Source organism: Amycolatopsis sp. NPDC043887 (assembly GCF_056435665.1).
Genome location: NZ_JBWKEB010000019.1, coordinates 1 through 55,611, shown reverse-complemented (window position 1 = coordinate 55,611; position 55,611 = coordinate 1). Strand labels below are relative to the sequence as shown.

Below are 55,611 nucleotides of genomic sequence, written 5' to 3'. Positions count from 1 at the left end.
GGGCTGACCGTCGTCGTCTGCGCGCCGCAGGTGCCGTGCGGGTCGGCGGCGAAGAAGGTCCAGCAGTCGTCCGGGGTCACGCTCAAGCCCGCGAGCGAGGAACAGGACGTCAAGTCTGTGCTCGCGAAGGTGCAGTCGGGTGACGCCGACGCGGGACTCGTCTACGTCACCGACGCGACCTCCGCGGCCGCGAAGGTGGACAAGGTGGACTTCCCGGAGGCGGCGGGCGCGGTCAACGACTACCCGATCGCGGTGGTGAAGGACGCTCCGCAGGCTCGGCTCGCCGGGCTGTTCAGGGACTTCGTCCTCGGCGCGGAGGGCAAGAACGAACTCGCGAAGGCCGGTTTTGGCACGCCCTGACCCCGCATTTCGTCCTCTGGACGCGGTAGATGCACGCGCAAGTACCGCATTCAGAGGACGAAATGCGGGGGCCGGGGTGCCGTGGGTGTTGTGGCCGCCGGCGATCTGCGCGCTGGCGCTGGTGGTACTGCCGGTCGTCGGCCTTCTGGTGCGTTCGGACCTGTCCCGCTTCCCGAGCCTCATCACCTCGACGTCGTCGCTGAACGCGCTCAAGCTCTCGCTGATCACCGCCGGACTGTCCACTGTGGCCTGTGTGCTGCTCGGGGTCCCGCTCGCCGTGGTGCTCGCGCGCTCGGGGGCGCGCGGTGTCCGCGTGCTGCGCGCGGTGGTGCTGCTGCCGCTGGTGCTGCCGCCGGTGGTCGGCGGCCTGGCGTTGTTGTACCTGTTGGGCCGCAAGGGTTTCCTCGGGATCCTGGTGACCACCCTGACCGGTGAGCAGGTGCCGTTCACCACGGCGGCCGTGGTCATCGCGCAGACGTTCGTCGCGATGCCGTTCCTGGTGGTCAGCCTCGAAGGAGCTCTCCGGGGCGCCGGCGACCGGTACGAAAGGGTCGCATCCACACTGGGCGCCGAACCGTGGACGGTGTTCCGCCGGGTCACGCTGCCGCTGCTGCTGCCCGCGCTCGGTTCGGGCATCGTGCTGAGCTTCGCGCGGGCGCTGGGCGAGTTCGGCGCGACGATCACCTTCGCCGGCAGCCTGGAAGGGGTGACCCGGACCCTGCCGCTGGAGGTCTACACCCAGGCCGAGGTCGACGTCGACAGCGCGGTGGCGCTCGCGTTGCTGCTCATCCTGGTCGCCGTCGCGGTGATCGCGCTCGCCCGGCCGCGCGCGCTCGAAGGAGTCCGGTCGTGACCCTGTCGGCCGAGCTCGCCCTGCGGCGTGGCGAGTTCACCTTGGACGTCGGCTTCGAAGTTCCCGACGGCGGGGTGCTCGCGCTGCTCGGCCCGAACGGGTCGGGGAAGTCCAGTGTGCTCGGCTGCCTCGCCGGGCTGCTCCGGCCCGGCCGGGCGCGGATCACCCTCGACGGCCGCGACCTGGCGGGCCTGCCGCCGCACGCGCGCGGTATCGGCCTGCTCTCCCAGGACGCACTGCTGTTCCCGCATCTGTCCGCTTTGGACAACGTCGCCTTCGCGCCGCGCTCGACCGGTGCCGGCCGCGCCGAGGCGAAGAAGCGTGCGCGGGAGTGGCTGACCGAAGTGGACGCTCTCGAACTGGCCGCACGGCGGCCCGCGCAGCTCTCCGGCGGGCAGGCGCAGCGGGTCGCGATCGCGCGGGCGCTGGCCGCCGAGCCGGGACTCCTGCTGCTCGACGAGCCCTTCGCCGCCCTGGACGTCGACGCGGCGCCCGCCATCCGGGGGCTGCTCCGGCGGGTCCTGCGTTCCGGGCCGCCGACCGTGCTGGTCACCCACGACCCCCTCGACGCGCTGGCGCTGGCCGATCACGTCGCCGTCCTCGACGGCGGCCGGATCGTCGAACGCGGCGAGACCCGCAAGGTCCTCTCCGCGCCGCGCACGGCGTTCACCGCGCGGATCGCCGGGCTGAACCTGGTGCCCGGTATCGCCGTCGAGGGCGGTTTGCGCATGTCAGGCGGGCAGCTGGCCGGAATTCCGGCCGAGGACGTCGTCGAGGGCGAAGCGGCCGTCGCCGTCTTCGCGCCCAGTGCCGTGGCGGTGTACCTGCGGGACGGCGAGCACCGGGGCAGCCCGCGCAACACCGTCGAGGGAATCGTCGACGCGCTCGAACCCCACGGACCGGTGATCCGTGTCCGGGCCCGCGGCGACGACTGGGCGGCGGGTCTCGCCGCGGACCTCACCCCGGCCGCGGTCGCCGAGCTGGCGCTCGAACCCGGCACACCGGTCAATCTTTCGGTCAAGGCGGCGTCCGTGGCTGTTCACGCCGTCTCGGATCATTAGGGTGGGCGGTATGAACGAGCGCCGTTGGACATACCTCAGCGACATGGATGGCGTGCTGGTCCAGGAGGAGCATCTCGTACCCGGCGCGGACGAGTTCCTCAAGGAGCTGCGCGCCAACGACATCGGCTTCCTGGTGCTGACCAACAACTCGATCTACACCCCGCGCGACCTGCGGGCGAGGCTCGAGCGGACCGGTCTCGACATCCCCGAGGAGGCCATCTGGACCTCCGCGCTGGCGACCGCGAAGTTCCTCGCGTCGCAGCGGCCGAACGGCTCGGCGTTCGTGATCGGCGAAGCCGGGCTCACCACGGCCCTGCACGAGGTCGGCTACGTGCTGACCGAACGCGACCCGGACTACGTGGTACTCGGCGAGACCCGCACGTACAGCTTCAGCGCGATAACCCGCGCGATCAGGCTCATCGAGGGCGGCGCCAAGTTCATCGCGACCAACCCGGACGCCACCGGCCCGAGCATGGAGGGCTCGATGCCCGCCACCGGTTCGGTCGCGGCGCTGATCGAGAAGGCGACCGGCCGCTCGCCGTACTACGTTGGCAAGCCGAACCCGCTGATGATGCGCTCCGCGCTGCGGCGGCTCGGCGCGCATTCGGAGTCGACGCTGATGATCGGCGACCGGATGGACACCGACGTCCACTCGGGAATCGAGGCCGGATTGCAGACGATCCTGGTGCTCACCGGCATCTCCACGCGGGAGAGCGCCGAGCACTACCCGTACCGGCCGACCAAGATCATCGACTCCATCGCCGATCTGGTCGGGCGCACCGGCGACCCCTTCGGCGAAGGCTGAGTCCGTGGTGAACCCGCGTCCGAGATCGACGTCGGCAGGGCGCGGCGCCGTCACCTCTCACTTCTCCACGGGTGGGACCGGCCAGGTGCCGTCCGTGCGCGGCGTGTCGCGAAAGCCACAACCTCGGTGTGGAGAGGCGAGCGACCGAGCCCCGTAGCGGGGCCTTCGGCCGGTTTCGCGGGCCGTCATCAGCTCCGCCAACAGGCTGAGCGACACAGCCGCATGCGGAGGGCTTATCGTCAGACGATGCACGACGATCAGCCCGCGTCCTCGACCTACGTGGTCGGTGACGTGCACGGACACCGGGACGAGCTGGCCGAAGCGCTCCGGGCGAAGGGGCTGATCGACTCCGACGACGACTGGTCCGGTGGGGAGACGACCCTCTGGTTCCTCGGTGACTTCGTCGACCGGGGGCCCGACGGCGTCGGCGTCATCGACCTGGTGATGCGGCTGGAACGGCAGGCCGCGACGGCGGGCGGCCACTGCGGGACGCTGCTGGGCAACCACGAGATCCTGCTGCTCGGGATGTACCACTTCGGCGACACCGAGGTGCCGTCCGACTTCGGTCCGCGCAGCTTCGCCCGCAGCTGGGAGATCAACGGCGGGCTGCTCGAAGACCAGGACAGGCTCACCCCGCAACATATCGAATGGCTGACTTCCCGTCCGATGCTGACGCTGGCCGCGGACCATCTGCTGATGCATTCGGACACGCTCGAGTACCTCGACTGGGGCGAGGACATCGACGGCATCAACGCGCGCGGCCGCGAAATCCTCGAAGGCAGCGACATCCAGGCCTGGTGGGACGTCTGGCGGCGGATGACCACGCGCTACGCCTTCCGCGGCCCGGACGGCGCGGACGTCGCGCAGCAGGTCATGGACCGGCTCGGCGGCGAGCGGATCGTGCACGGGCACAGCGTCATCGCCGACCAGCTCGGGATCCACCCCGCGCAGATCGAGGGACCGTACCTCTACGCGGGCGGGAAGGCGCTGGGGATCGACGGCGGGTTGTTCGTCGGCGGCCCGTGCCTCATCGTGCCGCTGCCCTGGGAACCCGAGGACTGATCGTCAGGGGAGCTCCACGATCTCCTTGCCCAGCGGCATCAGCGAGACCGGGATCATCTTGAAGTTCGCCACGCCGAGCGGGATCCCGATGATCGTGACGCAGAGCGCCACCCCGGTCAGCACATGCCCGATCGCGAGCCAAAGCCCGGCGAAGAGGAACCAGATGACGTTGCCGATCGTCGACGCGGCCCCGGCGTCGCGCCGGTCCACCACGGTGCGGCCGAACGGCCAGAGCGCGTAGGCCGCGATCCGGAACGACGCCAGCCCGAACGGGATGGTGACGATCAGGATGCAGCAGATGACGCCGGCGACGACGTAGCCGAGCGCCATCCACAGGCCGCACAGCACGAGCCAGATGACGTTCAGGATCAGGCGCATCAGACGTGCAACTCCCCGCTGGCCACGGTGACCGCCTGCCCCGAAAGCAGGACGCGGTCGCCTTCGAGACTCATCCGGACGATGCCGCCGCGGGACGAGGCCTGTTCGCCGACGAGCTTCTCCCGGCCGAGGCGAGCGGCCCAGTACGGCGCGAGGACGCAATGCGCGGAGCCGGTGACCGGGTCTTCGTCGATGCCGACGCCCGGCGCGAAGAACCGGGTGACGAAGTCGATCCCGTCCACGTCACCCGGCGCGGTGACCATCAGCCGCCCGTTCCAGTGCGCGCGCAGCGCGGCGAGGTCCGGGGCGAGCGAGCGCACCACGGAAGCGTCGTCCACCACCGCGAACAGGTTGTGCTTACTACGCCCGACGTACTCGAAGGAGACACCCGGCAGGATCGACGACAGATCGTCGTCCGACTCGCGGGGCGGGTCCGACGGGAAGTCCATCGACACCCAGCCGTCTTCGGCGCGGCAGCGCAACTCGCCGCTTTTCGTCGTGAAGGTCTGTTCGCCGCCGAGGACGTGCGTGGTCGCCAGCGTCGCGTGCCCGCACAGGTCGACTTCGGTCTCCGGCGTGAACCAGCGAAGCGACTTCGGGCCTTCGCCACCGACCTCGACGAAGGCCGTCTCGGCGTGCTTCAACTCGGCGGCGACGGACTGCATCCAGCCCGCGTCGCCCGGCGAGTCCAGCAGCACGACGCCGGCGGAGTTACCGGCGAAGGCCTCGGAGGTGAAGGCGTCGACGATGTAGAGGCGCATGTCTCCGACGATATCCGCCACGGCCGGACCCGGCCTCCGGGTTTCCCCTGAGGTGGTCTCCACTTGCAGGTGGCCGCCGTCACGCCGCGTTCCTAGACTCGACGCGTCGATGCCGCCGAACGCAGGAGTCTCCATGCCCGACGCCCCCGCCTTGCCGAGCTACGCATCGGGAATCTCGGACACCCCGCTGCTGGGGGACACCATCGGGGACGACTTCGACCGCACCGTCGCCGCCTTCGGCGACCGGGACGCGCTCGTCGACCGCGCCGCCGGGAAACGCTGGACCTACACCGAACTCGCCGCCGAGGTGGACGCGCTCGCACTGGGCCTGCTGGACCTCGGGATCGCCAAGGGCGACCGCGTCGGCATCTGGTCGCCGAACCGGTGGGAGTGGACCTGCGTCCAGTACGGATGCGCGAAGATCGGCGCGATCCTGGTCAACATCAACCCGGCGTACCGCTCGCACGAACTCGAGTACGTGCTGAACCAGGCCGGGATCAAGCTCATCGTGGCCGCGGCGTCGTTCAAGACGTCGGACTACGCGGGCATGATCGCCGAAGCGGGCCCGAAATGCCCGGCGCTGGAACACGTCGTGCTGCTCGAAAGCGAGGAGTGGACGTCGCTGCTGGAGAACGGACGCGGCGCGGATCCGTCGAGGCTCGCCAAGCGCCAAGGCGAACTGTCCGCGGACGACCCGATCAACATCCAGTACACGTCCGGCACCACGGGGTTCCCCAAGGGCGCCACGCTGAGCCACCACAACATCCTCAACAACGGCTACTTCGTCGGCGAACTCTGCAACTACACCGAAGCCGACAAGATCTGCATCCCCGTGCCCTTCTACCACTGTTTCGGCATGGTGATGGGCAATCTCGCGGCGACGACCCACGGCGCGTGCATGGTCATCCCGGCGCCCGCGTTCGAGCCGAAGGCCACCCTCGAAGCCGTCGCGGCCGAGAAATGCACTTCCCTGTACGGCGTCCCGACGATGTTCATCGCCGAACTGGCCGACCCGGACTTCGCTTCCCACGACCTGTCCTCGCTGCGCACCGGGATCATGGCGGGCTCGCCGTGCCCGGTCGAGGTGATGAAACAGGTCATCGACCGGATGGGCATGGCGGAGGTGTCGATCTGCTACGGCATGACCGAGACGTCGCCGGTGTCCACGCAGACCCGCGCGGATGATTCGGTGGAACGGCGGGTGTCGACGGTCGGGCGGGTCGGGCCGCATCTGGAGGTCAAGGTCGTCGATCCGGAGACCGGGCTGACCGTGCCGCGCGGCGAACCCGGCGAACTCTGCACCCGCGGCTACTCGGTGATGCTCGGCTACTGGGAGCAGGCCGACAAGACGGCCGAGGCGATCGACGCGGCGCGGTGGATGCACACCGGCGACCTCGCGATCATGGACGCCGACGGGTACGTCAACATCACCGGCCGGATCAAGGACATGGTCATCCGCGGCGGTGAGAACCTGTACCCGCGCGAGATCGAGGAGTTCCTCTACACCCATCCGGACATCCTCGACGCGCAGGTCATCGGCGTCCCGGACGAGAAGTACGGCGAGGAACTGATGGCGTGGGTCCGCATGCGCGAGGGCGCGGAGCCGCTGACGGCCGAAGCCGTGCGGGAGTTCTGCGAGGGGAAGCTGGCGCGCTACAAGATCCCGCGGTACGTCCACGTCGTCGAGGAGTTCCCGATGACGGTGACCGGCAAGGTGCGCAAGGTCGAGATGCGGGCGGAGTCGATCAGCATCCTCGGACTCGAAAAGGCGGCGGCGACCGAACACGCCTGACACTTCGGGGGCAACCTGTCACAGTTTTGCCGCGTGTTCCCTTCGCGGTGGATCCGAACCGCCGCGAGGGGAGAAGAATGAAACTCGAGCGAAGCAGAAGAGTTCTCGCCCTGACCGTCTCGGCGATCGTCCTGCCGCTGTCGCTGCCCGGCGCGGCGGCCGCGGCTCCCGCGACCGCCCCCATCGATCCGGGAACCCCTGCCGGGAGACCAGTACAGCCAGGTCAACGCGGTCAACGACGACGGCGTCATGGTCGGCTCGTCGACGCCGCCGGACGGCCAGATCAAGTACCACGCGGCGAAATGGGACCCGCGGGGCCGCATTTCCGCGCTGCCGGGCCTCGGCGGTGAACAGAGCAAGGCGGCGGTCAAATGGGCGCCGGACGGCACGGTCACCGCGTTGCCCTACCTGGCGGGCGGGGATTACGCGATCGCGAACGCGATCACCGACCGTGGCGTGATCGTCGGCGCGGCGCGGGCCGCGGACGGGAAGATCCACGCCGTGCGGTGGAATCCGGACGGGAAGGTGGTGGACCTCGGCGGCCTGCCGGGCGGGTCATACGCCAACGCGGAATGGATCACCCCGGACGGCAGTGCCGTCGCCGGGACGGCGTCCGACGCCGCCGGGAACAACCACGTCGTGCGCTGGAACCTCGCCGGCGCGATCACCGATCTTTCCCCCGGCAATCCGCGCGGCACCCCGGAGGACATGAACGATTTCGGCGTGATCGTGGGAAGTGCCGACGACGTGAACGGCAATCCGAAACCCGTGCGATGGGGAGCGTGACGGGCGGATGACCTGGCTGGAGTACCCGGAGATGTGGCCGGGCTGGGCGATGGCGGTCAACAACGCCGGTGCCGCCGCCGGCGGCGGTTACCTGGTGTTCGGAACGGAGAGCCCGGTCAAGTGGAACCGGGCGGGAACCCGTACGACGCTTTCGACCGAACGCGGACTGGGTCACGACATCGACCGGGCGGGGACGGTCGTCGGCCTGGAGAACAACATCGCGACGAAGTGGGCCGCCGACGGCACCCGGACGGTGCTCGGCGCTTTGCCGGGCGGTACCTACAGCGTCGCCGACCACATCACGGCGAACGGGACGATCATCGGCCTGTCCGACAACGAGAACGGCCGCACGCATGCCGTCTACTGGCCCGCCGGGTAAGTCCGTGAAGGCCTCCTTCCCTACCCTCAGAGTAGGGAAGGAGGCCTTCACGGCACATCAGGCCGCGGTGTTGGCGGCGGCCGCGGCGATCGCCTTCGCGTCTTCTTCGCCGAAGGTCTCTTCGAGGTTCTCCGGCGAGTAGTCGAGGTCGATCTGCTCCACCGGCATCCCGCGCGCGGACTCGATCGCGCCGAGGCGCCGCCGCGCCCGGTCCGCCGCGTACTGGGTGATCTCGTCCTGGTCGAAGTCGAAGGGAGGTTCCTCGAACTGGCTCTGCACCCACTGGATCATGTCGAGCGCGTGGGGTAGCAGTTCGCCCATCCGCTGCTGCACCGCGTCCCACAGTGAGTCGTCCGCGGCGACGTGACGGCGGCAGGTGAAGGTGCCCCACGCCATGTGGCGGCGTTCGTCGTCGCCGATACGGCGTACCACCTCCTGCACACCCGGCAGGATGTTGTGCTGCGTGCAGATCAGCTGCCACGAGTAGTACCCGGTCAGCGCGAGACTGCCTTCGATGACGTGGTTGTAGGTGACGCTCGCGCGGATCTGGTTGAGCGGACTGGGATCGTCCTCCAGCGCACGCAAGGACTGCGGCAGCTCCTCGTAGAAAAGCTTGCGGTAGTGCGGATTCTCCGCGACATACGGATGCAGGTCCTCGGTGAGACCGACGGCGTCCATCCAGCGGCGGAACACCTCGGTGTGCTTGGCTTCTTCGAAGCAGAACTGCGTCAGGTACATCTCGTCGCCGAAGCGCCCGGTCGCGGACATCGCCCGCATGAACGGCTGGATGTCTTCGGTGACAGCCTCTTCGCCCGCGATGAACTGCGACACCAGGTACGTCGCCGACCGCTGCTGCTCCGGGTTGAGCGTCTCCCAGCCCTCGCGCTCCCGGGAGAAGTCGATGTCGGCGGGATTCCAGAACTTCATGTTCCCCTTGACGAACAGCCGCAAGGGGAACGAGTCCCAATTCAGCCCGCCTTCGCGCAGTGAGGAAAAACCGGTCCGCAGTTCGGAGACCGTATCGGTCATGACGTACCCTTCATGTCACTCCATTGTGGACTAATCAGTGGTCAGCGCCCGGATGGCGGGCGCCAGCACGGCGACGACCGAAGCCGCCGCCTCGTCGGCCGAATGCGTCGGCATGACGAGATGGGAGAGGGAAAGCCGCACGACGGTCTCCGCCAGCAGCGCGGCGGATTCCGGGGACAGCGACGGCTCGAACTCGCGGTACTGCCCGGCCGCGACCTCGGTGGCCGCGGCCAGGATCGGTTCGCCTTTGGTGGTCAGCAGGGGAAGGAGATCCTCGCCCGCTTCGGTGCCGAGTGTCGTGGCGACGAGCCGGTTCTCGCGGGCGTGCTCGATCGTGTGGACGACCGCCACCCGGATCCCGTCGCGCAGGTTCCGCGCGTCCTGGACGCGCAGGCGGATGCCTTCCAGGAACTCCGACGTCGTCCGGAGGATCACGGCCTCGGCGAGCGTGCCCTTGTTGCCGAACTCGTTGTAGACGGTCTGCCTGCTCACTCCGGCGCGGGCGGCGACGTCCGCCATCCGCAGGGCCGTGTAGCCGCGTTCGGTGAGCAGGTCGGTCGCCGCGTCGAGCAGAGCCTCCCGCAGAGAGGCCTTGGTTCGATCGGAGAAGCTCGTGATGTCGCCCACATTTCCAGCTTGACACAGATCGCGTCCATGTCAAAGAAGTTGACGGGCACCCATTCGGTGTAAATCAGTCGGTGGTGGCGGCTACCGTGGCCGGGTGGGCATCACTGTGGGGTTCGACCTCGACATGACATTGATCGATCCGCGGCCGGGCATGGTCGCGGTGATGAACGCGCTCGGCGTGGAATCCGGCCTGCCGCTGGACGGCGAGTTCTTCGCGGCCAACCTCGGCCCGCCCCTCGACGCCAGCCTGCGGGGCTTCGGGGCGCCGGAGGAGCGGATCCCGGAGCTGGTGACGCGCTTCCGCGCGATGTACCCGGAGACGGTCGTGCCGGTGACGGTCGCGATGCCCGGCGCGGCCGAGGCACTGCACGCGGTCCACGAGGCGGGTGGGCGCACCGTCGTCGTCACCGGCAAGTACGGGCCCAACGCGAAACTCCACCTGGACGCGCTCGGTTTCGAGGTCGACGTCCTGGTGGGGGAGCTGTGGTCGACGGAGAAGGCCGCCGCGCTCACCGAGCACGGCGCCCGTGTCTACGTCGGGGACCACCTCGGCGACATCCGCGGCGCACTGGCGGCCGGTGCGGTCCCCATCGGGGTCACGACCGGCCCGTGCACCAAGGAGGAGCTGCTCGCGGAAGGGGCCGACGTGGTGTTCGACTCGCTGACCGAGTTCCCCGGCTGGCTCAGCTCTTTCGGCGAGCCTCGCGGATCAGGGCGATCAGGCCGAGGGCCAGCCCCAGCGGAGTGATCACACCCGCCGCGGCGGACAGCCACACCGGCAGGTTCTCCAGTCCGGCGGCGAACAGCACGAACACCGCTGTGACGGCGATCATGCCGAGCGCGAACAGGCCGATGCCGACGCGCATGAGGATCGGTTTGCCGGGCTTTTCGGGGACGGCCACAGCGGCCTCCTTTACTGCGGTCTCCATGAAGCAGAGGGTATCCGCCGGTATCCGCTTCTCCACAGGGCGTGTGGCGAGATACGCTTATGGGACGCGCGCCCTGGGTACGCCCCGGGCGCGTTCGTTGTGAGCAGGACAGCAAAGGACTGGTGAGGGAAGTGCCGACCGGCAAGGTCAAGTGGTACGACGCGGAGAAGGGTTTCGGTTTCGTCACCCAGGATGGGGGCGCCGACGTCTACATCCGCAAAGCCGCGCTGCCGCAGGGCGTCGAAGGGCTCAAGGCGGGCCAGCGCCTCGAGTTCGGTGTCGCCGACGGCCGCCGCGGCCCGCAAGCGCTCTCCGTCCGGCTGCTGGACCCGCCGCCGTCGGTCGCCGAGGCGCGCCGCCGTCCCGCCGAGGAGCTGCACGGGCTCATCGAGGACATGATCAAGCTGCTCGAGCTCAAGGTGCAGCCGGACCTGCGGCGCAACCGCTACCCGGACCGGAAGAACACGAAGCAGATCGCCGAGATCATGCGCGCCGTCGCCCGGGACCTCGATCCCTGATCGGCGCCCCTGCGGGTGGCTCGGGGGCCTGCAGCTGGTCCGTGAAGGCCTCCTTGCCTACCTTCAGGGTAGGCAAGGAGGCCTTCACGGACCGATGGGCCGCGCGTGGTAGCAAAGGTCCCTTGCTCCCCTCAGGCGGCCGGCGGCTCGACCTGCAGCGACCAGATCGCCGTGGTGACCGCCTCCGCGTCCTCCGGACGCCCGGTCTGGCTGATCACCGAAGCCTGCGCGACCTCGACGACGAGGATCTGGTCGTCGGGCCGGGGCGTCGTCACGGTGTAGGCGAACCGGTCCAGCGACGTGATGATGTCCTGCTTGAGCTCCTGCGGCTCGCCCTTGCCGTTCACGTACTGCACCGTGACCTTCCACGGTGTCTCCGCGATCGCGCTCGGCACCGAGATCTGCACCGGCTTCCCCGGCCGGATACGCAGCTTGCCGGCGGCGTCGGGCTTGGTGGTGCACTGCGCGCTCTTGATGTCGCAGGACGCCAGCGGGGCGACGTTCACCGTCTTGCCGTCGGCGAAGAAGGTCACCTCTTCGGGGCCGGGGGCCGCACAACCGGCCACCACGAAACCACCCGCCGCGAGTAGGGCCAAAATACGAAGTCGCCGCATACGGTGAAGATTACGAGCCCGGCCGCCACCGGGAGTCACCGGGCTGCGAGGGGATCGGCGATTCGCTCGTCGGCTCCGGGCGCAGCGGCCGGTCGCCGCCGAGCCCCGGGATCAGCGAAGTGCCGCGCCGGACCATGAACGTCTGCGTGAACCCGACGGCCAGCAGGATCGACAGCACCAGGAAGCCGATCCAGTACGTCGGCGGCAGCAGCAGGCCGACGGCACCGCCGAAGCACCAGGACATCTGCAGCACGGTCTCCGACCGCCCGAACGCCGACGCGCGCGACTCTTCCGGCAGGTCTTCCTGGATGACGGCGTCGAGGCTGATCTTCGCCAGCGCGCTCGCGGTCGCGCCGACGAGAGCCACGATCGCCGCCGTCGCCAGTCCCGCCGCCACGGTGGCGATGATCGCGATACCGAGACAGGCTCCGACACAGGCCAGGATCACCTGATCCGGTTTGCCGAAGTGCAGCCGCGAGCCCAGCGCGTTGCCGAGGAAACCGCCGACACCGGCCGCGGCGCCGATGATCCCGAGCAGCAGCAGCTGGTCGAACGGGCTCTGCCCGCTGCCTTCCGCCTGCGCCTTCACCGCGAACGCGGAGAACATCATCAGGAACCCGGTCAGCACGCGGACGGTGCCGTTGCCCCACAACGAGACGACGATCTGCCGCCCCATCGGCTGCCGCTGCTTCTTGACCCGCCGCTCGGGATGCGCGGACAGCGACGCCGGCACCTCGCCCTCGGTCTTCTCGACCCAGGACGGGATGCGCATCGACTGCACCGCGGCGGCGACACAGATCAGCATGGTGAACCACAGCGCGCCCTGAGAACCCCAGATCGCGTTGACCCCGCTCGCCAGCGCGCCGAACGCACCGGCGGCGACCAGGCCGAACACGGTCAGCCGCGCGTTGGTCTTGGACAGCGTGATCTCCGGTGGCAGCACCCGTGGGGTCACGGCCGCCTTGAGCACGGTGAACGACTTCGAGAGCACCATCATGCCCAGCGCCGCCGGGTACAGGAGCCAGTCGTCGAAGTGCAGCGCCATCACGATCGCCATCAGCGCCTGCCCCGCCGAGGACACGCACATCGCGAGCCTGCGGCCGCGCTGGATCTTGTCCAGCGCCGGGCCGATCACCGGCGCGACCAGCGCGAACGGGGCGATCGTGATGAGCAGGTAGAGCGCGACCTTGCCCTTGCTCTCCCCGCTGGTGGCGGCGAAGAACAAGGTGTTGGCCAGCGCGATCGCCATGGCGGCGTCGCTGGCGTAGTTCAGCATCACCGCGTACGTCAGCGAAGTCAGGCCCGATTTGTCGGCGCCGTCCGCCTTCGTCGCGCGCTGGAAGGCTCCGACGGCCTGCCCGGTGAGCTGACGGCTGCGCATCGCCGCGACCCGGGTGACCGTGATCTTCTTCGGCATCTTCGGCAGGGAGCCCGCGCGTGGCGGGACCGCGGTCGTCGGATGCTCGTGCGGCTGCTCTTGGGCGACACGCGGCTCACCCGCGTAACCACCGGTGTCGTAGTGCTCGTACTCGCCGCTGCCCGGCGGGTGCTCGTCGTAGAACCCGCCCGGACGACGCCGGACGGGTTCGGTCTGCCGCTGCGAAGGATCCGGATACGGCCGCGCGCCGCGGGGAGGGGTCCTCGGCGGGGGCGGCGGCGGTGGCGGCTGGTGGTGCCCCATCGGGATCGCGCTGGTGCGTGCCTCGTCGGCGGTCGGCCCGGCCGGATGCGGCTGGTAGTGGGGCTGGTGCTGCGGACGGGCCGCTGGCGGCACCGGCTGCTGGTCGACGCGGGTGGGCGGTGGCGCGGACCAGTTGCGCGCCTGGGCGGCTCCCGGCTCCGGCGTCCACTTCCGCTTGCTCTTGCGGCCACGCTCCTTGCCCGGCCTGCCGGAAGGCGTGCCGTCGGGTCCAGAGTTCGAGCCGAAGATTCCCACGCTTCAATCCTGCCTTACGCGGGTCTCGCTTCGCGCGTTCACCACTGCTTTCTAGGTGGTCGCGACGAATTTCACGCGGAACATCCTGGGCCAGAGCTTGCCGGTGATCAGGAATTCGTCGGTCCCCGGCACCGCCGCGATGCCGTTGAGGACGTCGGCGGAGCTCCGCTCCTCGGGAGTGAGGAGCCCGGACGCGTCGATCTCGCCGGTCACCCGCCCGGTCGCGGCGTCGATCCGCAGGATCCGGTCGGTCTGCCAGACGTTCGCGTACACGGAGCCCCCGACGCATTCCAGCTCGTTCAGCTGGTCACGGCCGACATCGACACCGCCTGTCGGCGCGAAGGTCACGGGGTCACGGAAGGTCAGCTTCGACGACCCATCGCTCATCACCAGCTGCCCGTCGCGGTGACACAGCCCCCAGCCCTCGCCGGTGTAGTTCACGCGCCTCAGCTCGGCCAGCGTCTTGGCGTCGCGTTCGATCGCGACGCCGTCCTGCCAGGTGATCTGCCAGGCCGTCGGCCCCAGCACGGTGATGCCCTCGCCGAACAGGCCGGGCAGGTCCTGCCGGACCGACGGCGCCGCGCCCGGGGGCCCGGCCCGCATCGACGACTTCCCGACCAGGCCGGTCCCCTCGTACAGCGTCTCGCCGGAGAACTCGAGGCCCTGGGTGAAGGCGGCCGGGTCGTGGGGCAGCGTCGAGAGCACCCGCACTTTGAATTTCTCGGGCGCGGGCGGGGCGGCGTCGCTCACCGGCGCGGCGGCGCAGCCACCGAGGACGGCGGCCAGCAGGAGTGACATGGTCATCAGCGTGCGCACGCGGACAGCCTGACACGGACCGCGATATCGCGTGCGGCAGAATGGGGGCATGACCCTGCTGTTGACCCTGGACGACGGCTCCATCCAGCGCAAACTCGCCGAGGCGGTCGATCTCGCCCGTGCGGCGGTGCTGGAGGACGCCGGTGCCGAACAGGTCGGCGCGCACGTCGGCGTCGACCGGGAGGACGCGGTCTCCGCGAGCCACCTGTTCGAGGCGACCGTGTCGGGTTATCGAGGCTGGCGCTGGTCGGTCACGGTCGCGCTCGCCGGCGAGGAAGAGCCGATCACGGTCAGCGAGGTCGTACTGATCCCCGGTCCGGAAGCGCGCGTCGCCCCGGCGTGGGTGCCGTGGGACCGCCGTGTCCAGGCGGGCGATCTCGGCGTCGGCGACATCTTCCCGGTGGAGAAGGACGACCCGCGGCTCGTCCCGGCGTACCTGGAGTCCGACGACCCCGCGGTCGAAGCGGTCGCCAAGGAGACCGGCCTCGGCCGGGTCCACGTGCTGTCCCGGTACGGCAGGCTCGACGCCGCCGCCCGCTGGCACGGCGGCGAGTTCGGCCCGCGGTCGGACATGGCGCGCAGCGCGCCGGACGTCTGCGGGAGCTGCGGCTTCTTCGTGCCGCTCGCAGGGTCGCTCAGCGCGGCCTTCGGCGCGTGCACCAACGACATCTCCCCGGCGGACGGTCACGTCGTCGACGTCGAGTACGGCTGCGGCGCGCACTCCGAGATCGAGGTCGAGGTGACCTCGTCGGTGCCGGTGGCGGAGCTGGTCTACGACGACTCGCTGATCGACTTCGAGCCCGCACCGGAGACTTCCGCCGAGGACCAGCCGGAGGTCGAGCCGGAGACCGTCTCCCCGGCCGAGGAGACCGCCGACGAAGCTCAGGTCGAGGCCGAAAGCGCCAGTGAGCACTGACCCGTTCGGCACCGAGCGGCTCCGCGCCGCCGTCCTGCGGGCGTGGGCCGATTCGCCGACGCGGTTCACCGAGGACACGAACACCGAGAACGACCTGCGGGTCGGCGGCTACCGTGACCGGCTGTTCGTCGAGCTGGCGCAGAACGCCGCCGACGCCGCCCTGGCCGCCGGTGAACGCGGCAGGCTCCGGGTGTCCGTCGTGGACGGTGAGCTGAGGTTCGCCAACACGGGTGCGCCCTTGGACGCCCGCGGGGTCGAATCCCTTGCCTCCCTTCGCGCTTCCGGCAAGGGGGAGGAGACCGTCGGCCGCTTCGGCGTCGGGTTCGCCGCCGTGCTCACGGTTTCCGCCGAGCCGAGGATCGTTTCGGTGACCGGTGGGGTCGCCTTCTCCGCGGAACGCACGCGCGCCGAAGCCGGCCGCGCCGGCGACGTTCCCGTGCTCCGGCTTCCGTGGCCGGTCGCCGAAGCCGAACCTCCCGTGCCCGAAGGCTTCACCACCGAGGTCCGGCTTCCGCTGAGTGAGGGCGTCGACAGCCAGGCCCTGCTGGAGAACCTGAAGAACGACATCGGCGATCTCCTGCTCACCCTGTCCTGGCTCGAAAGCATCGAGATCGAGGGCGGTGTCTGGCGCCGGTCCGATCTCGGTGACGGCGTCGTCGAGCTCGCGTCACCGGCGGGTGCCGAGCACTGGCAGGTCCATCGCGGCGACGTCGTCTGGGCCGTCCCGCTGGACGGGGCCGGTTCGCCCCGGCCGCTCGGTGACGACGTCCTGCACGCGCCGACCCCCACCGACGACGAGCTTTCCCTGCCTGCCAGGCTGATCGCGACGTTGCCGATCGAGCCGTCCCGCCGCCGCGCGCTGCCGGGTCCGGAGCTGACGTCGGCACTGAAGAACGCCGCGCGGGAGTACGTCGAACTCGTCCGTTCCTTGCCCGGCAAGGAACGTCTGGCGCTCGTGCCCGGCGCGGACTTCCCGCGTTCCACTGTGGACGGAACGCTGCGGGAGGCCATCCTCGAAAATCTCGCCGACTCGGCCTGGCTTCCCGCGCAATCAGGTGACGACTTGCCGGGGCGTCAGGCGCGTGTCCTGCCGGTGGACGTGCCGGGGCTGGCGCCGCTGCTGGCGGACCTCGTGCCTGGGCTCATTTCACTGTCCGGTGTGGACCTTCGCGCCGTCGGTGCGCAGTCGCTCTCACCCGCCGAGGCCATCGAGCTGCTGACCGGGGCGCAGCGCGAGCCCTCGTGGTGGCGTTCGCTCTACGACGTGCTGCTGCCGGCACTCGAAGCGCACGACCTCACCAAGGACGACCTCGGCGCGTTGCCGGTACCGATGTCGGACGGTCGTACCTTGCCCGGCGTCCGCGACGCGTTGCTCGTCGGCGGCTCGGCGGAACTGCTCGAACTTCTGTCCGATGTGGACATCATCGGCCTGCGGCTCGTGCATCCGGCCGCCGCGCATCCGTTGCTGGAACGCTTGGGAGCCAAGCACGCCGAGGCGAGCGACCTGCTCGAAGCCGACGCGCTGAGCGCCGCCGTCGAACGCAGCGTCGAAGACGTCCGGTCCGGTTTGGACGGTATGGCCCTCGCGGGTGCGGTGCTCCGCCTGATCGCCGAGGTCGGTGACGAGGCCCCCGATTGGGCGCGCGCCTTGGCCTTGCCGAGTGAGGACGGCTGGCGTCGTGCGGACGAACTCGTCCTGCCCACGTCGCCACTGGGCGACATCTTCGATCCCGAGGTGTTCGAAGAAGACGGCGCTTTGTCCGTGCTGGACGAGGAATTCGCCGAGGACTGGCCGGCGGCCACGCTCGTCGCGGTCGGCGTGCTGGATTCCTTCGCGATCATCACCGACGACGAACCGCTGGAACCCGAGCACGGCCTGCCCGACGAGCACGACTGGTGGGATTCGCTGGAGCGCCCGCCGTCACGGGTGCTCGCCGTGCGCGATCTCGATCTCGTCGGCGATGACGCCTGGCCGGAGGCGCTGCGGTTGCTCGCGTCCCGTCCCGAAACCTGGCGTGCCCTCACCGAACCCGGCGGGCATACCGGCTGGTGGCTCGCGCGGTACGCGCTCCTGGACGGGCACGCGCCGCTCGATTGGCGGATGCCGGAAGCGTCCGCGCTGGCCGGGCTCTACGACGTCGTCCCGGATTCGGGGTTGAGCAAGGAGATCCTGCTCGCCATCGGGGTAAGGACAGAGCTGGGTTCCGACGCCGAAGACGTCGAAGATCTCTTGGAGCGGCTGGGCGACCCCGAGCGCAAGGTGAGCTCCGGACTCGCTTCCCTGGCACACGCGGCACTCGCCGAGTACACAGTGGACGTCGCGCCGCCGGATCGCGTCCGCGCCGCAGATGGTTCGGCCGTCGATGCCCAGAACGCCGTCGTGCTCGACGTGCCGTGGTTCGCCGCCGTGCTGGCGCCGGAGCGCATGGTCGTCGCGGCGAGCGGCGCCGCCGCGCTGGCGGAACTGCTGGACCTGCCGGTGGCGAGCGGTCTCGACGCCAAGGTCACCGAAGACGGCGAATACGTGCCGTGGACGGAGCTGCCCGCGCTTCGGCTGGCCGCCGATCAGCTGGGCGTCGAACCGCCCGAGGGCGGGGTGCTGCTGCACGAGGCGCTGACGGTGACCTTCGAGGACGCGGAGCATGACGTCGCCTGGTGGTCCGACGGCAGGCTGCACGCCGCCGACACCCCCGAAGGGCTCGGCCGGGCCTTCGCCTGGGCGACGGACCGCTGGGCCGACCGGCACGTCCTCACGGCCCTGCTCGAAGACCCCTCGCCTTCGGCCCTCCTGAACTGACGCATTTCGTCCTCTGAATACAGTAGTTGCACACGCAAGGACCGCATTCAGAGGACGAAATGCGCGGCTAGAAGCGTTGGGCGCTCTTCGAGCCCCGGCGGGCGGCGGCGCGCTGCCAGGCGATGATCGCGAGACCGATGAAGCCGAGCACGAGGCCGGAGAACGCCGTCTGCACCCAGATGCCGTCGGTCACAAAGAACAGGACCACGGTCGCGACCGCCCAGAGCGAGGTACCTACGATCACGACCGGCGTCAGGTCGGTCAGCCGCTTCGGCAGCTCCGGCGTTGGCCGCAATGAACCGTTTACTTCCCCGGAATTGATCGATTCGCCCACGTGGGGAAGGGTACCCGGCAACGGGCGAAGGGTGGTACGCGATGGCGGAGCAGCGCACCCGGTCCACACTGGACCGGTTCTTCAAGATCAGCGAGCGCGGCTCGACACCGGGGCGTGAGATCCGCGGCGGGGTCGTCACCTTCTTCACGATGGCCTACATCGTGGTCCTGAACCCGCTGATCCTCGGCAGTTTCTCCGCCGACGACGCGGGCGCGCACAAGGACGTCCTCGGCGACATCCTCCCCGTGCCGCAGGTCGCCGCGGTGACCGCGCTGGTCGCCGGGGTGCTGACGATCATCATGGGCCTGGTCGCGAACTACCCGTTCGCCATCGCCACCGGTCTCGGCATCAACAGCCTGATCGCGGTCACCTTCGCCTCCCAGATGACCTGGCCGGAGGCGATGGGCCTGGTGGTGATCGAGGGTCTGGTCATCGTCCTGCTGGTGTTCGCCGGTATCCGGACGGCGGTGTTCAATGCCGTGCCGCCGCCGCTGAAATCCGCGATCGCGGTCGGCATCGGCCTGTTCATCTGCCTGATCGGCCTGGTCGACGCTGGTTTCGTCCGCCGCGTTCCGGACGACGCGAAGACGACCGTGCCGGTCGGGCTCGGCATCAACGGTTCGATCGCGTCGTGGCCGACGCTGGTGTTCGTCGTCGGCCTGCTGGTGACCGGAATCCTGGTGGCGAAGCGGGTCAAGGGCGCGATCCTGATCGGTGTCCTCGCCTCGACCGTGCTGGCGATCGTCATCGAGGCGATCACCAAGGTCGGCCCGTCGAAGGGCGTCAACCCGCAGGGCTGGAACCTCGGCTACCCGGCGCTGCCCGATCAGGTCCTTGGCGTGCCGGACCTCTCGCTGGTCGGCGACATCTCCTTCGGCGCCTGGACGCGGCTGCCGATCATCACCGTCGTGCTGCTGGTGTTCACCTTGGTGCTGGCGGACTTCTTCGACACCATGGGCTCGATGACCGGCCTGGCGAAGGAGGGCGGTCTCCTCCCGCCGGACGGCAAACTCCCGAACGTCGGCAAGGCCCTGTTCGTCGACGGCACCGCCGCGGTGGCGGGCGGTTTCGCGTCGTCGAGTTCGAACACCGTCTTCGTCGAATCCGCGTCCGGCATCGCCGAGGGCGCCAGGACCGGGCTCGCGAACGTCGTCACCGGGGTGCTCTTCATCGCGGCCATGTTCCTGACCCCGCTCTATCAGGTCGTCCCGGTCGAAGCCGCCGCTCCGGCGCTGGTCGTCGTCGGCGCGCTGATGATGAGCCAGGTCAAGGAGATCGACTTCGCCGACTTCACCGTCGCGCTGCCCGCGTTCCTGACGATCGTGGTCATGCCGTTCACCTACTCGATCGCCAACGGCATCGGCGCCGGCTTCGTCAGCTACGTCGTCATCCGCGCGGTCACCGGCAAGGCCAAGGGTGTGCATCCGCTCATGTGGGGTATCGCGGTGATGTTCGTGGCCTACTTCGCGGTCGGTCCCATCCAAGCCGCGTTCAACTGACCAGCGGTTATGTCATCCGTGGGCGATCTCACGGGCCGATGATCCGATCGTGAGGTATGCTAACTATATGTCCGGAGACACGCACGAGCGCTCACTGGCGAGCCGCCTGCGTCTCGCGGTGGTGCGGCTGAATCGACGGCTGCGGGCCCAGCGCGCCGGTGACGGCATCTCGCTGACCCAGGTGTCCGCGTTGTCGACGCTGCACAAATGCGGTGCGCTGACCCCCGGTCAGCTCGCCGCGAAGGAAGGCGTCCAGCCGCCCTCGATGACGAGGGTGATCGCCGCGCTCGAGGAGATGGGTTACGTCGAGCGCAGGCCGCATCCGACGGACGGCCGCCAGGCGATCGTCGAGTTGTCCGACCGCGGCCGGGCCTACGTGATCGAGCAGATCACCGCGCGGGAGATCTGGCTGGACAAGCAATTGGCGGAGTTGAGCGCCGAGGAACGTGAAGTGCTCTCTCGCGCCTCCGAGATCATCGACAGGATGGCGGGGAACTAACAGCGGTGACGACCACGGGTAACGAAACACAGTGTCCTTCCAAGAGCACCGTTACCCGGGAACCCGCTCCACCACCGCCCGCGCCCGAGAAGCCGCGCGGGAGCATGTTCTCCTCGCTGAAGGTCCGTAACTACCGGCTCTTCTTCACCGGCCAGGTCATCTCGAACATCGGCACCTGGATGCAGCGCATCGCGCAGGACTGGCTGGTGTTCACCCTCAGCGGCAACGACCCGATCGCGCTCGGCATCGCGGTCGCGCTGCAGTTCGCGCCGACGCTGTTCCTCTCGTTGTGGGCCGGGGTGCTGGCCGACCGCGTCGACAAGCGGCGGCTGCTGATCGGCATCCAGATCGCCGTGCTGGCGCAGGCGGTCGTCCTCGGCGCGCTCGATCTGAGCGGGATCGCGGCGCTCTGGCACGTGTACCTCCTCTGCTTCACCCTCGGCGTGACGGCCTCGCTGGAGGTGCCCGCGCGGCAGTCGTTCGTAGCCGAGATGGTGGGCAGGGACAAGGTCACCAACGCCGTCGCGCTCAACTCGTCGATCTTCAACATGGCCCGTATCGTCGGCCCGGCCATCGCGGGTTTCGCGATCACCTGGGTCGGCACCGGCTGGCTGTTCATGGCGAACGCGGTGAGCACGGGCGCCGTCATCGCCGCGCTGGTGATGATGAACCCGGACAAGCTCTTCCGCGGCCCGGCCATCCCGCGCGAGAAGGGGCAGCTCGTCGAGGGGCTGCGATACGTGCGGCGGCGCAGCGACCTGATGACCGTGATGGTGCTGGTGTTCTTCGTGAGCACGTTCGGCATCACGTACTTCACGTCGCTGCCGATCGTCGCCGCGAACGTCTTCCACACCAACGCCGACGGCTACGGCCTGCTGTCGACATTGGTCGCCGTCGGCACCTTCACCGGCGCGCTGATGTCGGCCCGCCGCAACACCCGCGGTGGTCCGCGGGTGCGGCTGCTGCTGCTCTCGGCGTTCCTGCTCGGCGCGTTCGAGGTGATCACCGCGTTCATGCCGACCTACCTGACCTTCGGCCTCGCGCTGATCCCGCTCGGCTTCGCCACGATCACCTTCCTGAACACGGCGAACGCGCTGGTGCAGACCGCGGTCAGCCCGGAGATGCGCGGCCGCGTGATGGGCCTGTACGTGCTGGTGCTGATCGGCGGCAACCCCATCGGCGGCCCGATGACCGGTTGGATGGCCGACGCTTTCGGCGGCCGCTCGCCGTTCTACATCGGAGGCGCGGTCTCGGCGCTCGCCGCGATAGCCTGCGCCGTCGTGCTGATCCGGCGCGGCGGGGTGAGCCTGCCGGTGCGGCGGTTCGGGAACGGTCTGCGGGTGCTGAAGCGGGAGCGGGTGTGAACGAACTCGGCGTCGAACCGTCGGTGACCGGCGAGTCCCGGTTCCTCGACTGGACGATCGACGGCGTCGCGCTGCGCACGCTGGTTCCCGCTCAGCAGCAGACGCCGTTGTCCCTGGACGACGAAGGATGGCGTGATTCGGCGGTCGAGACGCTTTCGCGGTTGCTCGGCCGCTTGCCCGGCGATTTCGACGACGGCCGGGTCGCGCTGCTGGTGTGCCCCTTGTGCGGTGATCTCGGCTGTGGCGCGTACAGCGTCGAGGTCGTTTTCGACGACGACGTGGTCGAGTGGCGGGCCCTCGGTTGGCAAACCGACTACGAGCCGTTCGACGACCCGGAGGAGTACCGGTTCACCAGGGCCCGTTTCGACCGGAAGGCGTACGAGACGCTGCTCGGCGATCTTCTGGTGGACTACCGGGCTTAACGGCCGAGTAGCGGCGGCACCGTCTTTTCGGCGAGCGCCTGGAGGTCGCCGGTGCCCTTGAACTTCAGCGTCTGCCCGGCCGGATCGTCGGTGAGCTGCACGAAGACGCCTCGTCCGTCGATCTGGGCGGGCAATCCGGCGATCGTCGTGGTCGGGGTTACGGCGGTGGACAGTTCGCTGTAGTCGGCGGTCACGCCGTTCAGTTCGCACGCGGCGAAGAAGGTCGGCTTCGCGTTGTCGACGGGCACGCCGAGGGCGCGGCCGAGTTCTCCGCACAGCAGCCACGAGATCACCGGGAGCGGCCTGTCCTTGATCGGGCCGGGTTCGATCTTCTCCACGGCGATCTCGCCGTCCTTGCCGATTTTCGGCAACTTCGGCCCCGGTGGTGTCACGCCTGCGATCAACGCTTCGGCGAGTGCCCTCGCCGTCTTTTCGGTTTCGGGGCTCTTGACGATCCTGCCGCGGAGCGAGACATGCAGCACCGGCGAGGCGCCGTTGTGCGGCGCGACCTCGACGAGTTCGACGCTCAGGCTGGTGCCGTCCTTGTCGGTGGCGATGACCGCGAGCTTGCCGGCGACCGAGGTCTTCGTGGGCATGCCCCGGCTCGTGTCCTCGGGCAGCGCGGGAATCATCTGCACGCTGACGTCGAGTTTCGTGGTGATCGCGTGACAGGAGCTTCCCGCCTCCCGCAGCGTGCGGTCGCCGAGGATCTCCTCCCAGCGCTGCTCCGGGATCGCCTGGCACAGCACCTGCGCGCCGGTTTCGTCCGTCAGCGCGGCCACCATCTCGCCCGTCGGCATCGTGACCGGGCGGAGCGCCAGCCCGGTCTTGGACGGCCAGACCGCGGGCAGTTCGGCCTCTGGCTCTTCGTTGTTTTCGTTCAGCATGATGATCGCGACGGCGATACCCGCGCCGAACAGCAGCAGGACACTGACCAGCGCGCAGCCCGCCCAGATCCACATCGGACGGTCGGTCTTGCGTGCGATGGCGCGGTAGTCGTTCGGGGTGGCCACGGGGTGAAGCTAGCCCGTCGGGCGTCCGCTGTCCGGCGAAACGCCAACCCGATGGATGGATCCGCAGGGTGGATCTTCGAGGAGAGTTGCGTAGACCTGGACCAGCGCTGGTCAGTAAACCGGCGAAGTGGACCCGGCAGCCTTCCGGACGGGGGTGGGATTCTGATCTCTTCCGCCATTTCTCTCACTCGGCTCTTTTAGTGACCGCCGCGCTGCCAGCACCAGGCGAGGGCGTCCGGGACAGCGAGCAGCGGTTCTTCGAAAGCACGTAGATCATCACCGTCGGCCCGAGCTCGGAGATGGTGTCCAGGATTCCGTTTCCGGCGTCCATCGTTCTCGTGGGTGAAATGCAGACGACGTTGCCCCGGAAGCACCAGGCTTCGTACGGCACGTCAGGCGGACGTGAGGTCGCCTGAAAACAGCGCGGCGCTGTCGCCAAGTAACCAGATCAACGGCCGAGGAAGGCGCTCACCTCTCGTGGGGCGGAACAACGCCCGTATCGTGATGCTCAAGACATGAACAGCACAGCGTTCCGGTTGGCGCGGAAGACTTCGAACGTTCAGCACCCGGATCGTCCGTTGATCTCGGGACCCGGGGCGGCCTTGCGTCCATGAAGGATTTGGGACGCTCAACGTCCCAAATCCTTCATGGACGACCACCGCCCCCGTGGTCCCGAGGTCAGCGGCAGGTAGGCGAAGACCGGGTCTCACCTCCACCTGGCCGAGGGAGGCGGCTCCAGCGCCTCCCGTTCGAGGACGGGGTCCTTGGTCGCGGTCTGCCTAAGGACGCACAGGATGTCGCCGTGGTGACGACCACGGCCTTGCCGCTCAGAAGACTCATGGGGACCAGTGTGCTGTCACCCGGAAGGGTGAGATCGGCATCTTTCGGCGGAACCCCTTGTCGGGGTAGGTGAGGTTAGGCTAACCTCATACATGTCCGCTTCGTGGTGGGAGCGGCAGTCAGTTCGGGAACGGACGAAGCCCCGCGACCGGGTCACCCCCGGAGGCGGGGCTTCGTTCATTCCGGAGGGTTCATGGTCGATGACCATGCCGATTCGGTCAAGGCACCCGGTCGAGTTCGATCCCGAACTCCTTCCGGTAGACGTCCAGGATCTCCCGATCACCCGAAAGCCTGGTCTCCTCGCGGACGCCATGGGTGGTGACGATCAGCCTGTCACCCGCGAGCGTGACCCGCCCGTGCCTGGTCGGCAGCGAGCAGGTCGGCCCCTGCGTGAAATGCGAGTCCGGCGACGTCGACTGCCAGAACGCCGTCGGGACGAACTCGTCCAGATCCCGCGGCCGCCGCTCGATCCGGTACTGGGGATCGCCGTCCCGCAGGACGTCGATGTCCCCGTGGGGCGCGTCGAGGACCAGGAACTCACCCTCCGGGTCGGCCTGCGCCTCGGTGGCGGACAGCCGCAGCGGGAACCGGCTGAACCGGCCGAAGCCGACGTCGGCCAGCCAGGGTTCGTCCAGGTCGACGTGGACGACCGCGTGGTCGAACGGCGGCCCGAGGGTGCCGTCCGGCCGGAACACCTTCGCCGGCCTGAGCTCGGCGTCGAACCCCAGTTCCCGTAGCAAGGCGGCGAAGAGCCCGTTCAGTTCGTAGCAGAAGCCGCCGCGCCGCCGTCGCACGATCTTGTCGAACAGCGCCTCGATGTCCAGGACGATCGGCTCGCCGAGGTGGCTGCTCAGATTCTCGAACGGGACCACCGCGAGGTGGCGTTCCTGCAGCGTCCGCAGCGCGGCGACGTCCGCGGTGGCGGGACGGTCGAGCCCGAGGCGGTCGAGGTGTGCGGCGACGTCCATGCGTCCACCTTCACACCTCGACTCCGCTGGAGGTCAAGGCGGAAACAAGAACGGGGCCCTCCCGGAAGGAGAGCCCCGCTTCGTGGCGAGAGGTCAGCCGAGCAGCAGGCCGTTGCCACCGGCGACGGCGTTGTCGAACCGCTTGGAGATCTCGGCCCAGTTGAAGATGTTCCAGAGCGCCTTGACGTAGTCCGGCTTCACGTTCTTGTAGTCCAGGTAGAACGCGTGCTCCCACACGTCGACCAGCAGGATCGGCGTGGTCGGCAGGACCAGGTTGTTGTGGTGGTCCCGCAGCTGCTGGGTGATCAGCGTCTTGCCGATCGGGTCCCAGGAGAGCGCGGCCCAGCCGTTGCCCTGGATCGTGGTGGCGACCGCGGTGAACTGCGCCTTGAACTTGTCGAAGGAGCCGAACGCCTCGTCGATCGCGGAGGCCAGCTCGCCGGTCGGCTTGTCGCCGCCTTCCGGGGAGAGGATCTTCCACCACACGACGTGGTTGGCGTGCCCGGCGAGGTGGAACGCCAGCGTGGTCTGCAGGCCGACGATGTCGCCGAAGTTGCCGGCCTCGCGGGCCTCGGCGAGCTTGTCGAGCGTGTCGTTCGCGCCCTTGACGTAGGTCGCGTGGTGCTTGCTGTGGTGCAGCTCGTTGATCTCGCCCGAGATGTGCGGCGCCAGAGCGCTGTAGTCATAGTCGAGATCGGGGAGCACGTAGCGGGCCATCGGCCCTCCTTCTGTCTTCGACACAAGTTTCCAAGGACGAACTTAGTCGTCTTCACCCGTTTGCGGCGACCGGGGGCGCCGCGTTTCTCCCCAGGTGGAACGACCCGTTCGTAGCGGCTGTACCCCGTGGGGCCACCGCTTGAAACCCACCCTGCTAGCTCCAGTTAGCTGGAGGTCAAGGCGATGTGACGGCGGTCATCAAGCCAGGTAGGGCAGCCCGACCAGGTGATAGGAGGCGATCACTCCGAGGAAGGCCACCAGTGCCACGGAAATCACCGTGTAGGTGATCCTGGCGGGGGTGTTCCACCAGCGGCGGAGCCACGCGAGCGCCGTGCAGGCGACGGCCGCGCCGGCCAGGAGCAGGACGACGTTCGGCAGGAGCAGGGTGACGCTCAGCAAGGGGGAGTGCCCAGAGGTCAGCGCGACGGCGGTGGCACTCAGATCGCTCATGAGGAGTGCGAAACCACCCGTGAACAGCAGGACCGCGAGGGCAGCGGACCAGGCGGCGACGGTCGCGAACCGGGCACCCGGCGGGTTCCGCTCACGGCCTCGCCGGACGAACGCGCGGATCGGCCACCACACCAGCGCGCCCAGCAGGAGCAGCAGCGCGATACCGAGGATCAGCAGATGCGTGGAGGGCGAACCGAGCCACGACGTGCGTTCGTGGGAGGAGTTCGGGTCGTCGCCCGCGAAGAGCAGCATCTGCCCGCCGGATTCGCGGAACGCGAGCCGCTCGCCCGCCGCGTCGGTGAACAGACCGGGCTCGGTCTGCGTCCATCGCCGGGTCCCTTCGCCGAGACCGGACGTCGTCAGCGCGCCGTCGCCGTCGGCGGTCACCGTGACGCCGCCCGCGAGCGCGCGGACCTTCGTGAAGCTGTCGTAGTCCAACCGGGTGTTGTTGTAATCGCCTTCGAACCGTGAGACGTCCCCCGTCAGTGGCACGGGAGCGGGAATGGGAGCGGCGGGCTGGAGCCGGTCGAGGAAGGCTTTGAGCACCTCGGCGGTCACCGCGGCGGCGTCACCGGAGAACGCGCCGCCGTTGAACGCCAGGTACACGCCGGTGTTCTTCTCGGGGATCAGTTCCAGCACGCTGAAGAACCCCGGTGAGTCGCCGCTCTTCTCCACCATGCGCAGGCCGTTCAGGTACCGCTCGGAGAAGCCGAACCCCATCGCGGGCAGTCGCGGGTCGTTGCGGTACCGCGCGCCATGCAACTGGTCGAGCAAGGAGCGGCTGAACACGCCAGGGACGAGGTTCGCGGACAGATAGCGGCCCATGTCGGCCGGAGTGGCGACGTTCCCGTCACCGGCGGGTGGTTCGGGGCCGAAGTTGGCGGGCGGGACGACCTGCGCGGACCCGTCCCAGCGGTAGCCGGTGGCGAGTGGGACGTCCGGGGTGGGCTGGGCGACGCTGCTGTCCTTCATCCCCGCCGGTTCGAAGATGTGCTGCCGCACGTAGTCCGCATAGGACTGTCCGGACGCGAGTTCCACGAGATGCCCGGCCAGCGCGAAGCCGTAGTTCGAGTAAATGGCGACCTCGCCGGGCGGGCGGACGCGGGTGGGTATCTCGTTCGCGAGGTGCTCGGCGAGCGTCGGCAGCTTTTCGTCCCGGGGCGTGAACATCCGGTACACGCGGTCCTCGAAACCCGCGGTGTGGGTCAGGAGGGAGAACAGGGTGACCGGCCGGCCGGGGAAGGTTTCGGGGATCTTGAACGACTTCAGGTACGTGTTGACGTCGGCGTCCAGCGCCAGTTCGCCCTTCTCGACGAGCTGCATCGCGGCGGTCGCGGCGATCGACTTGCCGACGGAGTTGATCAGGAACCCGGTGTGCGCGGGGTCCACCTTGGCTTGAGTGTCCACTGAGGACACTCCGTAGCCCGCCGAGAACACGGTCTTGCCGCCTTCGACGACCACCACGGCGGCGCCGGGAATGTGATGCTCCGCAAGGCTTCGCGGGAGGATTTCATCGAAGACGCCGGCGGCGGAGCCGGGTGTCGCCGCTTGGGCGGCGGGGGCACTCAGGACCGTCGCGACGGTCAGCAGGGCGGCGGTGGCCGCGATCCGGAACATACCCCGAAAGTTAGGGATTTCCCCGGGGAGAAGGGATCCGGCGGGCCGCCGATCGGGGGGTGGGGCCTGCCCTACCCCCCGACCGGTCCGCCATCAGGAGAAGGAGAAAGGTCCGGGAGGCGCTCGACGAGGCGACCGTCAGCCTGGGTGCTTCTTGCGTGAGCCTGCCCGGCGGCTCGGTGTCCGGTGCGGCTCCGGGGTCTCGGCGCTCGCGTCCACCGGCGTCGACGGCGGCTGGCAGTCAGGCGCAGGAGGTCAGGCGGCCCGGTACGCGTCCAGCTCGCTCGCCAGCTCGTCGAACACCGCGATGTTGCACTCGAAGGCCACGATGGCCTCCTCGATCAGCCGCGCGCGCTCGTCCTCGGTCCACGGCGCCGAGTTCAGCCGCTCGCGATAGTCGTCCCGGAACTTGGGCGCGCTGCCCAGCTGGTCGAAGTGGTAGAACAGCGAACCCGCTTCGGTGAGCTCGTACTTGCGTTCCAGCAGCCGCCGGATGACCTGGCCGCCGGCGATGTCGCCGAGGTAACGCGTGTAGTGGTGGGCGACGAACCCGCCGGACCAGTCCGACGCCTCGGCGACGCGCCGCGCGTAACGCTCCGTCGAGGGCAGCGGCCGGATGGTCTCGCGCCAGTCCGGGCCGACGAGGTGTTCGAGGTCGCGTTCGAGGCTCGGCAGCCGCCGCAGCTCCTCGAAGACGAACTCGCCCGCCACCGGGTCTTTCGCCAGCTTGTCCGCGGCCTGCTCGATGGCCTGGTAGATGAAGTAGTACTGGATCGCCAGCCGGGTGTACCCGTCGCGAGTGAGCTCGCCGCCGAGCAGCGCGTTCATGTACTCGGAGTGGTTGGCCCGCTCGTGGGCGGGCAAGGTGGAGGCGCGCAGGGTCGCGGAGAACGGCCCGGATTCGACGTCGGTGGTCACCGGCATGGACAGAGCCTCCAAGCATCGATCTGACATGCTGTCAGAAAGAGCGTAAGGCACAACTGCGGGTTAGGCTACCCTAATTTTCCGGTTTCCCGATCATCCCGACCGCTCTGAGCACGAAACGGACGGCTCCCTCGATCGCGTCGTCCAGCCGTTCGGGTGGTACGTCGACGACCTGACGGCTGCCCAGCGCGGCGGTGATCATCGGGATCAGCACGTCGGGGTCCTCGTCCGGCGTCCCCTCGGCGAGGATCTCGCGCAACTGGCCGGTGATGGGGTCGGCGTGCGCGCTGATCCGCCGATACGCGGCGGGTGCCAGCGCGGACGCGAGCGCCGTCCCCGGCGGCAGGTGGTACTCGGCCAGTACCCGCAGCTGGAGCCGGACGAACGTCGCGAGCTTCTCGACCGGGGTGTCCGCGGTCGCGACGGCCACCGTCAGCCGTTCGACGTACCGGGTCGCCTCGTCCTCGACGAAGGCGACCAGCAGGCTCTCCTTGTCGGGGAAGTGGTTGTACATCGCCGTGCGGCCGAGGCCCGCTTCGGCGGCGACACCCGCGAGCGTGATCGCGTCGAATCCGCGTTCGTACAGCTGCCCGCGCAGGACGTCGAACACTCTGCTGCGGACCTCGCGCCGGTGCTCCTCCAGCGACCGGCCGATGATCTTGGGCACGAGCCACCTCCCTGGAGGGAGACTCTAAGCCTCCAGCGACCAGGTGTGCACCGGCGTCTCGGTGGCCGACAGCTCCAGATACCGGCCCAGCATCCGGTGCAGCGCGGTCTCCCGCTCGGCGCCGCGCTCCTCCGCGCGCAGGACGTACTCCCGCTGCCATGCCGCGCCGGTCCGCCTGGTGAGGCACCGCTGCTCGATGATGCCCAGATAGCGCTCTCTCGCCTCGTCCGAAACGTCCGACCGGCGTAGTCCCTCGTGCGCCAGCGGCAGCAGGACCCGCAGCACCAGCTCGTCCGGCGGGATCCAGCCGATCCCCGGCCAGTACAGCTGCGCGTCGAAACCCCGGCGCGCTCCCGCGTACATGTTCTCCTCGGCGGCCTGGAACGACATCTGTGTCCACACTGGACGGTCAGCCTCGGCGAGGGCCCGCTGCGCGCCGTAGAAGAAGGCGGCGTTCGCGACCATGTCGACGACGGTCGGGCCCGCGGGCAGCACGCGGTTCTCCACCCGCAGATGCGGCAGGCCGTCGACGACGTCGTAGACCGGCCTGTTCCAGCGCCAGACGGTGCCGTTGTGCATCCGCAGTTCGGTGAGCTTCGGGGCCTGCCCGGAGTCGAGCGCCTCGATCGGATCCTCGCGGTCGGTCTCGGGAAGCAGCCCGGGGAAGTACCGGACGTTCTCCTCGAACAGGTCGAAGATCGACGTGATCCACCGCTCGCCGAACCACACCCTCGGCCGCACGCCCTGGTTCTTCAGCTCTTCGGGCCGGGTGTCCGTGGCCTGCAGGAACAGCGGGATCCGCGTCTCGTGCCAGAGCGCCTTGCCGAGCAGGAACGGCGAATTCGCGCCGACGGCGACCTGGACGCCCGCCAGCGCCTGCGCCGCGTTCCAGTGCGCCGCGAACTCCTCCGGCGCGACCTGCAGATGCAGCTGGACGGAGGTGCAGGCGGCCTCGGGCAGGATGGATTCGGAGTAGCTGCGCAGCCGCTCGGGCTGACGGCAGGGAAGCGGCGCGCCCTCCATCGAAAGCACGGTGCGCTCGCCGCGCGCGGCGAAGATCCGGTCGTTGAGCAACGAATACCGCGCGTTGTTGGTCAGCCACTTCTGGTCGAAGTGCTCGTGCCGCAGCGTCGGGAGGATGCCGATCATCGCCAGGGAGGCGCCGGATTCCTCGGCCTTGCGGGAGGCGGCGCCCAGATACGCGTGGAGATCATCCTCCAGTTGCAGCGCGGACTCGCCTGCCAGCGGCCGCGGCGGCACGTTGAGCTCCAGGTTGTGCTGGCCGAGTTCGGTGGTGAACGACGGATCGTTCAGCGCTTCGAGCACCGTCGTGTTCGTCATCGACGGGCGCAGCTGGCCGTCGACGAGGTTGAGTTCGACCTCGAGGCCGATGTTCTTGCGCGGGAAGGAAAAACTTCCGTCGGTGAGCATGCGGGCCAAGGTGTCGAGGCAGCGCTGGACCTTCCGGCGATAGCGGCCGCGATCCTGCGGCTCGGAGGGGTCCGCCGAAAGATTCTTACCCATGTTCGTCGAGCTCCTCATTGGCCACGCTCCGCGGGATCCAGGCGGGACTGCCAGGCGGCCCAACGGTTTCACGCCTCGCTGTCGCCCGGCTAGCGGCCAAACTGGTGCTCTCTGTCACGAGTGGTTAACTGACAGCAAAATACCTCCATTCGTACCATTTACCCGCAGGCGATCGGACGCAAACGGCGCGCAGCGGGCGGATGACACACTCTCCTGGTGGCAGAACTGATCACCATCGACGACCGCGACGACCCGCGGCTCGACGATTTCCGCGACTTGTCCACAGCCGATCGGCGTCCCGATAGGCCGGGTGGGCGTGGCTTTGTGATCGCCGAAGGCACCGTCGTGGTCGAGCGGCTGCTCAAGTCCCGCTATCCGGTCCGTTCCCTGCTCGGAGTGGAACGGCGGTTCCACGAACTGGGCGGCGACCTGGACGGCGTCGATGCCCCCGGTTATGTGACTTCGGCCGAGACGATGGCCGAGGTGGTCGGATTCCACCTGAATCGCGGCATCCTGGCCGTCGCGGACCGGCCGTGTCCGCCGCCGGCGGTGGAAGAGGTCATCGACGGTGCGCGGGTGCTCGCGGTGCTCGAAGGCGTCGGTGACCACGAGAATCTCGGTTCGCTGTTCCGCAACGCGGCCGCGCTCGGCGTCGACGGGGTCCTGCTCGGCGCCGGCTGCTCGGACCCGCTGTACCGGCGCAGCGTCCGCGTCTCGATGGGGCACGTCCTGCGCGTGCCGTTCGCGACAATCGGCTCCTGGCCCGGTGACCTGGAACTGCTTCGGGAACGCGGTTTCCGTATCGCGGCCCTCACTCCTCGTGCGGATTCCGTTTCGCTGCGCCAGTTACGCGACCAGACACCGGAGAAGGTCGCGCTGATGCTGGGCGCGGAAGGCCCCGGCCTGACCGAGGAGGCCATCGCCGCCGCCGACGTCGCGGTCCGGATCCCGATGCCGGAAGGCGTCGATTCGCTGAATGTCGCCACGGCGGGCGCGATCGCGTTCTACGAGACGCGTCCACCGCTATCGTGAGCACCCGAGCGATCACGAGGAGAACCCATGGAATTGCGGATCCGTGAGGGACGCGCGGTGCTGGCCGGTCCTGGCGGCGAAAGCGCGCGCGAGGTGGACCCGCATTCACTCGCGATCGGTTCGGATCTCGCTCAGGCGTTGCACGAATGGGCCAGGGTCGCTTCCGCCGTCGGCGGCTCCGGCACCGAGGCGGCTTCCGTGGTCTCCCAGCGAGGCCGCCAGCTCGCCCAGCGGGTCGCCGCCACGATGGGCACGTCGGTGCGGTTCGTCGATCCTGTCTCCGGCGACGGCGTCCTCATCGACCCGCCCGCCCCGGCACCCCGCAACGAACTCGCGCGGCGGCTCTTCGGCACGCCGGACCCCGCCGGGGAACCGACACCCTGGCTGACCGGGCTGACCGTCTCCGCGTTCGCCGCGGCCGTGGTCGTCGTGGCGATGCTGGCACTGGCGAACACCCTCGCGCGTGAGACCAACGGCTGGCTCGCGCTGCTCGCGTCCGCCGTCGTGTCCGCCGGGATCACGCCGTCGCTGTGGCTCGCGCGGAGGGTGCCGATCGTGCGCTGGGCCTCCTTCGGCGCGGCCGCGGGGATCGTGATCGCGTGGATCGGCGTGCTGATCATCGTCTTCTAAAGATCGAAAACGGTGTCGATCGGCTCGTCGTGCTCGTCCTCGGCGGGTGCCGGACGGTTCGGCCGCGGCGCGGGCTCCCCGGTCAGCGCACGCCGGATGGTCGCCGTGATGACGTCACCGAGCGCGCTCGCGCTCGACGCCATCGCCTTGTCGGCGAGCCGGACCTCGCCGATCGCGCCGCCGGGTCCGACGGTCACCGTCACCGTGCCGTCGGGGGAAGTCACCTCGGTCACGTCACCCGCCGCGGCGAGCGCCTTGGCGTTCTCGGCCTTGCGCGCCTCGATCTCGCGCAGCTGCCAGCGCATTTCTTCGATCAGCTGAGGATTGCTGAGTTCCGCCATGGTCATTCCTCCGTGGTGCCCGGGCGAAGGCTGTGCGCAACGCGGGACGCGGCTTCCGCGACCGCGGGCCACCCTGTCCCGGATTCGGCGGCGACCACCAGCACGGCCAGGAACTCGCCGTCGGGCAGCGGGATCTGGTACTCCACCTTGGCCTGTGTGCGCACGATCTCCGCCGGGCGGCCGGTGAACTCGGGCGGCAGGCGGTACTCGCCCGCCACGACCGCTGCCATCGCCGGGCCGATCGGCAACCGGATCACCCGTGCGTCGGCACGCGGATTTTCCTTCCGGTAGACGTCCAGCAAGGCGTCGGCCACCGCGGTGCGCCGCAGGGTCAGCATCTCCGGATCCGCGTCCGGCCAGCGCAGCACCGCCAGCGACAACGTGGCGAGGTACTCGGGGCCGTCGCCCGCGGCGAACTTGCCGAACACCCGCACGCCGTTCGCCTTCAGCTCGGGTGTGAGTGCCATCAAAGCGGCGGCGAAGTCCTCGGTGGACCGCCCGGCATGGGCGGCGGCCTTTTCGCCGACGGCCAGTGCGACTCGCGCGTTCAACGTGTCGTCGCCGGTCACCGGCATCCCGGTGAAACCGGGCGGGAGGTCGATTCGGAGACAGGTCGCGTTCATCAGCTCCACGCCTTGTCCTCGGCACGCTCTTGGGCGTTCCTGCGATCCTCGGCCGCGCCCTGCTCGATGGCGTTGCCCATGGCCATCGCGGCCAGCGGGGCCCCGCCGAAGATGATCGACGAACCGGCCACCGCCCATTGGGTGCCGTCCTTCGGGATCCAGTAGTTCTTGAAGTCGTCGATCGGTCCTTCGAACTTGCGTCCTTGGATCTCACCCGCGGTGTCCATGCCGGTCTGAACTCCGAGAGCACCGTAACCGGCGAGCCCGGCGGCGGTGGCTATCTTGGTCGCCGTAGCGGAATTGCCGGGGATGAGCCCTGTCAAGGAGGTCGCCGAACCGATCGCGTCGAAGGTCAGGGTCTCGGGGGCGACGTCCGCGCCGGCCGCCTTAGCCACGGAATGCCCGCCTAGGGCCGCCACTCCGAAGCCCGCGGCGACGATGCTGGTGATCTCGCCGACCGGAGGCGGTATGACATCGCTGGCGATGCCGAGCAGATTGCCGATGTCCCCCATGACGTCGGACACCTTGGACAGCATCTCGGCGTTGTCCTGAACAACGTCCCATGCCGCGTCCACGAGGTCGGCGGTCGCGTTCACGAGGTCGGTGACGACTCCGGTGACCGCGTCGACGACGTCGTCCAGCAGATCGGGCTCGTCGGGAGCGAGCTCTTTCGCCTTCCGGAGCAGGTCCGCGACGCGCGCGGCGGCCGAAGTGTGCTGTTCGAGCAGCTTCTTCGCGGCTTCCTGAATTTCCGTGCAACCGTCGATGGCCGCCTGGAGCTGTCGTCCGGCGTTGTCGAGAAGAGCCTGCGCGATCCGCAAGGACTCCTGGTCGGTGAACGTCTGGTTGGCCAGCGCGAAGTCGGGATTGGCGCGAGCGTGTTCGGCCGCTTGGGCGGCGGCTTTGGCCTGCCGCTCGAGATCGGCTGCTTGGCGCTGCATCTCCCCGAGGTCGTGTGTCCAGCCTTCGAGCGCGTACGCGGCCTGCGCCATCGAACGTGCCGCGCCATCCAGGTACTCGGGCAGCGGACCCAAGCGCCGGGAGAAGGCCTCGCTGGCCTCGCCGGTCCAGATTCCCTGCTTCGTGACGATCTGGCGGAGCATGGTGTCGGCCTCCGCGAGGTCACGGCTGACCGTGCGGTACTTCTCGGCCAGATCTCCGACACCTCCGACGTCGCCGGGAGCCGGGTCGAAGCCGAGCGCGGGGTACTGGTCGCCGGTCACCGGCCACCTCCGAGGATGTCGGTGATGCCCCCGGTGTAACCGCCGCCGACCGGGCCGCCGTCGTCGCCCAGCGGAAATCGCGGTGAAGGGTCGGGCGCGCCCCCGGGTTTCGGTGTGCCACCGCCCTGCGGGCCCTCGACGGGATCGGGGATCAGCTCCGCGAACTTGTTCAGGTCGCCGCCGAACTCTTCTTCCATCTTCTGGTACTTCTGCTGGGCCTTCTTCAGCCTTTCGGTGACGCCTTCCGCGGCCTCGCCCAGTCTGCCGATGCCGAATTCCCAGGCTTCTTCGAAGTCCATTCCGGATTTCGCGAGATCCTCGTTGCCCAGTGCGCCCCACGCGCCGCCACCGGAGAGTTTCTTGTTCGCGTCCGCCATCCGGCCGGCGCCGGTTTCCAGATCGCCGATGAGCTTTCCCAGCTCGGCGATCTTCACCGTGTACCCGCTCATGTACCCCCCTTTGGTACGGCTTGATCGGTAGCCTAAGGCCATTTCACGTCATGTCGTCAGACGTTCGATCGTTCGTGCCCGTTCCCCCGGTTGTTCCGGCGCCCGCACGGACGAACACCATTTCCGTCGGTTGACCGTTCGGCTTTCTGTCCCACGCGGTGTAGTAGTAGTCGCGGGAAGCGGCGATCTGCGCGACGAGTTCCGAGGTGAAACCGAACACGTCCGGGTGAACGTGTACTGAGCGTGATCCATCGAACCTGGCGGCCAGCCAGCCTGCCCGGACGCTCCTCGGCACGACGCGCATCCAGCGGACACTGAACACCAGCAACGGCAGCCCGATGACCAGGACGGCGAAAATCAGCCAAGTGTGGTCGGTGTAGGCACCGACGGTGCCCGCGGCGATCATCAGTGCCATCGTCGTCACGGCGATCGTGGTGGAGAAACCCGACGAAAACGGCCGGAAACCCTGCCGTTTCCCAGGTCGCGGATTCGGTGTGCGGCTCAGGCACATGAGCCGGTCACTGCTGTCGGTGAATTCCGCGATCACGCCCATTCGCCCCTGATCGGCGAATTCGGCGACTTGCCGCCGGCTGAGCTTCGCCTCCTGCAGGCTGATCCACACCTGGTCGGCGCCGTTGATCTTCTTCATCAACCACTGGGCGCGTGAGGGAACAGGAGCGGACGACGGGTAGTCGTAGAACGGCGTGCCGGGGAAGGCCTGCGGCGCGAACTGAAAGCTGAGGACGCTGGGGTCGGGAGGTGGGATCTCGACGTAGAAGCGATCGTATGCGGCCTGCCGGATGATCCGCGGATCCAGGTTCCATTCGACGGGGGAGACGTGGACGACGGGTTGGCCGTCGAACCGCTGGTAGCGCAAGGTGCCAAGACGGAAAGCCCAGTCGAGACCGAATTCGACGGGCTGGATCCCGTCCGCCGACAAGTAGTGCATCGATCACCTCCCCGGCGCCGAGGGTAACCGAGTCACGCGCGTTTGTAGAACTTGAGACTCGGGCCGCCCGCCTGTGTCGCAGACTGCCCGTAAAGCTCATAACCGTGATACGCCGCGATCTGCACGACCAGGTCGGCGGGGATCTGATAGGCGCGCATGGCGAATTCCACGTGGGGGCTGCCGTCGAATTCCCGGGCCAACCAGCCGACGCGGGTGGTGCGCGGGAACAGGCTGGTGGTGAAAGCGGCCGGGATGGCGCCGGCGAAGGCCGCCATGAACAGGAGGCTGACGACCGGGGCTTCGTGGCCTGACGGCATTCCGACGATCACCGCCGCCGCGCCGAGGAGGACGAAGACGGTGACGGGTGCGATGTTGTTCAGCCAGGCGTAGCGGAACCGGAGGCCCGTGGGTGCGGGCAGGGGAAGCCTCGGCGGTGACGGATCCCGGCTGAGCAGGAGGACCCGGTCGCTCGGATCCGCGAATTCGGCCGCGACACGCAGGCCCTCCGTCTCGGCGACTTCCGCGACACGCCGGGCGGAGAGGTTCGCGTGCTTGAGGCTGATCCAAACCCGGCCGGAGCCGCTGAGATGGTTCAGCAGCCAGCGTTCGCGGTCTTTGTCCGGTCTGTCCGGCCCGTCGAAGACGGGGACCGGCGGGACGTGCTGCGGCGCGAACTGGAAGCTCAGGCAGCCCTGGAACATCGGCGCGATCTCCAGGTAGCCGCGGCTTCGGGCGATACCGCGGAGAGCGTCGGGATCGATCCGCCATTCCATCGGTGAGACATGCGTGTACGGCGTCCCGGTGAAAACCTGGAAACGCAATCGGACAGCGCGTGCGTACCAATCCTGCATGAATCCCCCCTGGCCCGAGGATACTGAGATCCATGACCGGTGACCCGCTCGATTCACTCAGACGGCTGTGTCTCGCGCTGCCGGAGACCTCCGAGCGGCTCAGTCACGGCGAGCCGACGTGGTTCGTCCGCGGCAAGAAGACGTTCGTCATGTACGCCGACCGTCATCACGACGACAAGGTCGCCTTTTGGTGCCCGGCGCCGCCGGGGGCGCAGGAGGAACTGGTGGGCGCCGAACCCGAGCGGTTCTTCCGTCCGCCGTATGTCGGGCATCGGGGGTGGCTCGGGGTACGGCTGGACGTGGACGTCGACTGGACCGAAATCGAGCGGATCGTCGTCGACGCGTATTGCCTCGTGGCGCCGAAATCCCTGATCGCGCAGGTCCCCGGACGCACGTAGTGGCCCCTCCACCGGAAGGGGCCACTACGTGCGGATTCAACCTCGTTGTGATCGGACGCCCAGAAGGACGTCTTCCCAGGATGGAACGATGGGGTGGTTCTTCTTCCCCTTCGCCCGTGGAGCGGGTTCGGCCACTTCCTCCGGCTCGTCAGTCGGAAGTGGTGGCTCGGCCTCTTCTTCGGGCTCCGCGATCGGCGCGTCGATCACCTTCGCGACCGGCTCTTCGGGGGCCGAATCGAGGGTGGGCTGGACGACCGCTTCCTTGCCGGGGTCCAGCGCCCGAACCGTGCGCGGGGCGCGGTAGGCGTTGGGGTTGAGCAGGACTTCGGCGTTCTCGTCGAGGGCTTGCACGGTGCCGCCGTGCGCGCCGGGCGCGAACGACCAGTGCGCGCGGTTGTCCGAGCGGCCGGCCTTCCAGCTCAGCACGACGACCCACTTGCCGTCGTCGCCTCGCCAGGAGTCCCAGGTCGCCTGGCTGTAGTCGTGGCCGCGCTGCCCGAAGGAGTGCGCCACGACCTCGCCGAGCGTCTGGACGTCGGGGCCGTCCTCGCGGACCGGATGGGCTCGCTGGGCCAGTTCGGCGGTGCGGGAACGTTCGAGCAGGACGGGGTACGCGAACCGCTCGACGCGCTGCACGGTGACGCCGGCGCTGCTCGCGACCTGCTCCACGGACTCACCGGCCCGGATTCGTGCCTGGATCTCGCGTGGCCGCATTTGGCTCTCCAACTCGATTTCGATCTGGCCGAGGCGGGTGATGTCACCCCTCGCCGCCGCTCGCAGCCTCTCATCCGCGGGGAGCAGGAAGCGCGTGCGGCTCGCCGGGTCTTCGCACACGATGGACTTACCGTCCTCGTGCAGCCCGACCACCCGTAGCGCTCGCATTCTCGCCTCCCCGATTCTTCACCATTGTGGGTGTCCACGTTAAAACGGCGCGTCGCCTTGACGTGTGAGGCGCGCCGATGTCATGTGTCCTGCTCACTATTTTGTTCATGACGGCAAGGGGAATTCTGCGGGAGTGGCGGGCGGCTCGTGGCGTGACGCGCCGGACACGCACAGTCACGATCGGGGGAATCTACGGCAGCCGCACCCGGACGACCAGTCCACCGCCTCGGCCGCCCGGTTCCGCGCCCGCGGTCCCACCGTGCGCCTTGGCGATGGACCGGACGATCGACAGCCCGAGTCCCGCGTTGCGCGAGTCGCCGGTGCGGTCGCCCGACAGCCGCCGGAAGGGTTCGAACAGCGCGGGCACGGCGTCCAGCGGCACCTGCGGGCCCGTGTTGCGCACCACCAGCGCCGGATCGACGCCGATGTCGACGTGGACCCAGCCGCCCTTGTGGTTGTAGGTGATGGCGTTGTGCACCAGGTTCGTGACCAGCCGCTCCAGCAGCACGGGATCGCCGGATGCCGTCCGCGGCCGCAGCCGCGACTCCACCGTGACGCCCGCTTCCTCGGCCATGGCCGACGCCGCCCGGATCACCGTCGCCGCGACCTCGTCCAGCCGGACGGGGCCGCGTGCGGCCAGGCCGCGGTCACTGCGGGCGAGCACGAGAAGGCCCTCGATCATCCGTTCGCTGCGTTCGTTGGTGTAGATCAGGTGTTCGCCGAGTCTCCGGACCTCGGGGCTCGCGTCGGGATCGGCCATCGCCACCTCGACGAGCGTGCGCTGCACCGCGAGCGGGGTCCGCAGTTCGTGGGAGGCGTTGGCGACGAAGCGTTTCTGGCTGTCGAACGACACGGCGAGCCGGTCGAGCATGCCGTCGAAGGTGTCCGCGAGTTCCTTGAGCTCGTCGTCGGGACCGTCGAGGTCGATACGCCGGTCGAGGTTTTCCACCTCGAGTTTCCTGGCGGTGGAAGTGATCGCGTGCAACGGCCGCAGTACCCGGCTCGCCATCAGCCAGCCGAGCAGTACCGCGAGCGCACCGGCGATCGCCAGCGCCACCAGCGATTGCCACAGCAAGGTCGACAGGACATCCGAGCGGTATTCGGTGATCGACGTCGCGACCAGTTCCGTGGCTTGAGCGCGCCCTGCGGGCAGGAAGGACGTCGTGTCCATGGGGTACGCGCGCTGGACCGCGATACCCGCGGCGTCGGTGGCGAACGCCGCCGTATCCGGCAGGGACGAGCTCACCAGCAGATAGTTGACGATCAGCAACGCGAGCCCGACGATCAGGAACGCGCAGCCGTAGAGCGCCGTCAGCCTGGTGCGGACGGAGAGCCGGAGCGGTTTCACGACCCGAACCGGTAACCGGCGCCGGGCACGGTCTCGATCAGCGGCGGTTCACCGAGTTTGCGCCGCAACGTCATCATCGCCACCCGGACGGCGTTCGTGAACGGGTCGGCGTGTTCGTCCCACGCCTTCTCCAGCAGGTCTTCCGCGCTGACCACGGTCCCTTCGGCGCGCATGAGCACCTCCAGTACCGCGAACTCCTTGGGGGACAACGGAAGGAACCGGCCGTCGCGGGACGCCTGGTGCCGGGGCGGGTCGAGGACCACGCCGCCGCGCTCCAGCACCGGCGGCAGCGCCGGCCGTGCGCGCCGCGACAGCGCCTGCACCCGCGCGACGAGTTCGGCGAACGCGAATGGTTTCGTCAGGTAGTCGTCGGCGCCGAGGCCCAGCCCGGCGACCCGGTCGTTGACGTCGGCCGCGGCCGTCAGCATGAGGACCCGCGCCTCGCCGCCGGCCCCGATCACCGCGGCGCAGACCTCGTCACCGTGCACGACGGGGAGATCCCGGTCGAGGACGACGACGTCGTAGCCGTGCACTCCGACCCGGTCCAGGGCCTGCGCGCCGTCGTAGCAGACGTCGACCGCCATGGAGAACCGTCGCAGGCCCTCGGCGATCGTGTCCGCCAGCAGCCGCTCGTCTTCCACCACCAGCACTCTCACCTGGCCAGTCTGCCCCGGGAGGGGGTAAGCGCGGGATAAGCGCCGGGTCGCGTGGGTCGTGAGTGGCGTTTCGGGTTAGAACCCGAAACGCCACTCACGACCACCTGTACCGAACGCTCAGCCTGCCGGGTGCAGTTGCCGCGCCGGAATCACCTGCTGAGGGGTGTTCGGGCTGGACCACAGCAGCTTCATCGACGCTTCCCCGCCGCGTTCGGTGTGTTCGAGCCGGATCGCGTACGACCGCCCGGCGACCAGGGCGAGTGTCGCTTTGTCGACACTTGGGCCGTGCGGGATGGTGTTGTCGATCAGGAGTTTCCCGTCGACCCACAGCCGCACGGTGTCGTCCGAAACCGTGGTGAACGTGTACTTCCCGGTGTCCCGCGCGGTGACCCGGCCGGTCCAGCGCGACGAGAAGGTCTCCGCCGGGATCTTCGCGTCCGGCGAGCCGGTGAACTTCCAGTTGTGGTTCACGCCCGGCTCGACCCGGCGCACCGTCGGTGTCCCGGTGAAGTCCGCGTTCGGCCAGTACTCGGCGGTCAGCCCCGTCCCGCGGCCGGCGGGCGCCTGCGGCAGCGGATCGACGCTCAGCTCGATGACGGTCGCGACATCGTTCGTCCGGCCGCCCGACGGCGTGAGCTTCACGCTTCCGGAGGTCTGCTCGACCCGTACGCGCTGACGGCTGCCGAGCACCCGCGCCTCGCGAACCCGGAAAGGTGCCAACGCTTCGAGCGTCAGCGAGCCGCCCGAAGCGGGCCAGTCGAACACCGACGCGTAGAGCTTGTCGCCGCGACGGCTGACGACGCCCCAGCCCGGTTCGGCGACCAGCCCCGGCGCGCCCGCTCCGTAGACGGCGGCGGACTGGCCGTTCGTTCGCAGCCACTGGCCCATCTGCTTCAGCCGGTCGATGGATTCCTGCGGCACGCGGCCGTTGCGGTCGGGCCCGACGTTGAGCAGGAAATTGCCGCTGCGGCCGGCGATCGAGAGCAGCTTCCTGGTCAGATCCGCCGAGGACTTCCAGTTATGGTCCCAATCGGTGTATCCCCAGCTGCCGTTGAGGGTCATGCACGACTCCCACAGCTGCCCGTCGACCGGTTTGTCCGGGATCTCCTGTTCGGGCGTCCCCGTGTCGCCGTCGACCACCCGCCGTTTGCCGACGCGGTTGTTGACCACAATGGACGGATCGAGGCCGCGGACGTAGGCCTCCAGTTCCTCGCCGTCCCTTTCCGTCCACGGGTTGTTGGGCCGGTCGGTGCTCCATTCGCCGTCGAACCACAGCACCGCCGGGTGGTAGTTGTCGACGAGTTCCTTGAGCTGGGCGTACATCCGCTCCTTGTACTTCGGGAACGTCGCGGGATCGGGGAAGTCCGGGTCGTGCCAATCCCAGATCGAGTAGTAGAAGCCGAGTTTGACGTCGCGCGCGGCCGTCGCGCGTTTCAGTTCGGCGAGGATGTCGCGCTTCTTGTCGAACGCCGAATGGTCGCGGAGGTTGAACTTGTTGACCTTCGTCGGCCACATCGCGTAGCCCTCGTGGTGTTTCGACGTGATCACCACGTACTTCTGCCCGGCGTCCTTCGCCGACTGCGCGATGGCGTTCGCGTCGAACCCGGCGGGGTTGAACTTCGCGGCGATCTGCTCGTATTCGGCACGCGGGATCTGGCAGTTCCGCTGGATCCACTCCGCGTCCTGGCAGACGCTTCCGTCGGGACGGGTGTACTTCCCTTGCAGCTGGGAGTACGCGCCGAAGTGGATGAACTGGCCGAAGCGGTCGTCACGCCACCAGCGCGTCCGCTCGGCGGTGAACGGGTCGTCGTAGGCGTGGTCGGACGGGAGTGGTGCGGCTTCCGCGGCGGGTACGACGCCCAGTGCGGTGGTCGCGATGACGAGGGCCGCCAGGGCCCGGAGTGGCTTGCGGCGATTCATGCACTCCTCCTCGCTGAGGTGTGGACGTCGGGGACTCTAAAAAGCCAGAGGTCGGATGTGAACCCCTGGAAGTCTCACTAGGTGCCTAGTTCACCCGTAAAGACGGCAGATAGATCGGATCTCTGTTCCGCTGACTGGGACGGTAAGCGCGACATAAGCGACTTCGCTTACCGCGCCGGAAGCGCCCGCTCCGTAGAAATCGGTGCGCCAAGACGACCGAAGGAGCAGCGATGCGGAAACGACCCATGGCGGTACTGATCGCCGGAGCGGTCTTCGCGCTGGTGGCCGGTTGCGGTGGTGGCGGGGACGGCGGCGACAAGGTCGCCTCGATCTCGTCCCCGCCCGCCGCCGGCGCCGACGACGGGAAACAGGCCGACAACGTGTCCGACGAGGACAAGAGGCGCAACTTCGCGAAGTGCATGCGCGAGCACGGGGTCAACATGCCCGAGCCCAAGCGGGACGCCAACGGCCAGGACACGATCACCTTCGAAGCGACCGACATGCCCGACGAGAACAAGATGAAGGCCGCGGACGAGGCGTGCCGCAAGCTGCTGCCGAACGGTGGCGAGATCAAGCCGCCGACGCCGGAAGAGCTCGACAAGATGCGCAAGGAAGCGAAGTGCATGCGAGACCACGGCATCGACTTCCCGGACCCCGAGCCCGGGGGCAAGGGCGCCATCGCGCTGGGTGACGCGGGCGGCGACCCGAAGAAGTTCGAAGAAGCGGCGAAGGCCTGCGGTCTCGGCATGACCATGAGGGCGGCTCCGGCGAAATGAGTGAACACGAAGGACCCGGTCGCGCACGGCGTTCGCGCCGGACACGCTGGTTCATCATCGCGGCGGTCCTCGTCGTCGTGGTCGGGACGACGTCGGTGGTCGTGCTGACCAGGGTCACGTCGGAGGCCCAGCAGGTCGGGCAGGCGCCACCACCGGTGGAGACCGCGAAAGTCGAGAAGACCGACCTGCGGGAGGAGGAAGAGGCGAACGGGACTCTGGGCTACGGCGCGGAAAACGCCCTCGCCGGCCGGAAACAAGGCACCGTCACCGCCCTGCCGGACACGGGTGCGGTGTACACCCGGGGGAAGACCGTGTACGGCGTCGACGCCAAACCGGTGCCGTTGTTCTACGGCACGCTGCCGTTCTTCCGTGACCTGGCGGACGGGGCCGCGGACGGCCCGGACGTCAAGCAGCTGGAAGAGAACCTGAAGGCGCTCGGTTTCGGCGGTTTCGGCACCCCGGACAAGAAGTTCACCTCGGCCACCGCCGCCGCGCTCAAGAAGTGGCAGAAGTCGCTGGGCGTCGAACAGACCGGCACCTTCGGACAGGGCGACGTCGTCCTCGCGCCGGGTGAGATCCGGGTTTCGCAGGTCGCCGCGCAACTCGGCGGCCCCGGCGGTGGCGAACTCCTGAAGTACACCGGCACCGAGCGCCTCGTCGAGGTCAAGCTCGACGCCGCCAAACAGGCCATCGCGAAGGAGGGGGACAAGGTCGGGGTCGACATCACCGGCGGCAAGAACACGACCGGCGTGATCACCGAGGTCGGCAAGGTCGCGGAAACCGGCAAGGACGGCGCCGGACAGGACGACGGCAAGCCGAAGATCAAGGTGAAGATCAAGCTGGACGATCCGGCCGCGGCGGGGTCGCTCGATTCGACACCCGTCTCGGTGCGGTTCACCAAGGAAGTCCACAGTGGAGTGTTGGCGGTCCCCGTCGGCGCGCTGCTCGCGCTCGCCGAGGGTGGATACGCCGTCGAGGTCGACGAAGGCGGCAAACGACGTCTCATCGCGGTGAAGACCGGCCTGTTCTCCGGCGGCCGCGTCGAGGTCACCGGCACCGGCCTCGCCGCCGGAATGCGGGTGGTGACGACCTCATGACCCCGGTGCTGGACGTGCGCGGCGCCTCGCGTACCTATCCCGGCGGGGTGCGGGCACTCCACGAGGTGTCACTGTCCATTGAGGACAGGGAGATGGTCGCCATCGTCGGCCCGTCCGGCTCCGGCAAGTCGACGCTGCTGCAGCTGATGGGCACGCTCGACCGGCCGACCAGCGGCGTCATCGAACTGCGCGGGCACGACGTGGCGAAACTGCCCGACCGCAAGCTTTCCGCGTTGCGATCGCGGTGGATCGGGTTCGTGTTCCAGCAGTTCTTCCTCAGCGAGGGAGTGAGCGCGGTCGACAACGTCGCGACGGGACTGCTGTACGCGGGCGTGCCGCGGCGGAAACGGCACGAGCGGGCGCTGGCCGCGCTCGACCGAGTCGGTCTCGCGCATCGGGCGGGGCATTTCCCGAACGAGCTCTCCGGCGGGGAACGGCAGCGGGTGGCGATCGCGCGGGCGGTCGTCAACTCGCCGTCGATCCTGCTGGCCGACGAGCCGACCGGGAACCTCGACACGGGCAACGGCGCGGCGATCCTCAACCTGCTCGCCACGCTGAGTTCGCAGGGGACGACGGTCGTGATCATCACGCATGACCGGGAGATCGCGGCGGGTATCCCGCGGCGGATCGAGTTGCGGGACGGCCGGATCCGGCTCGACACCGGGACGGGGGTGCTGGTGTGAGCGCACCCGTCGTCGACAAGACGCCGACGCCGAATCCGGCCAGGCTCGGCCCGCGTGACGTGCTGAACCTCGGCGCGCACGGGATGCGGACGCGGCCGATGCGGGCGGTGCTGTCCGCGCTCGGCATCGGGATCGGGATCGCCGCGATGGTGGCGGTGCTCGCGATCCCGGCGTCGGGCGCGAAGGCGTTGCAAGACCAGCTGGCCGCGCTCGGCACGAACCTGCTTTCGGCGGGGCCGGGCAAGACGATGTTCGGCGGCGACGCGACGCTGCCGGACAGCGCGGTGCCGATGGCGAAGCGGATCGCCCCGGTGACGGCGGCGTCCGCGACCGGCACCACCGACGGGACGGTCCGGCGTACGGACAAGATCGACAAGGACGAGACGTCCGGCCTCGGTGTCTACGCGGCGACCCCGGACCTTCTCGACGTCATCGGCGGCGCCGTCCGCACCGGGCGTTTCCTCCGTGACGCGACCCGCGACTACCCGGTCACCGTGCTGGGTTCGGTCGCGGCCGCGCGGCTCGGGATCGACCACATCGATCCGGCCAAGCCGCCCCAGGTGTTCATCGGCGGCCAATGGTTCACCGTGGGCGGCATTCTCAGGCCGACGCCGCTGGCGCCCGAGATCGAGCGGTCGGCGCTGGTCGGCTGGGACGTCGCCAAGCGGCTCCTCGGCTTCGAGGGGCATCCGACCACCGTGTACGTGCGGGCGAAGGATTCGCAGGTCGAGAACGTGCGTTCGGTGCTCGCGCAGACGATGAACCCGGAGGCGCCGAACGAGGTCGAGGTGCGCCGTCCGTCGGAGGCGCTGGAGGCGCAGAAGCTGACGGAGAACACCTACAGCGCGCTGTTCCTCGGGCTGGGCGGGGTGGCGCTGCTGGTCGGCGGTGTCGGGGTGGCCAACACGATGGTGATCTCGGTGCTGGAGCGGCGCCGGGAGATCGGCCTCCGTCGCGCGCTCGGCGCGACGAAACGGCAGGTGAGAGGCCAGTTCCTGGCCGAGTCGGTGCTGTTGTCCGGGCTCGGCGGGATCGCCGGGGTCCTGGTCGGCGTGCTGGTGACGGCCGGGTACGCGCTGAGCCAGGGCTGGCCGGCGGTGCTCCCCGTCGGCGCCCTGCTCGGCGGGGTCGGCGTCTCGGCTCTGGTCGGTGCCGTCGCCGGTGCCTACCCGGCGATGCGCGCGGCACGCCTGCCCCCGACCCAGGCCCTCGCCTAGCTCGCGTTTCGTCCTCTGGATGCGGTAGTTCGTAGTGCCGACTACCGCATCCAGAGGACTGGATGCGGAGTAGCGGTGGGTAATCTCGCCAGGTGCTGGTGGGATTGTCGGGGCGGAAACTCGCGGGGGCGTTGATCGCGCTCGAAGTCGTCGTGGTCGGCGTGCTGTTCACCCTCAAGGTGTTCGACGGCCAGGACCTCGAGGTCTACATCGGCGGCGCGCGGTTGCTCCTCGACTCGGGTGACCCGTACGGCGCGTGGGTGCAGACGCACGGCGGCTGGCTGCCCTTCACGTACACGCCGTTCGCGGCGGCGGTGTTCCTGCCGGGCACGTTGCTGTCCGCCGCGCTGGCCACGAGGCTGGTCGGGCTCGCGTCGATCATCGCGGGCGGGATCGTGGTCTACCTCTTCGTCGCGACGCTCAACGGTTCGCTCGCCGACCGTGCGAACGTCCGGGGCCGTGCCATCGCCGTCCTGGCGGCGATCGGGGCACAGGCCGTCGGCGGCGTCATGGAGCCGGTCCGCTCGACGCTCGGCTTCGGCCAGGTCAACACGCTGCTGATGCTGATCGTCGTCCTCGACGCGCTCCTGCCGGGCCGCGCCCGCACGAAGGGACTGCTGATCGGCGTCGCCGCGGCCATCAAGCTGACCCCGGCCTTCTTCATCCTGTTCTTCCTGTTCCGCAAGGACTTCCGCTCGTCCGCGCGGGTCGTGGCCGGGTTCCTCGGCGCGGGCGCGCTGATGTTCCTGGCCGCGCCGGGCGCGTCCGCGAAGTTCTGGACGAACATCCTCTTCGACACCGGCCGCATCGGCGATCGCGGCTATGTCGGCAACCAGTCGCTGCGCGGGATGCTCGCGCGCTTCGGGCTCGGCTCGGCGGAAGACATCGTCTGGGTGCTGGCTTCGATCGCCGTGGTCGCGCTGACCGCGTTCGTGATCGTGCGCGTCGCGGAACCGGTGCTCGCGCTGACCGCGTGCGCTGTCGGCGGGCTGCTGGTGTCGCCGGTGTCCTGGACGCACCACTGGATCTGGTGCGTGCCGATCCTCGCGCTGCTGATCTGGGCGCGCTCGGTCGTTTCGTACGCGCTCGCGGCCGTGACGGTGGCGCTGTTCGTGATCGCGCCGATGTGGCTCGCGCCGCGGCCCGCCGGGAACTTCGGCTGGTGGCTGGCGACGGAGTCCTACGTGCTGTACGGCCTGGTCGTACTCGCTCTGGCCGGTAAGTACGTGAAGGCCTCCTTCCCTACTCTCAGGGTAGGGAAGGAGGCCTTCACGGACCGCTAGCTCAGCCCAGGCGCTCGACGACGTACTCGATGCTCTGGGTCAGCTTCGTGATGTCGTCCGGGTCGATGGCCGGGAACAGGCCGACGCGCAGCTGGTTGCGGCCGAGCTTCCGGTACGGCTCGGTGTCGACGATCCCGTTGGCGCGCAGCACCTTCGCCACCGCCGCGGCGTCCACCTCGTCGGCGAAGTCGATGGTGCCGACGACCTGCGAGCGCAGCGAGGGGTCGCTGACGAACGGCGTCGTGTAGCCGGTCTTCTCGGCCCACTCGTACAGCCGGGTCGACGAGTCGCGGGTGCGCGAGGTGGTCCACTCGAGCCCACCGTTCGAGTTCATCCACTCGATCTGGTCGGCCAGCAGGAACAGCGTCGACACCGCCGGGGTGTTGTACGTCTGGTCCTTGCGGGAGTTGTCGAGCGCCGTGGTCAGCGACAGGAACTCGGGGATCCAGCGGTCGCTCGCGCCGATCTCGCCGATGCGCTCGACCGCGGCCGGCGAGGCCAGTGCGATCCAGAGGCCACCGTCGGAGGCGAAGGACTTCTGGGGCGCGAAGTAGTAGACGTCGAAGTCCTCGGCCTTGACCGGCAGGCCGCCCGCGCCGGAGGTGGCGTCGATGGCGACGAGGGCGCCTTCACTGCCTTCGGGGCGGCGCACGGGCACCGCGACACCGGTCGAGGTCTCGTTGTGCGCCCAGCCGACCAGGTCGGCGCCTGCCTCGTAGGCGATCTGGGGCGCGCTGCCCGGGTCGGCCTTGACGACGATCGGGTCGGCGAGGAACGGGGCGCCCTTGGTCACCGTGGCGAACTTCGAGGAGAACTCGCCGTAGGTGAAGTGCTGCGCACGTTCCCGCACGAGCCCGAACGCGGCGGCGTCCCAGAATGCGGTCGTCCCGCCGTTGCCGAGGACCACTTCGTAGCCCTCGGGCAGGGAGAACAATTCGGACAGACCCGCACGCACGCGGCCGACGAGGGACTTCACCGGCTTCTGACGGTGCGAGGTGCCGAGGTAGGTGGCACCGGATTTCGCCAGGTTGGCGAGCTGCTCGTCACGGACCTTGGACGGTCCGCAGCCGAAGCGGCCATCGGCAGGCTTCAGGTCCGCGGGGAGGGTCAACTCAGGTGCGTCGGTCATGTGCCCAGTCTCTCAGGTCGGGACGACCCTGCTGATAGTCGGTGCCGCGTGTCCGGAATATGGGATCGGCGGACCGGCTCCCGTCGGAGCCGACCGCCGGGTAGCTTCTCGCCTCATGGCGACAGTGCACGAGCGGTTCCCCGTTCCCCCCGAGGCGTTGTGGCAGGCCCTCCCCAACGGGGTCGACGCGGTCAAGGGCCAAGTCCCCTATTACGACGCCGCGGCCGGATACGTCACCTTCTCGACCAAGCTCGGCTTCTTCAGCTATGGGCAGACGGTCACCGTGAAGGTGGAGCGGACGACGGAGGGCTCCGGGCTGGCGATCCAGACGAGCCTCAAGTTCGGCTTCGTCGACTGGGGTGAGGGCAAGCGCATCGCCCGCAAGTTCATCGCGGCCGTCGGCGCGGCGGTCGGGCACACCCCGGCCGCTTGATGTCCGATCCGTGGAGACCCAGATGGGGTTTCCTGTTCCTGTACTTCCTCGGGCTCGGCGGGCACTGGATCTTCGCCGACTGGGACGACACGTCCACCATCGGCGCACCGCTCGGCTTTGTGGCGACGCTCGTGCTCGTGTTCGTTCCCGGCCTGCCGCGCTGGGTGCACGGAGACGAGCCGGGCGAGATCTCTTCGCCGAGGACCCGCCAGTGGTGGGCGGCGCTGCGGTTCACGATCCAGCGCCGTGAAGGTGTCCTCGACGGACGTCCGGCGAAGTTCGTCATCGAGCGATGCCCCGGCGAACTCGCCGAGTCGCTGCGCGGCCCGCGCCGGATGTGGGTCGTCGGAGACGCCGACTACGGCGACGGCCTGGTGTGCGCCGACGGCGGCCGCGAATTCACGACCGCCGCCTTCCGCTTCCGTTAGCGCCAGCCCTCGGGGTCGACGCCGCCCGGGATGGGCGCGGCCGGATCGAACGGGGTCCGCGAGAAGATGAACGTCGCGAGGTCGAGATGGTTCGGCTTGCCCGCCGAGTCCCGCCCGACCCGCAGCGTTTCGCCCGCGTAATAGGCGTCGAGCCCGACCCAGGTGTCCTCGCCCACCGGCGCGAAGCGTGAAGCGCGGCCGGGGCCGTCGGCCGGCGCGAGGGAGAACAGGCCGCCCGGGAGCAGTCGCAGGTGGTACGGCGTCGGGCCCCAGTGCCACAACCCCGTCAGTTCCAGCAGCTTCGGGTCCACAGTGGACGGTTGCCATTCGGCGGGCATCGACGGCTCGTGCTGTTCGGTCAGCTTCATCAGGTCGAGGCAGAGCTGCGTGATGCCGACGCCCGCCGTCGAGTTCGTCAGCACGAGTGCGCCGATGCCGGCGTTCGCGTCGACCAGCGAGCAGGCGAGGAATCCCGGCATCGACCCGGTGTGCCCGGCCAGCCGCCTGCCCTCCGTGCGGATCAGCATGACGCCGAGGCCGAATCCGGTGGTCCAGGCGTCGCCGTCGTCCACTGTGACCATTTCGCGCATCTCCGCGACGGTCTGCTCGCTGAGCACGCCGCCGGTGTGGCCGCCGAGGAACGACGTCCAGCGGGCGAGGTCGGTGATCGTCGACCACAGTTGCCCGGCGGGGGCCATCGCTCCCGCGTCCGGAGACGGTTCCGGCATGAGGAGATCGGCGAAGGGGTGCACGGCGAATCCGCTCGCGTGCGCGCCTTCGGGGTGCGGCGACGTCCGGGTCATGCCGAGCGGGCGGAGGATCTCGGCGCGGATGACGTCGAGCCAGGACTGCCCACGGTGCCGGGCGACCAGCTCGCCGAGCACGCCGTATCCGACGTTGCTGTAGTGGAACTTGCTGCCCGGCCGCAGCCGCGTCGCGCCGTCCTTGAGGCTCTCGACGAGCGCGTCCCAGTCGGCGCCGACCGTGCGCTCCCACCAGGAGCCGGGTGATTCCGCGGTCAGGCCGGAGGTGTGCGACAGCAGCTGCGCGATGGTGGCCGAGCCGAACGCGGTGCCCGGCAGGTGCTGCTCCAGCGGGTCGTTGAGGCCGAGCTTGCCTTCGTCGCGCAGCCGCATGACGGCCGTCGCGACGAGTGTCTTGGTGATCGAGCCGAGCCGGTACTGCGTGTCGGCGCCGGGTGTCTCGCCGTCGACACGTCCGCGCCCTCCGGACCAGGCGAGTTCGCCGTCACGGACGACGGCGGCGACGATGGACGGGGCGCGGCACGAGGATTGCTCGTGCGCGAGGCGGCGCAGCAGCGCCAATTCGGTCGAGGCAAGCATGGGACGCATTCTGCCTACCCGAGCAGGCCCAGTCGCATAGCGGTGGTCACCGCGGCCGTGCGGTCCGAAACGTCCAGTTTGCCGAACACGCGCAGCAGGTGGGTCTTGACCGTCGCCTCGCTGATGTGGAGCGCCCTGCCGATCTCGGCGTTCGTGCTTCCCCGCGCCACCAGCCGGAGTACTTCGATCTCGCGCGCCGACAGCGGTGACGCCATCGGATTGCGTACCCGGTTCACCAGCTTCCCGGCCACCGAAGGCGCCAACACCGTCTCGCCGCGTGACGCCGCACGGATCGCACTGGCGAGCTCCGCGCGCGAAGCGTCCTTCAGCAGATACCCGGAGGCGCCCGCTTCGACAGCGCGCAGGATGTCCGCGTCCGTCTCGTAGGTGGTGAGCACGACGACCCGCTGGCCCGGCCGGTCGGCGAGGATCCTCCGCGTCGCGCCGACGCCGTCGAGACCGGGCATCCGCAGATCCATCAGGATCACGTCCGGCTGCTTGATCCGGCTCAGCGCGACGGCCTCGTCGCCGGAACCCGCTTCCCCGACGACGCTCAGATCCGGCTCGGCCTCCAGCATGCCGCGCAGGCCTTCCCGCACCACGGGGTGATCGTCGACCAGCATGATCGTGATCACGCGGGCACCTCCAGTTCCAGCGTCGTCCCCGCACCGGGTTCGCTCTCGAGTGTCACGATGCCACCGACCTGATCGGTGCGCGCCCGCATCCCCGCCAGGCCGAAGCCGCCGGTGGGCGCGGCGGGATCGAATCCGGTGCCGTCGTCGGTCACGGTGAGCCGGACTTGTCCGTCCACAACGGACAGGCGTAGCGAGACCGCGGTGGCGTGTGAGTGCTTGCGGATGTTGCTCAGCGCCTCCTGCGCGCCTCGCAGCAGGACGACTTCGGTGGCCATCGGGAGCGCGGGCAGCGGGCCGTCGACGTCGATCGACGCCTCGATCCCGGTCTCCTCGGTCAGCCGTTCCACCTGACGGCGCAGCGCTTCCTCCAGTGAAGCGGCGGCGAGCGCCGATGGCCCCTGCGCCGCGACCATCGCCCGCGCCTCCGCCAGGTTCTCCCGCGCCGTCCGGGCGGCGAGCTCCAGGTGGCGGCGGGCCGCATTCGGATCGGTGTCCATTTCGGACTCGATCGCCTGGGTGAGCGTGACGATGCTGGTGAACCCCTGCGCGAGCGTGTCGTGGATTTCGCGGGCCATGCGCTCGCGTTCGGCGGCCGTCCCCGCCTCCCGCGAGAGCCTGGCGACCTCCGCCTGGCTGACTTCCAGCTGGTCGATCAGTGCGGCCCGGCCTTTGCTCTGCTCGATGATCTGGGTGGTGTAGCGGCCGGCGAGGAGGCTGAAGACGATCAGGATCGCCGTCATCGGCAGCAGGACCGGCTGTTCGCCGAGCCCGCCCCGGGCGAGCAGGGACACCGGGCTCGACAGCACCGCCGCCGTGGTGAGGATCGACGCGGCCTTCGTCGGCATCGTCATGTACAGCACGGGGCAGACGAGGAAGAGGATGAAGCTCGAGTTGCCCGCGGCGAAAATGGCACCCGTCGTGAAGAGCATCATCACCCCGGCGAACAACCATGGTGTGTGGTCGTAGTCCGGGCCTTTGATGAGGCGGCGTCCCCGGATCAGGTAGGTCGCGCCGAGCCCTGTCAGGCACAGGAGCGCGACCGTTTTGCCCGTCGTCGCACCGTCTTCGAGGAGCACCAAGGCCGTCGTCGCGACGAAGGTGACCCCGAACAGGACCTCCCAGAGCCAGTAGAACCGCTCCCAGGCGTTCACTTGCCTTCGTTCGACCAGCGGAACGTCAGCTTCGCCAGCAGCAGCCCCGCGGCGCACCACGCCGTCAGCACCAGTGCCACCATCGGAAGTTCCCATGTCCCCGCCATTTCCTGGGTCGCGGCTTCGGACGGCAGGAACACCGAGCGGAAGCCCTGGCAGATCCACTTCACCGGAAAGAACGAAGCGATGTCGACCATAACCCTCGGCAGCGCGGTGATCGGCGTGACGAACACCCCGGAGATGAACTGCAGCGCGATGTAGATCAGGTTGGTCACCGCGACCGCGCCGCTGACCGTCCTGGTGACGGATCCGAGCGCGATCCCCAGCAACGTGCAGCTGGTGATGCCGAGGAGGAAGACCCACAGCGCGGTCAGCAGTTTCGCCGGGTCGCTCGGCAGTTCCAGGTCGAACAGCAGGCTGCCCACGATCGACATCAGCACCACCTGCGCGATGCTGGTGAAGCCGACGAGGATGATCTTGCCGACGAAGTAGGACGCGGCGGGCATCGGCGTGCCGCGCAACCGTTTCAGCGCGCCGAGCTCGCGATCGGACGCGAGGTTGATCCCGATGCTGGTGAAGGAAGTCGAGACGATGCCGGAACCGATCATGCCCGCGGCCAGCACCTGACCGGTGGTGATCACCATGCCGGGCATCGAGGAGTTCAGCATCGAGCCGAGCAGGATCATCAGCAGCGACGGGAACGCGAAGGTGAAGATCACCTGCTCCCGGATGCGGAAGAACTGTTTGATCTCCGCGGCGCCTCTGACGAGGCCGAGTGAGAAGGTGCCCGGGAGGGCCAGCGTGCTCATCGGGCTTCTCCGATCAGGTCGAGGTAGGTCTCTTCGAGGGTGGGGCGGTGGACCGTCAGCTCCGACGGCTCGCGGCCGTCGGCGGAGAGCTCGCGGATCAGCTTGGCCGGGAAGTGGGTGCGCTCCTGATGGCTGCCGCGCTCGTCGGCCCAGCGGACGGTGGCCTCCGCGGTCGCGCGGCCGCTGAGCGTCCGCGGCGTCCCCTCGGCGACGATCTCTCCGCGGGTGATGACCGCGACGCGGCCGGCCAGCGCCTCGGCCTCGTCCAGATAGTGGGTGGTGAGCAGGATCGTGGTGCCTTCGCGGGCGAGACTCCTGATCAGCTCCCAGAACCGGCGCCGGGCCGCCGGATCGAACCCCGTCGTGGGCTCGTCGAGGAATACCAGCTCGGGCCTGCCGATGATCCCGAGCGCGACATCCACACGACGCCTTTGCCCGCCGGAAAGGCTCTTGACGCGGGCGCCCGCCTTCTCGGTCAGTCCGACCTGCTCGATCACTTCTTCGGTGTCACGGGGATCCGGGTAGTAGCGGGAGAAATGCCGGACCGTCTCGGCGACGGTGAGCTCGGCGGCGTCGTTGGCCGTCTGCAACACGATCCCCAGCCTCGCCCGCCAAGCCCGGCCCGCGGTGCCGGGATCCTCGCCGAGCACGTCGACCTCGCCCGACGTCCGCACGCGGTGCCCCTCCAGGATCTCGACCGTCGTCGTCTTGCCCGCCCCGTTGGGGCCGAGGAGCGCGAAGACTTCGCCCTGCTCGATGTCTAGGTCGATCCCTCCGACAGCCGTGTGGCCCGGGTACTCCTTGCGCAGACCGCGCACTCTCACTGCCGTTTTCATACCTCGATCGTGCTGTGCGGGACCGGGGTCCCGGGACATCCGCAGGACTGAACCTGGCTGTCAACCGATCGATGGACACCGGTGTCACCGCCCTCCCCGCATTTAGTCCTCTGAATGCGGTTCTTGCACGCGCAACTACCGCGTTCAGAGGACTAAATGCGGTCTTACACAGGCTTGACGGGTTGTGGACAACCAGGCCGAAGATGATCTTGAATCCGGAGGCGTGCCGGAAGCGGATGCCATCGTTCGATGCGTGCCCAGTAATCGTTACGCGACGACATGCGAGTTCTCCGGCCCCTTCGTGGGCAGCCGCGCCGTCAGCGAAGGAGACTTGACCCGCGCGCAGCTCCGCTCAGGGCCGTATAACCGGCTCTTCCAGGATGTCTATGCCCCGATAGGCATTCCTCAAGATCACGTGCTGAGGTGCAAGGCCGCGATCCTCGTCGTGCCCGACGGCGCGGTGCTGACCGGGTGCTCGGCCGCGACGGTCCGTGGATTCGCGTTCTCGCTCGAAAACGATCCGGTCGAGTTCGCGGTGCCCGAGGTGAGAGGGTTTCACAGCCTGCGCGGAACGCATCTCCGCCGGACCAGGCTCCTCGGCCACGACTTCGAGCCATGGCGGGACGGTCTCATCGCGACTCCGTTGCGCATGACGATGGACATTTTGACCGACACCCGCCTTCGCCGGTCGTTCCCTCGTGTCGTCGGCATGCTGGACACGCTGCTCCGTGCCGGCTTCGTCGATCGCGAGACGCTCAAGGCGTACCTGGAACACCGGCACGACAACGGGATCGTCAGGGCCCGGCAGGCCTTGGCATTCTCGGACGAGCGCGCCGAGTCCATCCCGGAATCGGAGGTCAGAGTGTGGTTGAGAATTCACGAGATCGAGGTGGAACCTCAGGTCGAGGTCTATCGCGGAACCCAGTTCCTGGGACGGCTCGACCTCGCGATCCGCGAGGCCAAAGTCGCCGTCGAGTATGACGGGGCTTGGCACCTGGAAGGCGAACAACCGCGTCTCGACGCGCGTCGACGAGCGATGATCGAGGCTGAGGGCTGGGAGTTCGTCGTCATCACCAAGGACGAGCTCTATGCCGACCCGCGGGCGATGGTGCGCAGGGTGCAGGCGGCCATCGCCTCCCGCATTTAGGGGTCCTAACAGAATGACCTTTGGGGTGTGGTTTGATGCCGTGTCTCGTTGATCTTCGGTGAGAGGTGGGCTGGGTGGGGCAGCG

Annotated in this window: 59 protein-coding genes (1 of these 59 only partly in view); 27 read left to right on the top strand and 32 right to left on the bottom strand. The window is 68.8% G+C overall.

Annotated elements, in window-relative coordinates; genetic code table 11:
* The 5 genes from modA to AC069H_RS36380 all read left to right on the top strand — a co-directional run.
* A protein-coding gene (gene modA, locus AC069H_RS36400; RefSeq protein ID WP_478235363.1) for a molybdate ABC transporter substrate-binding protein crosses the window boundary here: on the top strand, window positions 1-360 show its end. It extends 396 nt beyond the left edge of the window; the window shows 360 of its 756 coding nt (coding positions 397-756); the start codon falls outside the window, past its left edge; it ends in the stop codon at window positions 358-360.
* A gap of 76 nt (window positions 361-436) precedes the next feature.
* The gene (locus AC069H_RS36395) at window positions 437-1,213 is read left to right on the top strand and encodes an ABC transporter permease (RefSeq protein WP_478235362.1); all 777 of its coding nucleotides are present in this window, start codon (window positions 437-439) and stop codon (window positions 1,211-1,213) included.
* The gene (locus AC069H_RS36390) at window positions 1,210-2,274 is read left to right on the top strand and encodes a sulfate/molybdate ABC transporter ATP-binding protein (protein WP_478235361.1); all 1,065 of its coding nucleotides are present in this window, start codon (window positions 1,210-1,212) and stop codon (window positions 2,272-2,274) included. Before AC069H_RS36395 ends, AC069H_RS36390 begins: the two co-directional genes overlap by 4 nt.
* A gap of 10 nt (window positions 2,275-2,284) precedes the next feature.
* The gene (locus AC069H_RS36385; protein ID WP_034308369.1) at window positions 2,285-3,079 is read left to right on the top strand and encodes an HAD-IIA family hydrolase; all 795 of its coding nucleotides are present in this window, start codon (window positions 2,285-2,287) and stop codon (window positions 3,077-3,079) included.
* 246 nt (window positions 3,080-3,325) lie between these two features.
* The gene (locus AC069H_RS36380) at window positions 3,326-4,141 is read left to right on the top strand and encodes a metallophosphoesterase (protein WP_478225265.1); all 816 of its coding nucleotides are present in this window, start codon (window positions 3,326-3,328) and stop codon (window positions 4,139-4,141) included.
* Between the two features lie 3 nt (window positions 4,142-4,144).
* Here AC069H_RS36380 and AC069H_RS36375 read toward each other — a convergent pair whose 3' ends face one another.
* Complete coding sequence (locus AC069H_RS36375; protein WP_034308373.1) at window positions 4,145-4,519, bottom strand: YccF domain-containing protein; 375 nt, start codon at window positions 4,517-4,519, stop codon at window positions 4,145-4,147.
* Window positions 4,519-5,280: a PhzF family phenazine biosynthesis protein gene (locus AC069H_RS36370; RefSeq protein WP_478235360.1), complete on the bottom strand. Its 762-nt coding sequence runs from the start codon at window positions 5,278-5,280 to the stop codon at window positions 4,519-4,521. Before AC069H_RS36370 ends, AC069H_RS36375 begins: the two co-directional genes overlap by 1 nt.
* Before the next feature lie 133 nt (window positions 5,281-5,413).
* On the opposite strand from AC069H_RS36370, the gene AC069H_RS36365 reads away from it, so the two are divergent.
* The 3 genes from AC069H_RS36365 (at window position 5,414) to AC069H_RS36355 (ending at window position 8,237) form a co-directional block, all read left to right on the top strand.
* On the top strand, window positions 5,414-7,072 hold the full coding sequence (locus tag AC069H_RS36365; RefSeq protein ID WP_478235359.1) for an AMP-binding protein: 1,659 nt from the start codon (window positions 5,414-5,416) through the stop codon (window positions 7,070-7,072).
* A gap of 249 nt (window positions 7,073-7,321) precedes the next feature.
* Window positions 7,322-7,858: a hypothetical protein gene (locus tag AC069H_RS36360; RefSeq protein WP_478235358.1), complete on the top strand. Its 537-nt coding sequence runs from the start codon at window positions 7,322-7,324 to the stop codon at window positions 7,856-7,858.
* Between the two features lie 7 nt (window positions 7,859-7,865).
* Entirely contained in the window at window positions 7,866-8,237 is a 372-nt protein-coding gene (locus tag AC069H_RS36355; RefSeq protein ID WP_478235357.1) for a hypothetical protein, read from the top strand.
* 57 nt (window positions 8,238-8,294) lie between these two features.
* Here AC069H_RS36355 and AC069H_RS36350 read toward each other — a convergent pair whose 3' ends face one another.
* Window positions 8,295-9,266 (bottom strand): R2-like ligand-binding oxidase, encoded by a 972-nt coding sequence (locus AC069H_RS36350; RefSeq protein WP_478225269.1) that lies wholly within the window; start codon window positions 9,264-9,266, stop codon window positions 8,295-8,297.
* Window positions 9,267-9,296: 30 nt separating this feature from the next.
* The gene (locus AC069H_RS36345; RefSeq protein WP_478225270.1) at window positions 9,297-9,893 is read right to left on the bottom strand and encodes a TetR/AcrR family transcriptional regulator; all 597 of its coding nucleotides are present in this window, start codon (window positions 9,891-9,893) and stop codon (window positions 9,297-9,299) included.
* 94 nt (window positions 9,894-9,987) lie between these two features.
* On the opposite strand from AC069H_RS36345, the gene AC069H_RS36340 reads away from it, so the two are divergent.
* Window positions 9,988-10,641 carry an HAD family hydrolase gene (locus AC069H_RS36340; protein WP_478235356.1) on the top strand — a complete coding sequence of 218 codons (654 nt, stop codon included), beginning with the start codon at window positions 9,988-9,990 and terminating at the stop codon, window positions 10,639-10,641.
* Here AC069H_RS36340 and AC069H_RS36335 read toward each other — a convergent pair.
* The gene (locus AC069H_RS36335) at window positions 10,577-10,822 is read right to left on the bottom strand and encodes a hypothetical protein (RefSeq protein WP_125683903.1); all 246 of its coding nucleotides are present in this window, start codon (window positions 10,820-10,822) and stop codon (window positions 10,577-10,579) included. The genes AC069H_RS36340 and AC069H_RS36335 overlap by 65 nt on opposite strands.
* 131 nt (window positions 10,823-10,953) lie before the next feature.
* Here AC069H_RS36335 and AC069H_RS36330 point away from each other — a divergent pair, with 131 nt between their 5' ends.
* The gene (locus AC069H_RS36330; RefSeq protein WP_016337551.1) at window positions 10,954-11,340 is read left to right on the top strand and encodes a cold-shock protein; all 387 of its coding nucleotides are present in this window, start codon (window positions 10,954-10,956) and stop codon (window positions 11,338-11,340) included.
* A 131-nt stretch (window positions 11,341-11,471) separates the two neighbouring features.
* Here the strand turns inward: AC069H_RS36330 and AC069H_RS36325 are convergent, their stop codons facing one another.
* Genes AC069H_RS36325 through AC069H_RS36315 form a run of 3 tightly spaced genes read right to left on the bottom strand, consistent with a single transcriptional unit; the run spans window position 11,472 to window position 14,706 of the window.
* Window positions 11,472-11,936: a DUF2771 family protein gene (locus tag AC069H_RS36325; RefSeq protein WP_478225538.1), complete on the bottom strand. Its 465-nt coding sequence runs from the start codon at window positions 11,934-11,936 to the stop codon at window positions 11,472-11,474.
* Between the two features lie 28 nt (window positions 11,937-11,964).
* The gene (locus AC069H_RS36320) at window positions 11,965-13,890 is read right to left on the bottom strand and encodes an MFS transporter (protein ID WP_478235355.1); all 1,926 of its coding nucleotides are present in this window, start codon (window positions 13,888-13,890) and stop codon (window positions 11,965-11,967) included.
* A 51-nt stretch (window positions 13,891-13,941) separates the two neighbouring features.
* On the bottom strand, window positions 13,942-14,706 hold the full coding sequence (locus AC069H_RS36315; protein ID WP_478225273.1) for a glutaminyl-peptide cyclotransferase: 765 nt from the start codon (window positions 14,704-14,706) through the stop codon (window positions 13,942-13,944).
* Window positions 14,707-14,755: 49 nt separating this feature from the next.
* Between AC069H_RS36315 and AC069H_RS36310 the strand changes: the two genes are divergently transcribed.
* A complete protein-coding gene (locus tag AC069H_RS36310) occupies window positions 14,756-15,622 on the top strand; it encodes a DUF3027 domain-containing protein (RefSeq protein ID WP_478235354.1) in 867 nt (288 codons plus the stop codon).
* Window positions 15,612-18,419 carry a sacsin N-terminal ATP-binding-like domain-containing protein gene (locus tag AC069H_RS36305; RefSeq protein ID WP_478235352.1) on the top strand — a complete coding sequence of 936 codons (2,808 nt, stop codon included), beginning with the start codon at window positions 15,612-15,614 and terminating at the stop codon, window positions 18,417-18,419. Before AC069H_RS36310 ends, AC069H_RS36305 begins: the two co-directional genes overlap by 11 nt.
* 67 nt (window positions 18,420-18,486) lie before the next feature.
* Here the strand turns inward: AC069H_RS36305 and AC069H_RS36300 are convergent, their stop codons facing one another.
* Entirely contained in the window at window positions 18,487-18,714 is a 228-nt protein-coding gene (locus tag AC069H_RS36300; protein WP_125801418.1) for a DUF2530 domain-containing protein, read from the bottom strand.
* An 80-nt stretch (window positions 18,715-18,794) separates the two neighbouring features.
* Between AC069H_RS36300 and AC069H_RS36295 the strand changes: the two genes are divergently transcribed.
* The 4 genes from AC069H_RS36295 (at window position 18,795) to AC069H_RS36280 (ending at window position 22,537) form a co-directional block, all read left to right on the top strand.
* Window positions 18,795-20,252: an NCS2 family permease gene (locus tag AC069H_RS36295; RefSeq protein ID WP_478235351.1), complete on the top strand. Its 1,458-nt coding sequence runs from the start codon at window positions 18,795-18,797 to the stop codon at window positions 20,250-20,252.
* A 67-nt stretch (window positions 20,253-20,319) separates the two neighbouring features.
* On the top strand, window positions 20,320-20,751 hold the full coding sequence (locus AC069H_RS36290; protein ID WP_016337543.1) for a MarR family winged helix-turn-helix transcriptional regulator: 432 nt from the start codon (window positions 20,320-20,322) through the stop codon (window positions 20,749-20,751).
* A 104-nt stretch (window positions 20,752-20,855) separates the two neighbouring features.
* The gene (locus AC069H_RS36285) at window positions 20,856-22,115 is read left to right on the top strand and encodes an MFS transporter (RefSeq protein ID WP_478235350.1); all 1,260 of its coding nucleotides are present in this window, start codon (window positions 20,856-20,858) and stop codon (window positions 22,113-22,115) included.
* Window positions 22,112-22,537 (top strand): hypothetical protein, encoded by a 426-nt coding sequence (locus tag AC069H_RS36280; protein WP_478235349.1) that lies wholly within the window; start codon window positions 22,112-22,114, stop codon window positions 22,535-22,537. The genes AC069H_RS36285 and AC069H_RS36280 overlap by 4 nt, the downstream gene beginning before the upstream one ends.
* On the opposite strand, the gene AC069H_RS36275 is transcribed toward AC069H_RS36280, so the two are convergent.
* The 7 genes from AC069H_RS36275 to AC069H_RS36245 all read right to left on the bottom strand — a co-directional run bounded on the left by AC069H_RS36275 (window position 22,534) and on the right by AC069H_RS36245 (window position 31,257).
* Window positions 22,534-23,550, bottom strand: a complete 1,017-nt coding sequence (locus tag AC069H_RS36275) for a hypothetical protein (protein ID WP_478235348.1) — start codon at window positions 23,548-23,550, stop codon at window positions 22,534-22,536. The genes AC069H_RS36280 and AC069H_RS36275 overlap by 4 nt on opposite strands.
* 1,058 nt (window positions 23,551-24,608) lie before the next feature.
* Window positions 24,609-25,358: an arylamine N-acetyltransferase family protein gene (locus tag AC069H_RS36270; RefSeq protein ID WP_478235347.1), complete on the bottom strand. Its 750-nt coding sequence runs from the start codon at window positions 25,356-25,358 to the stop codon at window positions 24,609-24,611.
* A gap of 93 nt (window positions 25,359-25,451) precedes the next feature.
* Window positions 25,452-26,075 carry a superoxide dismutase gene (locus tag AC069H_RS36265; RefSeq protein ID WP_340686579.1) on the bottom strand — a complete coding sequence of 208 codons (624 nt, stop codon included), beginning with the start codon at window positions 26,073-26,075 and terminating at the stop codon, window positions 25,452-25,454.
* A 198-nt stretch (window positions 26,076-26,273) separates the two neighbouring features.
* Window positions 26,274-28,142 carry a serine hydrolase domain-containing protein gene (locus AC069H_RS36260; protein ID WP_478235346.1) on the bottom strand — a complete coding sequence of 623 codons (1,869 nt, stop codon included), beginning with the start codon at window positions 28,140-28,142 and terminating at the stop codon, window positions 26,274-26,276.
* Between the two features lie 255 nt (window positions 28,143-28,397).
* Window positions 28,398-29,066, bottom strand: coding sequence for a biliverdin-producing heme oxygenase (locus tag AC069H_RS36255; RefSeq protein WP_478225281.1), 669 nt, complete (start codon window positions 29,064-29,066; stop codon window positions 28,398-28,400).
* A 73-nt stretch (window positions 29,067-29,139) separates the two neighbouring features.
* Window positions 29,140-29,733 (bottom strand): TetR/AcrR family transcriptional regulator, encoded by a 594-nt coding sequence (locus tag AC069H_RS36250; protein ID WP_478225282.1) that lies wholly within the window; start codon window positions 29,731-29,733, stop codon window positions 29,140-29,142.
* Between the two features lie 24 nt (window positions 29,734-29,757).
* Complete coding sequence (locus tag AC069H_RS36245; RefSeq protein ID WP_478225283.1) at window positions 29,758-31,257, bottom strand: glutamate-cysteine ligase family protein; 1,500 nt, start codon at window positions 31,255-31,257, stop codon at window positions 29,758-29,760.
* Between the two features lie 216 nt (window positions 31,258-31,473).
* Between AC069H_RS36245 and AC069H_RS36240 the strand changes: the two genes are divergently transcribed.
* Window positions 31,474-32,289, top strand: coding sequence for a TrmH family RNA methyltransferase (locus tag AC069H_RS36240; RefSeq protein ID WP_478235345.1), 816 nt, complete (start codon window positions 31,474-31,476; stop codon window positions 32,287-32,289).
* Window positions 32,290-32,316: 27 nt separating this feature from the next.
* Window positions 32,317-32,919, top strand: coding sequence for a DUF2537 domain-containing protein (locus AC069H_RS36235; RefSeq protein ID WP_478235344.1), 603 nt, complete (start codon window positions 32,317-32,319; stop codon window positions 32,917-32,919).
* Here AC069H_RS36235 and AC069H_RS36230 read toward each other — a convergent pair.
* The 6 genes from AC069H_RS36230 to AC069H_RS36205 are packed head-to-tail and all read right to left on the bottom strand — an operon-like array spanning window position 32,916 to window position 37,355.
* Window positions 32,916-33,260, bottom strand: a complete 345-nt coding sequence (locus AC069H_RS36230; RefSeq protein ID WP_478225286.1) for a YbaB/EbfC family nucleoid-associated protein — start codon at window positions 33,258-33,260, stop codon at window positions 32,916-32,918. The genes AC069H_RS36235 and AC069H_RS36230 overlap by 4 nt on opposite strands.
* A 2-nt stretch (window positions 33,261-33,262) precedes the next feature.
* Window positions 33,263-33,883, bottom strand: a complete 621-nt coding sequence (locus AC069H_RS36225) for a hypothetical protein (protein ID WP_478235392.1) — start codon at window positions 33,881-33,883, stop codon at window positions 33,263-33,265.
* Entirely contained in the window at window positions 33,883-35,106 is a 1,224-nt protein-coding gene (locus tag AC069H_RS36220) for a putative T7SS-secreted protein (RefSeq protein WP_478235343.1), read from the bottom strand. Before AC069H_RS36220 ends, AC069H_RS36225 begins: the two co-directional genes overlap by 1 nt.
* A complete protein-coding gene (locus AC069H_RS36215; protein ID WP_478235342.1) occupies window positions 35,103-35,555 on the bottom strand; it encodes a hypothetical protein in 453 nt (150 codons plus the stop codon). Before AC069H_RS36215 ends, AC069H_RS36220 begins: the two co-directional genes overlap by 4 nt.
* A 43-nt stretch (window positions 35,556-35,598) precedes the next feature.
* Window positions 35,599-36,504 carry a hypothetical protein gene (locus AC069H_RS36210; protein ID WP_478235341.1) on the bottom strand — a complete coding sequence of 302 codons (906 nt, stop codon included), beginning with the start codon at window positions 36,502-36,504 and terminating at the stop codon, window positions 35,599-35,601.
* 32 nt (window positions 36,505-36,536) lie between these two features.
* A complete protein-coding gene (locus AC069H_RS36205) occupies window positions 36,537-37,355 on the bottom strand; it encodes a hypothetical protein (RefSeq protein ID WP_478225291.1) in 819 nt (272 codons plus the stop codon).
* Window positions 37,356-37,387: 32 nt separating this feature from the next.
* Between AC069H_RS36205 and AC069H_RS36200 the strand changes: the two genes are divergently transcribed.
* Complete coding sequence (locus tag AC069H_RS36200; RefSeq protein WP_478235340.1) at window positions 37,388-37,753, top strand: MmcQ/YjbR family DNA-binding protein; 366 nt, start codon at window positions 37,388-37,390, stop codon at window positions 37,751-37,753.
* A gap of 36 nt (window positions 37,754-37,789) precedes the next feature.
* Here the strand turns inward: AC069H_RS36200 and sepH are convergent, their stop codons facing one another.
* From sepH to AC069H_RS36180, 4 genes are all read right to left on the bottom strand, one after another.
* Window positions 37,790-38,635: a septation protein SepH gene (gene sepH, locus AC069H_RS36195; protein ID WP_478235339.1), complete on the bottom strand. Its 846-nt coding sequence runs from the start codon at window positions 38,633-38,635 to the stop codon at window positions 37,790-37,792.
* A gap of 190 nt (window positions 38,636-38,825) precedes the next feature.
* Window positions 38,826-39,983 carry an ATP-binding protein gene (locus AC069H_RS36190; RefSeq protein WP_478235338.1) on the bottom strand — a complete coding sequence of 386 codons (1,158 nt, stop codon included), beginning with the start codon at window positions 39,981-39,983 and terminating at the stop codon, window positions 38,826-38,828.
* Window positions 39,980-40,639 (bottom strand): response regulator transcription factor, encoded by a 660-nt coding sequence (locus AC069H_RS36185; protein WP_478225295.1) that lies wholly within the window; start codon window positions 40,637-40,639, stop codon window positions 39,980-39,982. The genes AC069H_RS36190 and AC069H_RS36185 overlap by 4 nt, the downstream gene beginning before the upstream one ends.
* A 117-nt stretch (window positions 40,640-40,756) precedes the next feature.
* Window positions 40,757-42,559, bottom strand: a complete 1,803-nt coding sequence (locus tag AC069H_RS36180; protein ID WP_478235337.1) for an alpha-L-fucosidase — start codon at window positions 42,557-42,559, stop codon at window positions 40,757-40,759.
* Between the two features lie 230 nt (window positions 42,560-42,789).
* Here AC069H_RS36180 and AC069H_RS36175 point away from each other — a divergent pair, with 230 nt between their 5' ends.
* From AC069H_RS36175 to AC069H_RS36155, 5 genes are all read left to right on the top strand, one after another.
* Window positions 42,790-43,335, top strand: coding sequence for a hypothetical protein (locus AC069H_RS36175; RefSeq protein ID WP_478235336.1), 546 nt, complete (start codon window positions 42,790-42,792; stop codon window positions 43,333-43,335).
* Window positions 43,332-44,432 (top strand): peptidoglycan-binding protein, encoded by a 1,101-nt coding sequence (locus tag AC069H_RS36170; protein ID WP_478235335.1) that lies wholly within the window; start codon window positions 43,332-43,334, stop codon window positions 44,430-44,432. Before AC069H_RS36175 ends, AC069H_RS36170 begins: the two co-directional genes overlap by 4 nt.
* On the top strand, window positions 44,429-45,115 hold the full coding sequence (locus tag AC069H_RS36165) for an ABC transporter ATP-binding protein (protein ID WP_034308470.1): 687 nt from the start codon (window positions 44,429-44,431) through the stop codon (window positions 45,113-45,115). The genes AC069H_RS36170 and AC069H_RS36165 overlap by 4 nt, the downstream gene beginning before the upstream one ends.
* Window positions 45,112-46,332 (top strand): ABC transporter permease, encoded by a 1,221-nt coding sequence (locus AC069H_RS36160; RefSeq protein WP_478235334.1) that lies wholly within the window; start codon window positions 45,112-45,114, stop codon window positions 46,330-46,332. The genes AC069H_RS36165 and AC069H_RS36160 overlap by 4 nt, the downstream gene beginning before the upstream one ends.
* A gap of 92 nt (window positions 46,333-46,424) precedes the next feature.
* Complete coding sequence (locus AC069H_RS36155; RefSeq protein WP_478235333.1) at window positions 46,425-47,615, top strand: glycosyltransferase 87 family protein; 1,191 nt, start codon at window positions 46,425-46,427, stop codon at window positions 47,613-47,615.
* Between the two features lies 1 nt (window position 47,616).
* On the opposite strand, the gene serC is transcribed toward AC069H_RS36155, so the two are convergent.
* Window positions 47,617-48,744, bottom strand: coding sequence for a phosphoserine transaminase (serC, locus tag AC069H_RS36150; RefSeq protein WP_478225301.1), 1,128 nt, complete (start codon window positions 48,742-48,744; stop codon window positions 47,617-47,619).
* Window positions 48,745-48,859: 115 nt separating this feature from the next.
* Here serC and AC069H_RS36145 point away from each other — a divergent pair, with 115 nt between their 5' ends.
* Both AC069H_RS36145 and AC069H_RS36140 read left to right on the top strand, forming a co-directional pair.
* On the top strand, window positions 48,860-49,177 hold the full coding sequence (locus AC069H_RS36145) for a hypothetical protein (RefSeq protein WP_192743760.1): 318 nt from the start codon (window positions 48,860-48,862) through the stop codon (window positions 49,175-49,177).
* Window positions 49,177-49,605: a hypothetical protein gene (locus AC069H_RS36140; RefSeq protein WP_478235332.1), complete on the top strand. Its 429-nt coding sequence runs from the start codon at window positions 49,177-49,179 to the stop codon at window positions 49,603-49,605. The genes AC069H_RS36145 and AC069H_RS36140 overlap by 1 nt, the downstream gene beginning before the upstream one ends.
* On the opposite strand, the gene AC069H_RS36135 is transcribed toward AC069H_RS36140, so the two are convergent.
* The 5 genes from AC069H_RS36135 to AC069H_RS36115 are packed head-to-tail and all read right to left on the bottom strand — an operon-like array spanning window position 49,602 to window position 54,367.
* Complete coding sequence (locus AC069H_RS36135) at window positions 49,602-50,948, bottom strand: serine hydrolase domain-containing protein (RefSeq protein ID WP_478235331.1); 1,347 nt, start codon at window positions 50,946-50,948, stop codon at window positions 49,602-49,604. The genes AC069H_RS36140 and AC069H_RS36135 overlap by 4 nt on opposite strands.
* 14 nt (window positions 50,949-50,962) lie before the next feature.
* On the bottom strand, window positions 50,963-51,583 hold the full coding sequence (locus AC069H_RS36130; RefSeq protein WP_478235330.1) for a response regulator: 621 nt from the start codon (window positions 51,581-51,583) through the stop codon (window positions 50,963-50,965).
* Window positions 51,580-52,734, bottom strand: a complete 1,155-nt coding sequence (locus tag AC069H_RS36125; protein ID WP_478235329.1) for a sensor histidine kinase — start codon at window positions 52,732-52,734, stop codon at window positions 51,580-51,582. Before AC069H_RS36125 ends, AC069H_RS36130 begins: the two co-directional genes overlap by 4 nt.
* Complete coding sequence (locus AC069H_RS36120; RefSeq protein ID WP_478235328.1) at window positions 52,731-53,543, bottom strand: ABC transporter permease; 813 nt, start codon at window positions 53,541-53,543, stop codon at window positions 52,731-52,733. The genes AC069H_RS36125 and AC069H_RS36120 overlap by 4 nt, the downstream gene beginning before the upstream one ends.
* Window positions 53,540-54,367, bottom strand: a complete 828-nt coding sequence (locus AC069H_RS36115; protein ID WP_478225539.1) for an ABC transporter ATP-binding protein — start codon at window positions 54,365-54,367, stop codon at window positions 53,540-53,542. The genes AC069H_RS36120 and AC069H_RS36115 overlap by 4 nt, the downstream gene beginning before the upstream one ends.
* Before the next feature lie 196 nt (window positions 54,368-54,563).
* On the opposite strand from AC069H_RS36115, the gene AC069H_RS36110 reads away from it, so the two are divergent.
* On the top strand, window positions 54,564-55,526 hold the full coding sequence (locus tag AC069H_RS36110; RefSeq protein ID WP_478235327.1) for an endonuclease domain-containing protein: 963 nt from the start codon (window positions 54,564-54,566) through the stop codon (window positions 55,524-55,526).
* Window positions 55,527-55,611 lie beyond the last annotated feature (85 nt).

Coding starts and splice junctions, on each gene's coding strand:
- AC069H_RS36385 (WP_034308369.1), top strand. CDS start 2,285: ATGAACGAGCGCCGTTGGACATACCTCAGCGACATGGATGGCGTGCTG.
- AC069H_RS36380 (WP_478225265.1), top strand. CDS start 3,326: ATGCACGACGATCAGCCCGCGTCCTCGACCTACGTGGTCGGTGACGTG.
- AC069H_RS36375 (WP_034308373.1), bottom strand. CDS start 4,519: ATGCGCCTGATCCTGAACGTCATCTGGCTCGTGCTGTGCGGCCTGTGG.
- AC069H_RS36370 (WP_478235360.1), bottom strand. CDS start 5,280: ATGCGCCTCTACATCGTCGACGCCTTCACCTCCGAGGCCTTCGCCGGT.
- AC069H_RS36365 (WP_478235359.1), top strand. CDS start 5,414: ATGCCCGACGCCCCCGCCTTGCCGAGCTACGCATCGGGAATCTCGGAC.
- AC069H_RS36360 (WP_478235358.1), top strand. CDS start 7,322: ATGGTCGGCTCGTCGACGCCGCCGGACGGCCAGATCAAGTACCACGCG.
- AC069H_RS36355 (WP_478235357.1), top strand. CDS start 7,866: ATGACCTGGCTGGAGTACCCGGAGATGTGGCCGGGCTGGGCGATGGCG.
- AC069H_RS36350 (WP_478225269.1), bottom strand. CDS start 9,266: ATGACCGATACGGTCTCCGAACTGCGGACCGGTTTTTCCTCACTGCGC.
- AC069H_RS36335 (WP_125683903.1), bottom strand. CDS start 10,822: ATGGAGACCGCAGTAAAGGAGGCCGCTGTGGCCGTCCCCGAAAAGCCC.
- AC069H_RS36310 (WP_478235354.1), top strand. CDS start 14,756: ATGACCCTGCTGTTGACCCTGGACGACGGCTCCATCCAGCGCAAACTC.
- AC069H_RS36295 (WP_478235351.1), top strand. CDS start 18,795: ATGGCGGAGCAGCGCACCCGGTCCACACTGGACCGGTTCTTCAAGATC.
- AC069H_RS36290 (WP_016337543.1), top strand. CDS start 20,320: ATGTCCGGAGACACGCACGAGCGCTCACTGGCGAGCCGCCTGCGTCTC.
- AC069H_RS36285 (WP_478235350.1), top strand. CDS start 20,856: ATGTTCTCCTCGCTGAAGGTCCGTAACTACCGGCTCTTCTTCACCGGC.
- AC069H_RS36270 (WP_478235347.1), bottom strand. CDS start 25,358: ATGGACGTCGCCGCACACCTCGACCGCCTCGGGCTCGACCGTCCCGCC.
- AC069H_RS36265 (WP_340686579.1), bottom strand. CDS start 26,075: ATGGCCCGCTACGTGCTCCCCGATCTCGACTATGACTACAGCGCTCTG.
- AC069H_RS36260 (WP_478235346.1), bottom strand. CDS start 28,142: ATGTTCCGGATCGCGGCCACCGCCGCCCTGCTGACCGTCGCGACGGTC.
- AC069H_RS36255 (WP_478225281.1), bottom strand. CDS start 29,066: ATGCCGGTGACCACCGACGTCGAATCCGGGCCGTTCTCCGCGACCCTG.
- AC069H_RS36245 (WP_478225283.1), bottom strand. CDS start 31,257: ATGGGTAAGAATCTTTCGGCGGACCCCTCCGAGCCGCAGGATCGCGGC.
- AC069H_RS36235 (WP_478235344.1), top strand. CDS start 32,317: ATGGAATTGCGGATCCGTGAGGGACGCGCGGTGCTGGCCGGTCCTGGC.
- AC069H_RS36230 (WP_478225286.1), bottom strand. CDS start 33,260: ATGGCGGAACTCAGCAATCCTCAGCTGATCGAAGAAATGCGCTGGCAG.
- AC069H_RS36225 (WP_478235392.1), bottom strand. CDS start 33,883: ATGAACGCGACCTGTCTCCGAATCGACCTCCCGCCCGGTTTCACCGGG.
- AC069H_RS36215 (WP_478235342.1), bottom strand. CDS start 35,555: ATGAGCGGGTACACGGTGAAGATCGCCGAGCTGGGAAAGCTCATCGGC.
- AC069H_RS36210 (WP_478235341.1), bottom strand. CDS start 36,504: ATGCACTACTTGTCGGCGGACGGGATCCAGCCCGTCGAATTCGGTCTC.
- AC069H_RS36205 (WP_478225291.1), bottom strand. CDS start 37,355: ATGCAGGATTGGTACGCACGCGCTGTCCGATTGCGTTTCCAGGTTTTC.
- AC069H_RS36200 (WP_478235340.1), top strand. CDS start 37,388: ATGACCGGTGACCCGCTCGATTCACTCAGACGGCTGTGTCTCGCGCTG.
- sepH (WP_478235339.1), bottom strand. CDS start 38,635: ATGCGAGCGCTACGGGTGGTCGGGCTGCACGAGGACGGTAAGTCCATC.
- AC069H_RS36180 (WP_478235337.1), bottom strand. CDS start 42,559: ATGAATCGCCGCAAGCCACTCCGGGCCCTGGCGGCCCTCGTCATCGCG.
- AC069H_RS36175 (WP_478235336.1), top strand. CDS start 42,790: ATGCGGAAACGACCCATGGCGGTACTGATCGCCGGAGCGGTCTTCGCG.
- AC069H_RS36170 (WP_478235335.1), top strand. CDS start 43,332: ATGAGTGAACACGAAGGACCCGGTCGCGCACGGCGTTCGCGCCGGACA.
- AC069H_RS36165 (WP_034308470.1), top strand. CDS start 44,429: ATGACCCCGGTGCTGGACGTGCGCGGCGCCTCGCGTACCTATCCCGGC.
- serC (WP_478225301.1), bottom strand. CDS start 48,744: ATGACCGACGCACCTGAGTTGACCCTCCCCGCGGACCTGAAGCCTGCC.
- AC069H_RS36145 (WP_192743760.1), top strand. CDS start 48,860: ATGGCGACAGTGCACGAGCGGTTCCCCGTTCCCCCCGAGGCGTTGTGG.
- AC069H_RS36140 (WP_478235332.1), top strand. CDS start 49,177: ATGTCCGATCCGTGGAGACCCAGATGGGGTTTCCTGTTCCTGTACTTC.
- AC069H_RS36135 (WP_478235331.1), bottom strand. CDS start 50,948: ATGCTTGCCTCGACCGAATTGGCGCTGCTGCGCCGCCTCGCGCACGAG.
- AC069H_RS36120 (WP_478235328.1), bottom strand. CDS start 53,543: ATGAGCACGCTGGCCCTCCCGGGCACCTTCTCACTCGGCCTCGTCAGA.